The 47,709-nt window shown below is 58.6% G+C and carries 40 protein-coding genes; 19 read left to right on the top strand and 21 right to left on the bottom strand.

The window, feature by feature from the left end; all coding sequences use genetic code 11:
• Positions 1–179 precede the first annotated feature (179 nt).
• Positions 180–1,238, bottom strand: a complete 1,059-nt coding sequence (locus A7D21_RS16440; protein WP_069552162.1) for a tetratricopeptide repeat protein — start codon at positions 1,236–1,238, stop codon at positions 180–182.
• Between the two features lie 76 nt (positions 1,239–1,314).
• Positions 1,315–2,208, bottom strand: coding sequence for a bestrophin family protein (locus A7D21_RS16435; RefSeq protein ID WP_069552161.1), 894 nt, complete (start codon positions 2,206–2,208; stop codon positions 1,315–1,317).
• Positions 2,209–2,431: 223 nt separating this feature from the next.
• On the opposite strand from A7D21_RS16435, the gene A7D21_RS16430 reads away from it, so the two are divergent.
• From A7D21_RS16430 to A7D21_RS16410, 5 genes are read left to right on the top strand one after another with little or no spacing between them, the layout of a single operon-like run.
• A complete protein-coding gene (locus A7D21_RS16430; protein ID WP_069552160.1) occupies positions 2,432–4,081 on the top strand; it encodes an AMP-binding protein in 1,650 nt (549 codons plus the stop codon).
• Between the two features lie 21 nt (positions 4,082–4,102).
• Complete coding sequence (locus tag A7D21_RS16425) at positions 4,103–4,870, top strand: SDR family NAD(P)-dependent oxidoreductase (protein ID WP_069552159.1); 768 nt, start codon at positions 4,103–4,105, stop codon at positions 4,868–4,870.
• 12 nt (positions 4,871–4,882) lie between these two features.
• Positions 4,883–6,067 carry an acetyl-CoA C-acyltransferase gene (locus A7D21_RS16420; RefSeq protein WP_069552158.1) on the top strand — a complete coding sequence of 395 codons (1,185 nt, stop codon included), beginning with the start codon at positions 4,883–4,885 and terminating at the stop codon, positions 6,065–6,067.
• 9 nt (positions 6,068–6,076) lie between these two features.
• Positions 6,077–7,204 carry an acyl-CoA dehydrogenase gene (locus A7D21_RS16415; protein ID WP_053255995.1) on the top strand — a complete coding sequence of 376 codons (1,128 nt, stop codon included), beginning with the start codon at positions 6,077–6,079 and terminating at the stop codon, positions 7,202–7,204.
• A gap of 11 nt (positions 7,205–7,215) precedes the next feature.
• Positions 7,216–7,989, top strand: a complete 774-nt coding sequence (locus A7D21_RS16410; RefSeq protein ID WP_069552157.1) for an enoyl-CoA hydratase — start codon at positions 7,216–7,218, stop codon at positions 7,987–7,989.
• 206 nt (positions 7,990–8,195) lie between these two features.
• Here A7D21_RS16410 and A7D21_RS16405 read toward each other — a convergent pair whose 3' ends face one another.
• The 12 genes from A7D21_RS16405 to arnC form a co-directional block, all read right to left on the bottom strand.
• A complete protein-coding gene (locus A7D21_RS16405) occupies positions 8,196–9,347 on the bottom strand; it encodes an acyl-CoA dehydrogenase family protein (RefSeq protein WP_069552156.1) in 1,152 nt (383 codons plus the stop codon).
• Between the two features lie 3 nt (positions 9,348–9,350).
• Positions 9,351–10,469 carry an enoyl-CoA hydratase/isomerase family protein gene (locus tag A7D21_RS16400; RefSeq protein WP_069552155.1) on the bottom strand — a complete coding sequence of 373 codons (1,119 nt, stop codon included), beginning with the start codon at positions 10,467–10,469 and terminating at the stop codon, positions 9,351–9,353.
• A 131-nt stretch (positions 10,470–10,600) separates the two neighbouring features.
• Positions 10,601–11,311, bottom strand: a complete 711-nt coding sequence (locus A7D21_RS16395; protein ID WP_069552154.1) for an HPP family protein — start codon at positions 11,309–11,311, stop codon at positions 10,601–10,603.
• A 164-nt stretch (positions 11,312–11,475) separates the two neighbouring features.
• Positions 11,476–11,664 carry a type VI secretion system contractile sheath small subunit gene (locus A7D21_RS34405; protein ID WP_256556257.1) on the bottom strand — a complete coding sequence of 63 codons (189 nt, stop codon included), beginning with the start codon at positions 11,662–11,664 and terminating at the stop codon, positions 11,476–11,478.
• A gap of 281 nt (positions 11,665–11,945) precedes the next feature.
• Positions 11,946–13,568, bottom strand: a complete 1,623-nt coding sequence (locus A7D21_RS16390; RefSeq protein WP_069552153.1) for a glycosyltransferase family 39 protein — start codon at positions 13,566–13,568, stop codon at positions 11,946–11,948.
• A gap of 3 nt (positions 13,569–13,571) precedes the next feature.
• Positions 13,572–14,951 carry a UDP-glucose/GDP-mannose dehydrogenase family protein gene (locus A7D21_RS16385; protein ID WP_053256001.1) on the bottom strand — a complete coding sequence of 460 codons (1,380 nt, stop codon included), beginning with the start codon at positions 14,949–14,951 and terminating at the stop codon, positions 13,572–13,574.
• Positions 14,948–15,361 carry a 4-amino-4-deoxy-L-arabinose-phosphoundecaprenol flippase subunit ArnF gene (gene arnF / locus A7D21_RS16380; protein ID WP_069552152.1) on the bottom strand — a complete coding sequence of 138 codons (414 nt, stop codon included), beginning with the start codon at positions 15,359–15,361 and terminating at the stop codon, positions 14,948–14,950. The genes A7D21_RS16385 and arnF overlap by 4 nt, the downstream gene beginning before the upstream one ends.
• Entirely contained in the window at positions 15,358–15,705 is a 348-nt protein-coding gene (gene arnE, locus A7D21_RS16375) for a 4-amino-4-deoxy-L-arabinose-phosphoundecaprenol flippase subunit ArnE (RefSeq protein WP_053256003.1), read from the bottom strand. Before arnE ends, arnF begins: the two co-directional genes overlap by 4 nt.
• On the bottom strand, positions 15,702–17,357 hold the full coding sequence (gene arnT, locus A7D21_RS16370; protein WP_053256004.1) for a lipid IV(A) 4-amino-4-deoxy-L-arabinosyltransferase: 1,656 nt from the start codon (positions 17,355–17,357) through the stop codon (positions 15,702–15,704). The genes arnE and arnT overlap by 4 nt, the downstream gene beginning before the upstream one ends.
• Positions 17,354–18,238 carry a 4-deoxy-4-formamido-L-arabinose-phosphoundecaprenol deformylase gene (arnD, locus tag A7D21_RS16365; RefSeq protein ID WP_053256005.1) on the bottom strand — a complete coding sequence of 295 codons (885 nt, stop codon included), beginning with the start codon at positions 18,236–18,238 and terminating at the stop codon, positions 17,354–17,356. The genes arnT and arnD overlap by 4 nt, the downstream gene beginning before the upstream one ends.
• A complete protein-coding gene (gene arnA / locus A7D21_RS16360) occupies positions 18,238–20,229 on the bottom strand; it encodes a bifunctional UDP-4-amino-4-deoxy-L-arabinose formyltransferase/UDP-glucuronic acid oxidase ArnA (RefSeq protein WP_053256006.1) in 1,992 nt (663 codons plus the stop codon). The genes arnD and arnA overlap by 1 nt, the downstream gene beginning before the upstream one ends.
• Positions 20,226–21,260: an undecaprenyl-phosphate 4-deoxy-4-formamido-L-arabinose transferase gene (arnC, locus tag A7D21_RS16355; protein WP_053256007.1), complete on the bottom strand. Its 1,035-nt coding sequence runs from the start codon at positions 21,258–21,260 to the stop codon at positions 20,226–20,228. The genes arnA and arnC overlap by 4 nt, the downstream gene beginning before the upstream one ends.
• A gap of 466 nt (positions 21,261–21,726) precedes the next feature.
• Here arnC and A7D21_RS16350 point away from each other — a divergent pair, with 466 nt between their 5' ends.
• Together A7D21_RS16350 and xerC are read left to right on the top strand one after the other, a co-directional pair.
• The gene (locus tag A7D21_RS16350) at positions 21,727–22,545 is read left to right on the top strand and encodes a M949_RS01915 family surface polysaccharide biosynthesis protein (protein ID WP_069552151.1); all 819 of its coding nucleotides are present in this window, start codon (positions 21,727–21,729) and stop codon (positions 22,543–22,545) included.
• 108 nt (positions 22,546–22,653) lie between these two features.
• The gene (gene xerC, locus A7D21_RS16345; RefSeq protein ID WP_069552150.1) at positions 22,654–23,568 is read left to right on the top strand and encodes a tyrosine recombinase XerC; all 915 of its coding nucleotides are present in this window, start codon (positions 22,654–22,656) and stop codon (positions 23,566–23,568) included.
• 6 nt (positions 23,569–23,574) lie between these two features.
• Here xerC and A7D21_RS16340 read toward each other — a convergent pair whose 3' ends face one another.
• Together A7D21_RS16340 and A7D21_RS16335 are read right to left on the bottom strand one after the other, a co-directional pair.
• Complete coding sequence (locus A7D21_RS16340) at positions 23,575–23,838, bottom strand: DUF2790 domain-containing protein (protein WP_053256010.1); 264 nt, start codon at positions 23,836–23,838, stop codon at positions 23,575–23,577.
• Positions 23,839–23,949: 111 nt separating this feature from the next.
• Entirely contained in the window at positions 23,950–25,152 is a 1,203-nt protein-coding gene (locus tag A7D21_RS16335) for a multidrug effflux MFS transporter (RefSeq protein WP_053256011.1), read from the bottom strand.
• A 295-nt stretch (positions 25,153–25,447) separates the two neighbouring features.
• Between A7D21_RS16335 and rbsK the strand changes: the two genes are divergently transcribed.
• The 3 genes from rbsK to A7D21_RS16320 are packed head-to-tail and all read left to right on the top strand — an operon-like array spanning position 25,448 to position 28,769.
• Positions 25,448–26,368, top strand: coding sequence for a ribokinase (gene rbsK, locus A7D21_RS16330; protein WP_069552149.1), 921 nt, complete (start codon positions 25,448–25,450; stop codon positions 26,366–26,368).
• Between the two features lie 26 nt (positions 26,369–26,394).
• Complete coding sequence (gene fucP / locus A7D21_RS16325; protein WP_069552148.1) at positions 26,395–27,726, top strand: L-fucose:H+ symporter permease; 1,332 nt, start codon at positions 26,395–26,397, stop codon at positions 27,724–27,726.
• Positions 27,723–28,769 (top strand): aldose 1-epimerase family protein, encoded by a 1,047-nt coding sequence (locus tag A7D21_RS16320; RefSeq protein WP_069552147.1) that lies wholly within the window; start codon positions 27,723–27,725, stop codon positions 28,767–28,769. The genes fucP and A7D21_RS16320 overlap by 4 nt, the downstream gene beginning before the upstream one ends.
• On the opposite strand, the gene deoR is transcribed toward A7D21_RS16320, so the two are convergent.
• Positions 28,766–29,524 carry a DNA-binding transcriptional repressor DeoR gene (gene deoR, locus A7D21_RS16315; protein WP_069552146.1) on the bottom strand — a complete coding sequence of 253 codons (759 nt, stop codon included), beginning with the start codon at positions 29,522–29,524 and terminating at the stop codon, positions 28,766–28,768. The two genes, A7D21_RS16320 and deoR, sit on opposite strands and share 4 nt — an antisense overlap.
• A gap of 128 nt (positions 29,525–29,652) precedes the next feature.
• Between deoR and deoC the strand changes: the two genes are divergently transcribed.
• The 6 genes from deoC (at position 29,653) to A7D21_RS36255 (ending at position 36,325) form a co-directional block, all read left to right on the top strand.
• Positions 29,653–30,336, top strand: coding sequence for a deoxyribose-phosphate aldolase (gene deoC, locus A7D21_RS16310; RefSeq protein WP_053256016.1), 684 nt, complete (start codon positions 29,653–29,655; stop codon positions 30,334–30,336).
• 156 nt (positions 30,337–30,492) lie between these two features.
• Positions 30,493–31,431, top strand: coding sequence for a universal stress protein (locus A7D21_RS16305; protein ID WP_256556256.1), 939 nt, complete (start codon positions 30,493–30,495; stop codon positions 31,429–31,431).
• 360 nt (positions 31,432–31,791) lie between these two features.
• On the top strand, positions 31,792–32,334 hold the full coding sequence (locus A7D21_RS16300) for a hypothetical protein (RefSeq protein ID WP_069552145.1): 543 nt from the start codon (positions 31,792–31,794) through the stop codon (positions 32,332–32,334).
• A gap of 90 nt (positions 32,335–32,424) precedes the next feature.
• On the top strand, positions 32,425–34,365 hold the full coding sequence (locus A7D21_RS16295) for a Mu transposase C-terminal domain-containing protein (protein ID WP_141718230.1): 1,941 nt from the start codon (positions 32,425–32,427) through the stop codon (positions 34,363–34,365).
• Between the two features lie 30 nt (positions 34,366–34,395).
• Complete coding sequence (locus A7D21_RS16290; RefSeq protein ID WP_069552143.1) at positions 34,396–35,289, top strand: TniB family NTP-binding protein; 894 nt, start codon at positions 34,396–34,398, stop codon at positions 35,287–35,289.
• Between the two features lie 631 nt (positions 35,290–35,920).
• Positions 35,921–36,325 (top strand): hypothetical protein, encoded by a 405-nt coding sequence (locus A7D21_RS36255; RefSeq protein WP_256556255.1) that lies wholly within the window; start codon positions 35,921–35,923, stop codon positions 36,323–36,325.
• 356 nt (positions 36,326–36,681) lie between these two features.
• On the opposite strand, the gene A7D21_RS35355 is transcribed toward A7D21_RS36255, so the two are convergent.
• Together A7D21_RS35355 and A7D21_RS16280 are read right to left on the bottom strand one after the other, a co-directional pair.
• On the bottom strand, positions 36,682–36,882 hold the full coding sequence (locus A7D21_RS35355) for a hypothetical protein (RefSeq protein ID WP_141718228.1): 201 nt from the start codon (positions 36,880–36,882) through the stop codon (positions 36,682–36,684).
• A gap of 391 nt (positions 36,883–37,273) precedes the next feature.
• The gene (locus tag A7D21_RS16280; protein ID WP_171902617.1) at positions 37,274–38,404 is read right to left on the bottom strand and encodes a site-specific integrase; all 1,131 of its coding nucleotides are present in this window, start codon (positions 38,402–38,404) and stop codon (positions 37,274–37,276) included.
• A 78-nt stretch (positions 38,405–38,482) separates the two neighbouring features.
• Here A7D21_RS16280 and A7D21_RS16275 point away from each other — a divergent pair, with 78 nt between their 5' ends.
• The 3 genes from A7D21_RS16275 (at position 38,483) to A7D21_RS16265 (ending at position 45,119) form a co-directional block, all read left to right on the top strand.
• Positions 38,483–39,475, top strand: coding sequence for a DNA-binding protein (locus A7D21_RS16275; protein ID WP_069552140.1), 993 nt, complete (start codon positions 38,483–38,485; stop codon positions 39,473–39,475).
• Positions 39,476–39,805: 330 nt separating this feature from the next.
• The gene (locus A7D21_RS16270; protein WP_141718227.1) at positions 39,806–43,753 is read left to right on the top strand and encodes a hypothetical protein; all 3,948 of its coding nucleotides are present in this window, start codon (positions 39,806–39,808) and stop codon (positions 43,751–43,753) included.
• Positions 43,754–44,141: 388 nt separating this feature from the next.
• Positions 44,142–45,119, top strand: coding sequence for a hypothetical protein (locus A7D21_RS16265; RefSeq protein ID WP_069552138.1), 978 nt, complete (start codon positions 44,142–44,144; stop codon positions 45,117–45,119).
• A 397-nt stretch (positions 45,120–45,516) separates the two neighbouring features.
• On the opposite strand, the gene A7D21_RS16260 is transcribed toward A7D21_RS16265, so the two are convergent.
• Both A7D21_RS16260 and A7D21_RS16255 read right to left on the bottom strand, forming a co-directional pair.
• The gene (locus tag A7D21_RS16260; RefSeq protein WP_069552137.1) at positions 45,517–46,809 is read right to left on the bottom strand and encodes a hypothetical protein; all 1,293 of its coding nucleotides are present in this window, start codon (positions 46,807–46,809) and stop codon (positions 45,517–45,519) included.
• Positions 46,809–47,129, bottom strand: a complete 321-nt coding sequence (locus A7D21_RS16255) for a hypothetical protein (protein ID WP_069552136.1) — start codon at positions 47,127–47,129, stop codon at positions 46,809–46,811. The genes A7D21_RS16260 and A7D21_RS16255 overlap by 1 nt, the downstream gene beginning before the upstream one ends.
• Positions 47,130–47,709: the final 580 nt, after the last annotated feature.

The raw sequence follows: 47,709 nt of genomic DNA, 5'->3' as shown, positions 1-47,709 counted from the left end.
CCCCCTTTTCACTGAACAGCGCTTTGGATGTAGACAAGAAGTGCCCTCGGGTCACGTACAAGTAGAGGAGCGCACCGCCTTGGGCGCGCCATATTCACTTGACCGTAGTGGCCCGTAGCGGTTCAACGTTTTGCGCAATTTGTACAAGCCTGGCTAACTTTTATAACTTTTCGGTGCGGCTACAGGCCTTGCTGCAGGGCGGGATCATCCGGGTTTTGTTGCTCAAGTTGGGCGAGTAACACCTGGACGTTCTGCAACTGGCCGCTCTCTTTCCAGTAATTGACCAGCAGCACCCGCGCCTTGCGATTGGCCGGGTGGCGCTGGATGATTTCTTCCAGCTGACGCTGAGCCGCTTCCAATTCCTCCTGGGCGTGCAGGGTGGTGGCGAGGTCGTAACGGTAATCCTGATTGTCCGGCTCAAGCTCTACCGCTTTGGACAAACCGAGCAGGGCGTAGGGCCGTTCGCCGTGGTGCAAGAGCCACATGCCCAGGGCGTGTTGCAAGTATGCCGACTCGGGATGGGCCGCCAATTGGCGCGCCAGCAACTGGCGCGACTCATCGGTTTTGCCTTGTTTGTCCAAAAGCTCGATTTGTGCGACCACCGCCTGCAGATTGTCCGGCTGCATGCGCATGGCCTGCTCCAGTGCGTTTTGCGCCTCCGGCAGCAAGGCGCTGTGGATGTACAGGCGCGCCAGTTGAATCCAGCCTTCAGCTGTTTCGGGCTGGCCCTTGAGCTTTTTCACAAACTCATCCAGCACTTGCTGCAAGGGCCCGAAATACAGCCCCAGGGTATCCGGCGACAGGCCGAGCAAGGCATTCGCGGCGGCAAAGCGCACGTCTTGTTCAGGGTCATCCAGCACCGGGCCGAGTAACAGCGTGCGTTGGCCGCTGGGTACCAGGCCGACAATGCTGTGGATGGCCGCCTCGCGGACCAGTGGAGACTCATCGGCCAGGTCTTTATCGGCCAGTTTCAGCGCCTGTGGGCTGGGGTAATTGGGCAGTTCGGCATGCAATGCCGCGCGACGCTCGGGGGACAGGTCCGGCCGGCCGAGCTGTTGATACAGCACGCGCGCGGCCCCCGGCTCGCCATTACGTGCCTGCTTCAAGGCTTTGGAGTAGCCATGCGCAATCGCCGGTGGCACGGCCACTGGGCTGGAGCGGGAGAAAAACCAGGTGACCAACACAATTAATAACAGGGCGCACAGGCCGATGATGGAGTAACGGCGTGACTTTGACATGCAGGCGTCCAAAAGCAGGGGCGGCTATCGCAAAGCCATCAGCTTCGGTCAGACCACGGCGAGTGTCAAACCCGTGTCAGTTCAGCACGTATTCAACCGGCTCCAGCGCAGCTGGCAGCGCTGTTTCGCCGAGGGCGGCAAGAATCTCGCGCTCCAGAGTGCGTACGATCGCATTGCACGGCAAGTCGTTTTCATCGAAACCGAACGGGTCCTCCAGGTCGTCGCCGATTTCATCCAGGCCAAAGAAGGTGTAGCTCACGATGGCGGTGAACAGCGGCGTCAGCCAGCCCAATGGCTCGGCCATGGCAAACGGCAACAGAATGCAGAACAGGTAAATAGTGCGGTGCAGCAGCAGCGTGTAGGGGAAGGGCAGCGGCGTGCTTTTGATGCGCTCACACGACGCTTGCACCTGGCTCAGGCTGACCAGCCGGGTTTCCAGCTGAGTGTAGCGCCATTCGCTGATCGTGCCGCGTTCTGCCAGCAGCGAAAATTGCCCGCCCAGTTGCTGCAATACGCGGTCGGGGAGGTTGGGGTGCGCCTGCTCGACGCTGATCCACGGCTTGATGGCCCGGGCCTCATCTTCATGACGCAGGCGGGCGATCAAACCATGGGCAAAGCCGCACACACCGCGAAGCAGGGCGGCGCGCTCAAGCGCATCGGCCAGCACCTGGGTTTCGCGAATCAGCGAGCGCACCTCGATGACCATTTGCCCAAGTTGCTTGCGGCCTTCCCACCAGCGGTCATAACAGGCGTTATTGCGAAAACTCATGAAGATCGACAGCGACAGCCCAAGCAACGTGAAGGGCGTGGCGTTGACCTTGGAGAAATACGCCGGGTGCAGGGTTTCCACCAACACGATCACTGAGGCCAGTAACGTGACCAGCAGGCTGCGCAGGGCAATGCGCTTGGCAATCGAGCCCTTGAGGGAAAACAGGATGCCCAGCAGGTTGGGTTTGGGGCGAACGATCATGGAAGGCTTCTGTGGTGGCGCAGGCCATCAGGTTAGAAGCAAGCACCGTGGGCGTCCAATCACTTGGACTGACCGGCTGATCAGCGCAATCAATGATTGGCCAAACCAGTCAGCGAAGTTGAAGGCTTTGACCATTGCTGCGTAATCGCTCCAGAGCGACTATTTCAACGATTGTTGTCCTCAAAACCGTCATCAAAATAAAAACACAGAAGGGTTTGAAGCAATGCGTGACTACCTGGCCGCTACGACTGAATTCGATTACCAGCACACCGTTGACGCCGCGCTGGCCGGCAATCTTCAGGCGCTCAATGCCTGCGTGGAATGCTGCGACCGGCACGCGCTGCCGGGGCGCATCGCCCTGTTCTGGGAGGGCAAGGACGGGCAGAGCGCCACGTACACCTTCACCCAGTTGCAGGAGCAGGCGGCGCGCTTCGCCAATTTCCTGCAGGCCCAGGGCGTCAAACGCGGTCACAAGGTCGCGGGTCTGCTGCCGCGCACGGCTGAATTGCTGGTGGTGGTATTGGCAACGTGGCGCATCGGCGCGGTCTATCAGCCGTTGTTTACCGCGTTTGGCCCCAAAGCGATTGAGCATCGCCTGAGCAGCTCTGCAGCGGCACTGGTGGTCACCGATGCGGTCAACCGCCCCAAGCTGGCCGAGGTGCAGGGGTGCCCAACCATTGTGACGGTCGCCGGGGCCAAGGGTGAAGGCATTGTGCGGGGCGATTACAGTTTCTGGGCCGAATTGCCCCACTATTCCCCAGTGTGCGAGCCGGTGTTGCTGGGCGGCGATGATCCGTTCCTGCTGATGTTCACCTCGGGCACCACCGGGCCGTCGAAAGCGCTGTCGGTGCCGCTCAAGGCGATTGTTGCGTTTCAGAGCTACACCCGTGACGCGGTGGACCTGCGCCCCGAAGATGCGTTCTGGAACGTCGCCGACCCAGGCTGGGCCTACGGCATCTATTTCGGCGTGACCGGGCCGTTGTCCATGGGCCATCCGATCACCTTCTACGATGGCCCGTTCACCCTCGACAGTACCTGCCGGGTGATTAATAAATACGGGATTACCAACCTGACCGGCTCTCCCACCGCGTATCGCCTGCTGATTGCCGGTGGTGAGCAGTTCGCCCGTTCGATCAAGGGCAAGCTGCGCATTGTCAGCAGCGCCGGCGAACCGTTGAACCCGGAGGTGATCCGTTGGTTCGCCGATAACCTGGGGGTCACCATTCACGACCACTACGGCCAGACCGAACTCGGCATGGTGTTGTGCAACCACCATGGCCTGGCGCACCCGGTGCATGTTGGCTCGGCCGGCTTTGCCTCACCGGGGCATCGCATCGTGGTGCTGGATGACGATTATCAGGAGTTGCCCGCCGGGCAGCCGGGAATCCTCGCCATCGACCGTGAACAATCGCCGATGTGCTGGTTTGCCGGTTATGACGGGGTCAAGACCAAAGCCTTTGTGGGCAAGTACTACCTCAGTGGCGACACCGTCGAGCTGAACCCGGACGCCAGCATCAGTTTTGTCGGGCGCAGTGATGATGTGATCACCACCTCCGGTTACCGCGTGGGGCCGTTCGACGTGGAAAGCGCGCTGGTCGAGCACCCGGCTGTCATTGAGGCAGCAGTCGTCGGTAAACCCTGCCCGGAGCGCACCGAACTGGTGAAAGCGTTCGTGGTGCTCAACGCGCAATACCGCGCCACCCCACAACTTGCCGAGGAGCTGCGCCTGTACGTGCGCCAACGCCTGGCCGCCCATGCCTACCCACGGGAAATCGAATTCGTCAGTGACTTGCCCAAGACCCCGAGCGGCAAGCTGCAGCGCTTTATTTTGCGTAATCAGGAAATCGCCAAGGCCCAAGCGGCACTGGCTTGATCCACTTTTAAGGAAACAGTGATGCAGATTGAAAACAAGGTATTCCTGGTCAGCGGCGGTGCTTCGGGCCTCGGCGCGGCCACCGCGCAAATGCTCATCGCCGCCGGAGCCAAAGTGATGCTGGTGGACCTGAACGCCGAGGCCGTGGCGGCCAAAGCCCAACAGCTTGGCGAGAACGCCCGCAGCGTGGTGGCGGATATCAGCCAGGAAGCCGCGGCTGAAGCTGCCGTTCACGCCACCGTTGCAGCCTTTGGTGGTTTACATGGCCTGGTTAACTGCGCCGGTGTGGTACGCGGCGAGAAGATCCTCGGCAAGAACGGCCCCCACGGCCTGGCCAGCTTCGCCCAGGTGATCAACGTCAACCTGATCGGTAGCTTCAACCTGCTGCGCCTGGCCGCTGCGGCCATCGCTGACACCGAGGCGGATGCCGACGGTGAGCGCGGTGTAATCATCAACACCGCATCGGTGGCAGCGTTTGACGGGCAGATTGGCCAGGCGGCGTATTCCGCCTCCAAAGGCGCCATCGCCAGCCTGACCTTGCCCGCCGCGCGTGAATTGGCGCGCTATGGCATTCGGGTGATGACCATTGCCCCCGGCATTTTCGAAACGCCAATGATGGCGGGCATGACCCCCGAAGTGCGCGACTCCCTGGCCGCCGGCGTGCCGTTTCCGCCACGCCTGGGCAAACCGTCCGAATACGCTGCGCTGGTGCGACACATCATTGAAAACAGCATGCTCAATGGCGAGGTGATCCGTCTCGACGGTGCCTTGCGCATGGCTGCCAGGTAAGGAGGATTATCCATGAACGATCCGATCGTTATTGTCAGCGCCGTGCGCACGCCCATGGGCGGCTTCCAGGGCGACCTCAAAGGGCTGACCGCGCCGCAACTGGGCGCCGCCGCGATTCGCGCGGCGGTCGAGCGGGCCGGCATTGCGTCCGATGCCGTGGATGAAGTGCTGTTCGGCTGTGTACTGCCTGCAGGCCTGGGCCAGGCGCCTGCGCGTCAGGCGGCCCTGGGTGCCGGGCTGGACAAGGCCACCCGCTGCACCACGCTGAACAAGATGTGTGGCTCAGGCATGGAAGCGACCATGCTGGCCCACGACGCGCTGTTGGCCGGCAGTGTCGAGGTGGTGATCGCCGGTGGCATGGAGAGCATGTCCAACGCGCCGTACCTGCTGGACCGTGCGCGCAGCGGCTACCGCATGGGCCACGGCAAGGTGATCGACCATATGTTTCTCGACGGCCTGGAAGATGCGTATGACAAGGGTCGCCTGATGGGCACCTTTGCCGAAGACTGCGCCGAGCACAACGGGTTTACCCGTGAAGCCCAGGACGCATTTGCCATCGCCTCGCTGACCCGGGCGCAAGCGGCGATTACCGACGGCAGCTTCGCTGCGGAGATTGTCCCGGTACAGGTGACTGCCGGTAAAGAGCAAAAAACCATCGTGCATGACGAACAACCACCCAAGGCCAGGCTGGACAAGATCAGCAGCCTGAAACCGGCGTTTCGTGAAGGCGGCACGGTGACGGCGGCCAACGCCAGCTCGATCTCCGATGGTGCGGCGGCGTTGCTGCTGATGCGCCAGTCCGAGGCGCAAAAACGTGGTCTCAAGCCGCTGGCAGTGATCCACGGGCATGCGGCCTTTGCCGATGAGCCGGGGCTGTTTCCGGTGGCACCGGTGGGCGCGATTCGCAAGCTGATGAGCAAGACCGGCTGGCACCTGGGCGAGGTGGACTTGTTTGAGATCAACGAAGCCTTCGCGGTCGTCAGCCTGGTGACCATGAGCAAGCTGGAAATCCCCCACAGCAAGGTCAACGTGCACGGCGGCGCCTGTGCCTTGGGGCATCCGATCGGCGCCTCCGGCGCGCGCATTCTGGTGACCTTGCTCTCGGCCCTGCGCCAGAAAGGCCTCAAGCGCGGCGTTGCCGCCATCTGCATCGGCGGTGGTGAAGCCACGGCCATGGCCGTCGAATGTCTGTATTAAGGACTCAACATGCTGCCCAATGACGAACAAGTGCAAATCAGCGAGGCGGCCCGGCAATTTGCCCAGGAACGCCTGAAACCGTTCGCCGCCGAATGGGACCGCGAGCACCGTTTCCCCAAGGAAGCCATCGGCGAAATGGCCGAGCTGGGCTTTTTCGGCATGTTGGTGCCGGAGCAGTGGGGCGGTTGCGACACCGGCTACCTGGCCTATGCCATGGCGCTGGAAGAAATCGCCGCCGGTGACGGCGCCTGCTCGACCATCATGAGCGTGCACAACTCGGTGGGTTGCGTGCCGATTCTCAAGTTCGGCAACGATCAGCAGAAAGAACAGTTTCTCAAACCCTTGGCCAGTGGCGCCATGCTCGGTGCCTTCGCATTGACCGAGCCACAGGCAGGCTCTGATGCCAGCAGCCTGAAAACCCGTGCGCGCCTTGAAGGCGAGTATTACGTGCTCAATGGTTGCAAACAGTTCATCACCTCCGGGCAGAACGCCGGCATTGTGATTGTGTTTGCAGTCACCGACCCGGCAGCCGGCAAACGTGGGATCAGCGCGTTTATTGTGCCGACCGACTCGCCGGGCTACACGGTCGCGCGGGTGGAAGACAAGCTGGGCCAACACGCTTCCGACACGTGCCAGATTCTGTTTGAGGATGTGAAAGTGCCCGTCGCCAATCGCTTGGGCGAGGAGGGCGAAGGCTACAAGATCGCCCTGGCCAACCTCGAAGGCGGCCGCGTGGGGATTGCCTCGCAATCGGTGGGCATGGCCCGCGCCGCGTTTGAAGCGGCACGCGACTATGCACGCGAGCGTGAAAGCTTCGGTAAAGCGTTGATTGAACACCAGGCGGTGGCCTTCCGCCTGGCGGACATGGCCACTCAAATCGCGGTGGCCCGGCAGATGGTGCATTACGCCGCCGCCCTGCGCGACAGCGGCAAGCCGGCGCTGGTCGAAGCCTCCATGGCCAAACTGTTTGCTTCGGAAATGGCCGAGAAAGTCTGCTCGGCCGCCTTGCAAACCTTGGGCGGTTACGGTTACCTGAACGACTTCCCGTTGGAGCGGATCTACCGCGATGTGCGGGTCTGCCAGATTTACGAAGGCACCAGCGACATTCAACGCATGGTCATCTCACGCAATCTTTAAGGAGCCAATACATGAGTTACGAAACCATTTTGCTCGAAGTGCAGGGCCGCGTCGGGCTGATTACGCTTAATCGCCCGCAAGCGCTGAATGCCTTGAACGCGCAATTGGTCAGCGAGTTGAACCAGGCCCTCGACAGCCTGGAAGCTAACCCGGAAATCGGCTGCATCGTGTTGACCGGCTCAAAAAAAGCCTTCGCCGCCGGTGCCGACATCAAGGAAATGGCTGAGCTGACGTACCCGCAAATCTACCTCGACGACCTGTTCAGCGACAGTGACCGCGTGGCCAACCGCCGCAAGCCGATCATTGCGGCCGTTAACGGCTTCGCCTTGGGCGGCGGCTGCGAACTGGCGTTGATGTGCGACTTTATCCTGGCCGGTGATACGGCGAAGTTCGGTCAGCCGGAAATCAACCTCGGTGTATTGCCGGGCATGGGCGGCACGCAGCGCCTGACTCGCGCGGTGGGCAAGGCCAAGGCCATGGAAATGTGCCTGACCGGGCGCTTTATCGATGCGGTGGAAGCTGAGCGCTGCGGGATTGTCGCGCGCATTGTGCCGGCCGATGAACTGCTGGAAGAGGCGCTGAAAGTCGCCACGCTGATTGCGGGCAAGTCAGTACCGATCAGCATGATGGTCAAGGAAAGTGTGAACCGTGCGTTTGAAGTGAGCCTGTCCGAAGGCGTGCGCTTTGAACGTCGGGTGTTCCACGCAGCGTTTGCGACGCAAGACCAGAAGGAAGGCATGGCGGCATTTGTGGCCAAGCGCGCGCCTGAGTTCAAGGACCAGTAAGCTGACCCCAAAAACACGGTAGACCCCATGGTGGGAGCGGGCTTGCTCGCGAAAGCGGTGGGTCAATCAACATCAATGTTTGCTTCAGGCCGCCTTCGCGAGCAAGCCCGCTCCCACATTTGATCTTCGCTGCATTGAGCATTTCGTTCGCTTAACTGACTGGCATTAGGGCAAGCCCGCTCCCACAGGTGGGAGCGGCGTATCTGTCAGAGCTGGTAGTCCTTCAGTGCTCGGGCAATCACCATCCGCTGAATCTCACTGGTCCCTTCGTAAATCTGTGTAATCCTCGCATCCCGGTAGTAACGCTCCACCGGGTAATCCTCAAGATACCCATACCCGCCATGAATCTGCACCGCTGAAGAGCAGACCTTTTCGGCCATTTCCGAGGCAAACAGCTTGGCCTGGGAGGCTTCCGACAAGCACGGCTTGCCGGCACTGCGCAGGCGCGCGGCGTGCAGGATCAGCAAGCGTGCGGCGTTGAGCTGGGTTTGCATGTCTGCCAGCAGGTTGGCAATGCTCTGGTGCTCAATGATTGCCTGGTTGAATTGCACGCGATCACGGGCATACGCCAGCGCCGCCTCAAACGCCGCCCGTGCAATGCCCAGCGCTTGGGCGGCAATTCCGATGCGCCCGCCTTCGAGGTTGGACAGGGCAATGGCCAGGCCTTTACCGCGCTCACCCAGCAGGTTGGCTTCGGGCACGGTGCACTCGCTGAGTGTGACGGCGCAGGTATCCGAGGCGCGAATGCCCATCTTGTGTTCAGTGCGATCAACCACGAAGCCCGGCGTCTGGGTGGGCACCAGGAACGCGGAAATGCCCTTCTTGCCCAACGTCGAGTCAGTCACCGCAAACACAATGGCCAGCTTGGCGCGCTTGCCGTTGCTGACAAACTGCTTGGCGCCATTGATGACCCACTGGCCATCACGCAGTTCAGCGCGGGTCCGCAGGTTGTGGGCTTCGGAGCCGGCCTGGGGTTCGGTCAGGCAGAAGCAGCCGATGGCTTGGCCGCTGGCAAGGTCAGGCAGCCAGGTTTGTTTCTGCTCGTGTGTGCCGTAGTTGAGAAGTGGCCCGCAACCCACTGAGTTATGGATACTCATCAGTGCGCCGGTCGCGCCATCACCGGCGGAGATCTCTTCTACCGCCAGCGCATACGCCACGTAGTCGACATAGGTGCCGCCCCATTCTTCAGGTACCACCATGCCCAACAGGCCCAATTCACCCATTTTTGCGACCAGGGCGTCATCGATCCAGCCGGCTTTTTCCCAGGCTTGCGCATGCGGGGCGATTTCGCCACGGGCAAAGTCGCGCGCCATGTCACGGATCATTACCTGTTCTTCAGTGTATTCAATATCTTGCATGACCTATTTCCCACTCTGCACGAAGTCGCGGAAGAAGCTGTCGACATGGCTGGCGTCCAGCCCTTGGACAGTCGGCGGGTTCCAACGGGGGGCTTTGTCTTTATCGATGATCAGCGCCCGCACCCCTTCGATCAGGTCGCCGCGCTCGAACCACTGGCGATCCAGGTGCAGTTCCAGGGCAAAGCACTGCTCCAGCGGCAGACGGCGGCCACGGCGCAGCATTTTCAGGGTCACGGCCATGGCCAGCGGCGAGCGGGTTTGCATCAGCTCGACGGTGCTCAGGGCCCATTCGTGGCTGTCGGCGACGGTGACTTCCTGCAATTGCTCAATGATGCTCGGCACATCCGGCAAGGCGAAGAAATGGTCGATAGCAGGTCGCAGTGCGGCCAGGGGCGCATCGGGCAATTGCTGCACCGCCAGTTTGGCCAATACGCCTTGCAGGTCCTTGAGCGGTGAATCCTGCCATTGCAGTTGATTGAGCTTGTGGTCGAGGTCGCTGAGTTTGGCGCTGTCGATAGACCAGTCCGCCAAGCCGCAATACAGTGCGTCGGCCGCGCGAATCTGCACGCCGGTCAGGCCGAGGTAAATCCCCAGTTCGCCCGGAATACGCGGCAGGAAGTAGCTACCGCCCACATCCGGGAAATAGCCGATGGCCACTTCCGGCATGGCGAGGCGGCTGCGCTCGGTGACTACGCGCAGGTCGGCACCTTGCACCAGGCCCATGCCGCCGCCCAACACGAACCCGTCCATCAGCGCCAAGACAGGTTTGCGGTAATGATGAATGGCCAGGTCGAGTGCGTATTCTTCAACGAAAAAGGCTTGGTGCAGGGTGTCGCCGTTCTTGAAGCTGTCGTACAGCGAACGGATGTCACCACCGGCACAGAAGGCTTTTTCACCGGCGCCGCGCAGGACCACGGCGTAAACCTGCGGATCATCCGCCCAGGCCTGTAACTGCGCCGTCAGGCTGCGGACCATCTCCAGGGTGATGGCGTTCAAGCCTGTGGGGCGATTGAGGGTGAGGTGGCCGATATGGTTGCGCACCTCGGCCAGCACCTCGTGCTGGCGGCCCTCCGGTTGAAGAGCCTCGGCGTGGCTTGCTTCGGATGAAACCTGAGCAGTCATCTGTAACTCCCTGCTTTTATTGTTCTTTATCAAGATGTCCGTGAACGAACCTTCTCGCGATCGTACCAGTGCAAATTTGCCCCGTACAACCCGGAATCATGCAGGTCGTTTTTGCATTTATGCAGATCAGCTCACGCGACTCGGCCGGCCAGCACCTCGCCAATGCTGCGCCGCCGCGCATGGCCTTCGGCCGCGTGAATCAGTTGTTCCAGCTCGGCAGGTTGCACGTCGTAAAACTGCTCCATTTCGGCCATGGCCTGTTTCAGGTCGGCTGCGGTGATCGAGGCGTCCAGCGCCGGTGCAGCACGGCCGATGATGACCGCAGTCGACTCGACTGGACCCTTGGGATAGCGCGTGCGCGTGGCGTTGTTATAGGCCAGCGCACACGCGAGCAGGGCGCTCGCGCCGAGCATGACCGGGGCCAACTCGTGCCAACCCAGCGCGATTGAGGCCGGATCGGCAAGGACCAGGGTCATGGCCAGGCCACCGGCCGGTGGGTGCAAACAACGTAGCCAGCACATCAGGATGACGGTCATGCCGGCCGCCAGACACGCGCTGTCCAGGGTACGCCCGAGCACCCGTGCGACCAGCAACCCCACCACCGCAGCACATAAGTAGCTGCCGATGATCGACCAGGGCTGCGCCAACGCACCGGACGACACCGCAAACAGCAGCACGGCGGAAGCCCCGAGGGGGCCGAGCAGGTGCAGCGCGACGTCCATGCCAAAGAGCCGAGCACACACCCAGACACTGAAGAGCGTGCCCAAGGCCATGCCGATTGCGGCGCGGCTCCATTCGGCAGGGCGGGTATTGATTGCAGCGGGTAACCAGCGAGCGAGCATCGGAGCAGTCCGTAAATAACAGGCAAAAAAATAGGGCTTGGCAGGTTTCCCGCGAAAGCCCTTTGAACGTTCCAATAGTTGGGGGAGGAACCCTTAACAGTGTGCCGACCGGAGCACAGGGGTGCCAATGCATATTAATGAAGGTTGAATGCAAAAATAGTGAGTTAAAACGCCTCGCCACAAGGGGTTAAGCGTGTGTTCTGGGTGAGCGGCCGGTTGATCCCCCCGAGCACACGTGTACGGGTCTCTTCATTGAACAACTGCCTTTGCAGGTTCTCCTGTAGCGCAGTGTTGTTGGCCAATGGGCCTTTCAATGCCACCAGCGCGTCGCGCAGCTCCATCAGCCGATCCAGCCGCGGCGCAGGAATAAGCAACAAATCTTCTGGCACGGTATTGCCCTTTTAATAATGGCAGCCACTGTGCGTAGAGGGGATGGCAGCGTCCTGAAGTAAATAGTTAACGCACTTGGTGAACGAGTCTACATTTCGGTTCCAGGCATCGGAAGGCAAAGCGCACCAGCCTTTACGCATAGCGACGTAGGCGCTTTCCTGGCGCTAATAACGAAAAACGCCCACTTTTTGAGGAGTGGGCGTTGTTTCTGTCAGACCGCTGTGACCGCGTTCAGCGCCTGCGATCAAGGCGCGGAAGCTTTCTCCAGATGCAGCAACACATAAGGGTCTTTGTCGAACTCCCCGCTGAGCGTCGGTGTGATCGAGCGCAAGCGTGGATCTTGCAGTTTTTCGAAGTCCTGAGCACTCATCACCAGCCAGGCCGGCCCTTGCAGCGGGGCCAGATCGGCGGGCGATTGGGTGAACAGCGGGACCTTATCGCAGTTGAAGTTGACCATGAACTTGATGGCTTTCGCGTCTTTACCCAAGCCATGCAGTACCACCGGTGCCGGTTGCTGCATGATGTGCGCCTTGACCGCGAGGGTAAAAGTGCGGGTGTCGTAGAGCGTACGTTCCAGCGGTTCGACCACCACGATGTAGGTCGACCAGAGCGCCAGCACCGCCGCGAATGCGGGCCCCAGCGTGCGCAGGCGTGCTTTGAGGAGTGACAGCAATGCCAACCCCTGAAGCACGCCCAGTAACGTGAAGATCAGCCCAAGGCTGTCCAACTGGGCCGGGTAGCGCTTGCGCGCCACCACCAAGCCTATCACCAGGAGCGCCGGCAACAGCGTCCAGATGCCCAGGATCAGGCCGCGGAGCGCCGCGAACAGCCGCCCCTGGGTGACCTGGAACGGGTAGGCCGCAATGATCGCCGCCATGGGCAGCATCGGCAGGATGTAGCGCGCCTTTTTCGCTTGGGGTACCGACAAGCCCAGCATCACCAGCAGACCGGCCGCTGCGCAATACACCACCAGTTTCAGCGCCGGGTCCGGCTCGCGGCGCCCGCCGATGACCACCGCCACCAGCACCAACAGCGCCAGCGGGTAGGCCAGCGCATAGTTGCCCATGGAACTGGTGAAGTAATACAACACGCCGCTGGAGCCTTCGGTGCCGTCCATGCGCCCGAGGAACTGCATGCGGATCACGTCCTGCATGAAGTCTTCGCCACCGCTGAGCTTGGCCAGCAGTAACAGCAGGCCGACACACGCCACCAACAGGGCCAGCGCCAGCACACCAAAGGTGAACAGTTGGCGCCATTGCCGATTGATCAGGTAATAGCTGCAGAGCACGCCGGTTGGGATCACCAGGCCGATTGGCCCACGCACTGCAAAGCCGAGAATCACCAGCAGGAGCAACCAATGCAGGCGCTTGGCGGCACCGAAGTGATCGTGGGCATAACCGAGGTAGAACACCGTCAGGGCGATGACGGCGAGCATCTGGTCCAGGGACACCGCACGGGTTTCACTGATGAAGGTGCTGCTCAGCAGCAACATCGCGATGCTCAACAGACCCCAACGCGTGGAGTAGGGCGCCGTGAGGCGGTACACCAGGGTTACGATCAGTGCCGACGCAATCGACGTCGGCAGCCATGCCGTCAGGCTGGTGACCTGGCCGAACGGCAAGGACAACAGCCACGTCAGCAGTGTCGAGGTCGCCAGATAGTCAGCGTAGGGCTGGCCATAGGTGGTGGGAAAGAAGCTCGGCCCATGGCGCAGCATCTCTTGTGCAAACACCACGAAGCGCGAGTCGAACCCGATGATAGCCTGGTGCCAATTGCCGACGATAAACAGCACCAGCGCGAGGAGCCCAAGCCCCAGCGACTGGTTGCGGATCGTTGCAGTAAGCAAGGGCGGTTGAGCTTTGTTCACGTGTCAGTCTTCCTTGACCGGCGCTACCCAGTTTTGCTGAGGGATCGGCAACTCGCAGGAATCGCCACGACCCATTGGGAAGTATTTGAAGCCTTTGCGCGCCAGGCGCTCGCCGTCGTAAAGGTTGCGACCGTCGAAAATCACCGGGTTTTTCAGACGGTCGAGGATCAGGTCGAAATCCGGGGCCTTGAACTGCTGCCATTCAGTGCAGACGATCAGCGCATCGGCGCCGCTCAAGGCGGACTCCGGCGTGCCCAGCAACGTCAGGCGCGACTCGTCACCGTAGATGCGCTGGGTTTCCTGCATGGCTTCAGGGTCAAACGCACGGACATTGGCGCCTGCGGCCCAAAGGGCTTCCATCAGCACACGGCTCGGTGCATCACGCATGTCATCGGTGTTGGGCTTGAAGGCCAGGCCCCACAACGCGAACGTCTTGCCTTTCAGTTCACCCTTGAAGTAAGCGTTGATACGTTCGAACAGCTTGCTCTTCTGGCGCTGGTTGATGGCTTCGACCGCTTCGAGCAGGTCGCTGGAGCAGTTGGCTTCCTTGGCGCTGTGGATCAAGGCGCGCATGTCTTTGGGGAAGCACGAACCACCGTAGCCGCAACCCGGGTAGATGAAGTGGTAGCCGATCCGCGAGTCGGCGCCGATGCCCAGGCGTACGGCTTCGATGTCCGCACCCAGGTGTTCGGCCAGCTCGGCGATCTGGTTGATGAAGCTGATCTTGGTGGCCAGCATGCAGTTGGCGGCGTACTTGGTCAGTTCGGCGCTGCGCAGGTCCATGAAAATGATGCGGTCGTGGTTGCGGTTGAAGGGCGCATACAGGTCGCGCATCACTTCACGCACTTCTTCACGTTCGCAACCGATGATAATGCGGTCCGGGCGGCGGCAATCGGCGACGGCCGTGCCTTCCTTGAGGAATTCCGGGTTGGAGACGATATCGAATTCCAGGTGACGGCCCGCGATGTGCAGGTTTTTTTCGATATGGGCGCGCAAGGTGTCGCCGGTGCCGACGGGTACGGTGGATTTTTCCACCAGAATCACCGGTTCCACACGATGGCGGGACACTGCGTCACCGACCGACAGCACATACTTGAGGTCGGCCGAGCCGTCTTCATCCGAGGGTGTACCCACGGCGATAAACAGCACTTCACCGTGTTCAACGGCGAGTTTTTCATCATAGGTAAAGTGCAGGCGGCCACTTTCCAGGTTTTCCTTGACCATGGCAGCCAGGCCCGGTTCGAAGATCGTCACATGGCCTTTCTGAAGCGACTCGACCTTGCTCTTGTCAACGTCCATGCAGATCACATCGTGACCGACTTCGGCCAATACGGTGGCCTGTACCAGACCGACGTAACCGCTACCAAATACACTGATTTTCATGGGGCATTCCTGGGGCTTGCAACGCTAGCACGACGAGAGTTAATAACCAGAACACCGAGGATGACCAACGCCACCCCCAGGGTTTTTGAAAGCGAAAAATGTTCGTTGAACACCGGCAGGCTGGCCGCGAGCAGGTACACCAGCGCATAGCTGATGCTGAGCAGCGAATAGGCGCGACCCAGCGGCAAATACTTGAGCGCGCCAAGCCAGCAGACCATCGACAGCGCATAGGCGATGATTGCCAGGATGACCACGCCGAGGGCGCCCAGATCAATGGCGTTGCTGTTGAACGCGCTCAGCCAGGCGTCCGGCAGTGGCAGGCGCGTCATGCTCCAGCGCATGCCCAGTTGAGCGGCGCTCACCAGGCCGACGCTGCCCAGGGCCAGGGCAAACCCTTGCGCGCGGCTCATACGTGACGCCCCAGCAGTACGACGCCGCCGATCACCAGCGCCACACCGAGCCAATGACGGCCATCGATGTGCTCATGAAAGACAAAGTGCGCCATCAATGTCACCAGCACGAAATTCAAGCTGAGCATCGGGTAGGCGATGCCCACCTCCAGGCGCTGCAACACCAGCAGCCACACCAACAGGCCCAGGCCCAGGCACACCAGTGCTGACCACAGCCACGGGGAACGCAGTTTCGGCGCCCATCCGTGCGGCTGGCCGCGCCAGCTTTCCACGGCAAACTTTTGCGAAACCTGGCCCATACAGGTGAGCAGGCAGGCGCTTAATAGCAGAAGCAATGTGATCATTGCGCAGCCTGTGGGAAGATCAGGATGACGATATTGCCTTGCTCGTAGCGTTTACCGTCCTGGGGCAGCAGGTTCACTTCAGCAACCTCGTCGTCGCCCTTGACCCGCATCACCACACCGACAGACCCCTTTTTGCGCGCCTCGCTCATCCATTGCTGGACTTCGCTGGTATCGATCTTGCGATGCGCGGTGTCGGGGTAGGCGATGCCGTATTTCACTTCGCCGACGGTGTTGTAGAGGCTCACATCCGGGCGGCCCAAACGCCATGACAGGGCCGACGCGGCGCCCAGGTCATTGCTAAGCAGGGCGGCGGTCGGTTGCAGTTCCGGCAGGTGGTCGATGATGAACTGATCCGGCGTCTTGTTGTAAACCACCGAATGGGGCAGGGCGGCGGGCACCAAGGCGACCAGCAACCAACTGCCGATCGCCGGTGCGGCCCACAGTTTCAACGGGCGCGCGGCCTGCAGCAGGTTGACCACAATCCAGCCGAACAGGAAGGTAAACACCAGCACCAGGCTGAGGGTTTCCTGACCGCGTTCGTACACCGGATTCTTCAATTGGAACCAGCTGATCGCCAACAAGGCCGCGATACCGATACTCAGGTTCAGCCAGCCGTTGATGCGCAGTGCGCGAGCCTGGCCCTGGGCAAGCTTGTCGCTCAGGGTCGACCCCATCAGCAGGGCCAACGGCAGCAGGCAAGGCATGATGTACGACGGCAGCTTGCCTTTGGCCAGGCTGAAGAACGCCAGGGGCATCAATAGCCATAACAGCAGGAACACGGTTTTAGGCAGGCGCTTTTCCAGCCACGCACGTTTCACCGTGGACGGCAGCAGCGCGATCCACGGCAATGAGAACGCGACCATCAGCGGCAGGTAGAACCAGAAGGGCTCGGCATGCTGGGCGTCATCGCCGGCAAAGCGTTGGATATGCTCGTGCCAGAAGAAGAAGTTCCAGTAGTCCGGCTCTTGCAGGTGCACGGCCAGTGCCCACGGCAGGCTGACCACAATCGCGACGACCACGGCGACCACGCCGTAACCGAGCAATTCACGAAAGCGTTTTTGCCAGATCGCGTAGGGCAGGGCGATCAACACCGGCAGCAGCCAGGCGAGGAAGCCTTTGGTCATGAAACCCATGCCACAGGCGAAACCGAGCAAGGCCCACGACCACAAACGGCCGCGGCGGGTGGTGCTGTCGAAGCAGAACCATAGCGCCACACCGGTCAGGTTGACCCAGAAGGTGAATTGCGGGTCCAGGTTGGCATAACCGCCGAGCAGGGCCACGCTGACAAAGCTCATGTACAGCACGGTGCTGACGAGGCTTTTTTGCGGGTCGTTCCACAGCCGACGAGACACGAGGTACACCAGCAGGATGCTCAGCCCGGTGCTCAGGGCGGATGCAAAGCGCACGCCGAACAGGTTTTGCCCGAACATCGCCTGGCCCAGCGCGATCATCCAATAGCCGGCGGCGGGTTTCTCGAAATAGCGGATGCCCATGAAGTGTGGCGAAGCCCACTTGCCGGTCAGCAGCATTTCCTGGCTGATTTGTGCATAACGGGTTTCATCGGGAATCCACAGGCCATGACTGGCCAGCGGTAACAGATAAAACACACCAAACGCCAACAGGAGCAGGGGCAATGCCCAGCGGCGGATCATGCCTGCTGCACTCCAAGCCATCCCTCGCGGCCGCTTAACGCGCCGCGCACCAGGTGTTGCTGGGGCAGGGTGGTCACATCCGCGGGCAGCAGATCGCCCAAGGGTTTGAAGTCGATGCCGCGCTGCCCGGCCTGGGCGAGCAATTGGCGAAAATCTTCAGCCATCAGAATCCCTTCTACTTCTGCGTGGATCGTGTAGACGTTCAGCTTTGACTCGGTAAACCGGTCGAGAATAAAGCTGTTGAAATTGTTGGCAGCCACCACCGGACCGACGACTTCGTCGAAGGTCGGCAGGTCTACCGGAATTTGTGGGGTGCCCGCACTGCCATCGGCCAAGGTGGGTCGAAACAGGCTGGTGCCCCGGCAATCACTGTTGTAGCGAAAGTTGAAACCTTGCTTGGCTTGCACCACGCGTTCATCGGCACGCCAGCCGGCGGCGGCAGAACAGTCGATGCGTTCACCGAGAATGTCGCTCAAGGTGTCGACGCCGCGACGAATCTGCTCGACCAGTTGTGCGTCGCTCCAGCGCCCGGTGTTGGCCTGCCAGCCGTGGTGGTCCCACGCGTGCAGGCCGACTTCATGGCCGGCGGCCTTGGCCTGGCGCATCAAATGCCCCAGGTCACGACCAATCGGCTTGCCCGGCCAGGCGGTGCCGGCCAGCAAGATATCCCAGCCATACAGCCCGGCGGCATTGGAACGCAGCATCTTCCACAGGAATTGCGGACGGATGAGGCGCCACAAGTGGCGCCCCATGTTGTCCGGCCCAACGCTGAAGAAGAACGTCGCTTTCACCCCGGCTTCATCCAGGGACTCCAGCAACCGTGGCACACCTTCACGGGTGCCACGGTAGGTGTCGACGTCGATGCGAAGACCTGCCTGCATCAGCGCTTGTCCGCGATTTCGAGCATGGCTTCTTTGAGGAAGAAGTCCAGGGTGTTACCGATGGTTTCGCTCATCTCAACGGTTGGCTCCCAGTTCAGCAGGCGCTTGGCGTTTTCGATGCTTGGCTTGCGGTGTGCCACGTCCTGGTAACCGGTGCCGTAGAACGCCTTGCTCTCTACGTCGCGGAAACCGGCGAACGGAGGGAAGTTGCTGCGCAGCGGGTGAGCTTCGAACTGACGCAGCAGTTCTTCGCCCAGCTGACGAATGCTGGCTTCGTTTTCCGGGTTGCCGATGTTGATGATCTGCCCGTTGCAGACATCGTTGTCGTTATCAATGATGCGGGCCAGGGCTTCGATGCCGTCAGCGATGTCGGTGAAGCAACGCTTCTGCTCGCCACCGTCGAACAGGCGGATCGGCGTGCCTTCCACCAGGTTCAGGATCAGCTGGGTGATTGCGCGGGAGCTGCCGATACGTGCCGAGTCCAGACGGTCCAGGCGCGGGCCCATCCAGTTGAACGGACGGAACAGGGTGAAGTTCAGGCCTTTGTCGCCGTAAGCCCAGATCACACGGTCGAGCAGTTGCTTGGAGACCGAGTAGATCCAGCGCTGCTTGTTGACCGGGCCAACCACCAGGTTGGAGGTGTCTTCGTCGAAATACTGGTCCTGGCACATGCCATAGACTTCGGAGGTCGACGGGAAGATCACACGCTTGTTGTACTTGACGCAGTAGCGAACCAGTTTCAGGTTCTCTTCAAAGTCCAGTTCGAACACGCGCAGCGGGTTACGGGTGTATTCGATCGGGGTAGCGATGGCCACCAGCGGCAGGACCACGTCGCACTTCTTGATGTGGTACTCGATCCACTCGGAGTGAATGCTGATATCGCCTTCCACATAGTGGAAGTTCGGGTGGCTGCGCAGGCGCTCGATAGCGTCGGAACCGATATCCAGGCCGTAGATTTCATAACGGTCGTCACGCAGCAGGCGCTCGGACAGGTGGTTACCGATGAAACCGTTCACACCCAGGATCAGTACACGAGTGCGACGTGGCTTGCGGCCGGACTCGGCGCCGCGCAGTACGGAACCGTCTACCAGGCCCAACTCGTCGGCCAGGGACGGACCTGCCAGGTACAGGCCGTTTTCGTTGCGCTGGCCAAACTTGACCACCAGGGAATCTTCACCGCAGGCGATGCGCAGCGGGTTGACGCTGATCACACGGCCTGGCGCGATGCCTTCGTTGCCCTTGACCACGTCGGCTTGCCAAACGATCAGTTTGTGCTCGCCTACGGCGCAGAAGGCGCCCGGGTAAGGTTGGGTAACGGCGCGAACCAGGTTGAACAGCTCTTCAGCCGGCTTTTTCCAGTCCAGTTTGCCATCGGCAGCGGTGCGGCGGCCGAAGTAGGTGGCCTGGCTTTCGTTCTGGGCAGTTTCCGCCAGCTTGCCTTGGGCCAGTTGTGGCAGGGCATCGCGCAGCAGGTTGGTGGCCGCTTCACGCAGCTTGGCGTGCAGGGTCAGGCCAGTGTCAGTGCGGTCGATAACGACTTTTTCCTGGGCCAGGATCGCGCCGGCATCGGCACGCTTGACCATGCGGTGCAGGGTCACGCCGGTTTCGGTTTCGCCGTTGACCAGCACCCAGTTGGCCGGTGCGCGGCCACGGTATTTAGGCAGCAGCGAGCCGTGCAGGTTGAACGCGCCTTTTTTGGCGGTGGCCAACAGCGCTTCGCTGAGCAGGTTGCGGTAGTAGAACGAGAAGATGAAATCCGGGTTCAGCTTGGCAATGCGCTCGATCCACAGCGGGTGGTTGGCGTCTTCCGGTGCGTGTACCGGGATGCCGTTGCGGGCACAGAGTTGAGCGACGGAGCCGTAGAAATTATTTTCCTTGGGGTCGTCGGCATGGGTGAACACGGCAGCAATGTCGTAACCGGCGGTCAGCAGGGCTTCGATGCCTGCACAGCCAATATCGTGATAAGCGAAGACAACAGCTTTTGAATTCATGACGAAACCTGATCGGAAGGAGAAGTGGAAGTGTGAGAACTTGTCAGGCCGTCGACCACGACGACCGGAGCGGGTGCTGCAGGTTGGTTACGCAGCACTTTTTCAATAAAGAAGCGCGGGCGGGCGCGCACGTCACTGTACATGCGCCCCAGGTATTCACCCAAGAGGCCCATGCCGATGAATTGACCACCGGTGAACACGAACAACACGGCAAACAGGACAAACATGCCTGAGCCGGCCCATTCGGCGCCAAACACTAATCGCAGGAACACCAGTGCGAAGGCAAACAGCATGCCCAGCGCCGCCAGGCTGAAGCCGACGATGCTCAGCAGGCGCAGCGGGGTGGTGGTCATGCAGGTCAGCAGGTCGAACATCAGGCTGATCAGGCGCATCGCGCTGTATTTGGACTCGCCGTGTTCGCGCTCGGCGTGATGCACCAGAATCTCGGTGGTGTGCCGGGCAAAGCCGTTGGCCAGAATCGGAATAAAGGTGCTGCGCTCACGGCAGGCGAGCATGGCGTCGACGATGGTGCGGCGGTAGGCGCGCAGCATGCAGCCGTAGTCGGTCATGGCCACGCCGGTGGAGCGTTGCACCGCCAGGTTGATCAGGCGCGACGGCCAGCGACGGAAGGCCGAGTCCTGGCGGTTGTTACGCACGGTCGCCACGACGTCGAAGCCCAGGGCGGCTTGTTCCACCAGGCGCGGGATCTCTTCCGGCGGGTTCTGCAGGTCGGCGTCGAGGGTGATGATCACCTCGCCGCGGCACTGCTCGAAGCCGGCCATGATCGCTGCATGCTGGCCGTAGTTACGGTTGAGGATCACCGCTACCACGTTGCTGCCGTCTTCAGCGGCGGCGTCTTCAAGCAATTGGGCCGAGTTGTCGCGGCTACCGTCATCCACCAGGATGATTTCGTATTCGTAAGCCAGTTGCTTGCAGGCTGCCGTCGTGCGACGCAGCAATTCAGGCAGGCTCTCTTGTTCGTTGTAGACCGGGATAACGATCGACACGCAATGAATAGGGTAGGGTTTCAAAGATTCATGACCTCGGGGCTAGAGCAATTGAAGCGTGAAAACAGCAGTAATCAGTCCGATAAACGCTGGCTGATTAAACGTAGCGTGGGTTTGCGGCATTCATTCGACTTTCCTGCAGACGGGTAACAGATTCTTCCATAGCTATCAGATTAAAGACGAAATAGATGAAAGGTAAAGCGTAATCAACAGGTTAGTCGGGGAAAACGCGGTTTGTTCTCAAGTTCTGCGGCCAAGGTTAAGCGGAAAAATGTTGAACGAATATGAAAGGCGGATGAAAAACTCGTTTATTTGACAGGTAGACAGCTAGGGTTCAGCTAAGTGACTGAAGCGCCAGGCAATAGGTTTACCGGGTAAAACCGCTGGGATTTTAAAGCGTTGCGCCGCCGACCGATTGTCATTCAACAATCTTCTCTGCAATGCCCTTCAAGTGCCGGTAAAGTAAGCCATCTCTTGCCAGGGTACTCGGATGAATAGCGTGCAGCTTTTTCGCGGCCAATTGCGGCCTGCGTTGTTGGGATTGTTGATGGCTGTGGCCTGTGTCACCACCGTAAGGGCCGACGACGGGGTGGCGCTCACCCGTATCGAGCAGGTACCGGAGGGCGTGGAAGTGCGTGGCAAGCAGGTCGCCGCTTACACCTGGGACGACCGCCAAGGCAAAAACCTGTTGGTACTCGCCGAGCAAGTGGGTGAACGTGACGATGACGGCACCCAGTCGGCCTTCGTCTACGCGGCCCAATACCTGCTGGCGGGCGACCATCCCAAACGCGTGTGGATGCTGTATGACGATGTGCAGCATTGCCAATTCGACGCAGCGCTGCACTTTGACATGGCGGCAACCAAGGTCACCGACCTGACCGGCGATGGCCTGACCCAGGCCACGGTGGGCTATTCGCGAACCTGCACCAGCGACGTCAGCCCTCGTGAGTTCAAGCTGATCATGCATGTGGGCAAATCCCAGAAGTACCGCCTGCGCGGTGTCGATCGCGTTGGCGCGAGCTGGTGGGACGAGGAAGCCGGCGCCCTGCGTGGCATGCCGCTGCCGACGGACTGCTCTATTGCAGCGCAACAGGCGCTGGTCAGCCAGTACAAGGAGCAGGGCACCGAGTTGCCGCTCCCGGGCTGCTATGGCGACGAGAGTGACTTCGCCAAGGCGCCGGACGGCTACCTGGCGTTCATGCGCCAGCATTGGTTTGGGCTGATGCAGAAACAGGACGCCGAATGGAGCCAATCCCAGGCCCAGCCTCAGCCGGAAAACGCCACAGAGGATGACGAGTCGGCCCCGTGATTTTGTGCAGGGGCCGGTCGTGCGTTAGACTCGGTACTCGCCAATTCACTAAATACCTCGATTAAACAATGGCTTGGTCGAGGTATTTAATCCAAAGGCTGATCTACCTTGACAGAGTCCATCCGCAACCCGCTGACCCTCTACCTCACCCGTCTGGCCCCTTCCAGCCAACTGACCATGCGCTACGTGCTGCAGGACGCGGCCGACCGGGTGGGTTTTGAAGACATCAACCTCGACGAGATCGACTGGCACCTGCTGCAACCTGAACAGGTGATTGCCCTGGTCGCCGCGTTGCGTGAGGACGGCTATGCGCCGAACACGTCTTCGTTGTATGTGAACGCGGTACGCGGGGTAATGAACGAGGCGTGGCGCCTGAGCTTGATCAGCCAGGACCACCTGTTGAAGATGCGCTCGGTCAAGGCCACGCCCGGCACCCGTTTGGGGCAGGGCCGTAACCTGCGCCGCACACTGATCCGCGAAATGATGGAAGTCTGCGCCGCCGACCCGCGCCCCCAAGGCCTGCGGGATGCGGCGGTGATCGGCCTGTTGTATGGCTCTGGCATGCGCAAGTCGGAGTCGGTCAACCTCGACCTGGCGCAGATCAACTTCGACGAACGCAGCGTGCGCGTGATCGGCAAGGGCAACAAGGAACTGGTCAAGTACGCGCCGGCCTGGGCGTTTGCCAAGCTGCAAGCCTGGCTGGAGTTTCGCCGCGCGCACCTCAAGGAAGGCGAACAGGACGATAGCTTCCTGTTCAATCGTATCCGTCGCGGCAGCCATATCACGCGCGAACGCATTACCAAGCACGCGATCTACTACATCGCCCGTCAGCGCGGCGAACAGGTGGGCGTGAAGATCATGCCGCATGATTTCCGGCGTTCGTTCATCACCCGGGTGATCGAAGAGCATGACCTGTCGATTGCGCAGAAACTGGCGCATCACACCAATATCCAGACGACCGCCAGCTATGACGTGCGCGATGACAACGAGCGACGGCGGGCGGTGGATCGGTTTGATTTGTAAGCGCGCTCAACTGTGCGGGCAGCTGTCTGCGACCCGCATGTAGTCGAGTTCGTGGCGCACGCCCCGGCTGTCCACGTACACAACATGGCCCTTGACCGGGCCGCAAGTGGTGGATGCAGCGTTGGTGGTACGCACGGCCTTGGCGATCTCGAGGTCTTCGGCGTAATCGTCGGTTTGATTGGCCGGTGTGTCAGCGCCCGGATTGGGCTCGCCCTGGGCGGCGGCTAACGTGCTGACCATGCTCAGCATTAGAATAAGCAGGTAACGCATGACGACCTCCAGCACCCATCGGTGGTGGTTTGAGTGTGGTCGCCATTCTATAAAGCCTGCTCCCGCCCCAGAACGGATTCCGGCCAATAACGGCTATCAATCAAAACAATGTCAGGGCCTTGCACAGGCCAGGTGCGTCGGCAAACGCCGCAGGGTCCACAGGGTGACCAGCATTGCGGCGACGGCACATAGCGCGATGCCGACCAACATGGGCGCCGGCGTGTGGTCGGCGAACACACCGACCAGGGTCATGGACACCGCGGCGGTGATCATTTGGATCGCACCGAGCAGCGCCGACGCGGAACCCGCCACGGCACCATGGTCTTCCATGGACAACACCCCCGCGGCCGGCAGTAACAGGCCGAGAAAACCGAAACCGATAAACAGCAGGGTCATCATCAGCGCCAGGTTGTCGCTCCACAGCGTAGAGGTGGCCAGCAATGTCATGACCACGGCAACGCCGACAACCGACCAGCGAATCAGCGGGGGCAGGCCAAAGCGCGCACTCAGGCGTGCCGTCAATTGGCTCATGGCAAAGAACGAGGCCGCGTTGACCGCAAAGCACAGGCTGAACTGCGTAGGTGTCAGGCCGAAATACTCGATGTACACGAACGGCGCGCTGCCGATAAACACGAAAAACGTCGCCAGGCCAAAGCCACACACCACCGACAAGCCAGTGAATACCGGGTCACGGAGCAGGGCGCCATAGCTGCCGAACGCACTGCCCAAGGTCTTGCCCAAACGGCGCTCGGCCGGATGGGTTTCCGGCAGTTGTACGATGGTCATCACCAGGCACAGCACCGCGACGACGCCCAGCGCGACGAACACTTCACGCCAGCTCCACAGTGAAATCACCACGCTGCCGGCCAAGGGCGCCAGGATCGGTGAAACACTCATCACCAGCATCAGCAAAGCCATCAAGCGCGCCGCTTCGTGGCCGGTATACAGGTCGCGGACGATGGCCCGTGGGATAACCATGCCGGCGCACGCACCAAACGCTTGCAGGGCACGAAAGGCAATCAGCACTTCAATCGTGGGGGCCAGCGCACAACCGACGCTGGCCACGGCAAAAATCACCAAGCCTGCATAAATCGGCGGCTTGCGGCCGAACACATCGCTGATCGGCCCGTAGAACAGCTGGCACACGCCAATGATCATGAAGAACACCGTCAAGCTCATCTGCACAGCCGCTGGCGACGCCTGCAGGCTGGCCCCAAGGGTGGGCAGCGCGGGCAAATAGCTGTCGATGGCGAATGGGCCGATGGCGGTGATCAGCCCCAGCAGCAAGGCGAGGTGGGCAATACTTCGAGACATGGTGGTTCCGGGTTGCATCAAAAAAGATCGGCCAGCTTAGTGAGCGCTCCCCGGGGGCACAAGGTGACGCTTACACACGCGCTACATAATTGCGTCCCGAGCCTTCTGGCGCCGGGCTTTGCAGCCGCGCCGACGAAGTCAATCAGCGACGACCCAAGGGCGCCGCCGCGCCTTTGCGCGCTCCGTTGATCCTTCGGCGTAAAAAAAGATTGAATATTCACACCTAATGTTATTTAAATAACAAAAAAAGAGCGCCACAACCTGCCTGGTTGTGCCGCAACAAGGTGGAATAGCAATGAGCAAGATCGCAGTCATCGGCAGCAATATGGTGGATTTGATTACCTACATCGACCGCATGCCGGGCCAGGGCGAAACCCTGGAAGCACCGGGCTTTGCCCTCGGTTGCGGCGGCAAAGGGGCCAACCAGGCGGTGGCGGCGGCCAAGCTTGGGGCGGATGTGTTGATGTTGAGCAAGGTCGGTGACGACATGTTTGCCGACAACACACTGGCCAACTTCCAGCGCTTTGGTATCGACACGCGTTACGTGCAGCGGGTGCCTGGTGTTTCCAGCGGCGTGGCGCCGATTTTTGTCCGGCCCGACTCCCATAACAGCATTTTGATCGTCAAAGGCGCCAATGCGCACTTGTCGCCGGCGGATATCGATGCGGCGGCAGTCGACCTGCAAGCGTGCACGTTGATCGTGCTGCAGCTGGAGATCAACCTGGAGACGGTCTACTACGCCATCGAATTCGCTCACCGGCATGGCATTGCGGTACTGCTCAATCCGGCACCGGCCATGGCCGGATTGAGCGCCGAGCACCTGGCGAAATTGGATTTCCTGATCCCCAACGAATCGGAACTGGCACTGATCACCGGCCAGACCGTGGACTCGCCGGAGTCGGCCCGTGCGGCCGCAAAAACCCTGGTCGCCAGCGGCGTTCGCCACGTGATTGTCACCCTTGGCGAGCACGGCGCGCTGTATATCGGCGAGGAGGGTGAATGCCAGGTGCCGGGCCAACGGGTTGCCGCCCGTGACACCACCGGTGCCGGTGACGCCTTTATTGGTTGCTTCATTCAACACTGGAACCGCGACGGCAGGATTCGTCAGGCCATGGAACAGGCCGTGGCGTATTCCGCCTGCTCGGTGATGGCGCTGGGTACGCAGACTTCCTATCCCGACAGCGAAGCATTCGCCCGCTTCCAGCAACAGCGGTAACACCCCCACCAGCCCGGAGAACAATAATGAACAAACCTGCGCTGCAACAAACCCCCGACGGTTTCTACCTGAACCGCACGCCCTGGTTCGCCTTTATCCTGCTGTGCAGCATCTTTGCACTGTGGGCCGCAGCGGCGAGCATGAACGACGTGCTGATTGCACACTTCAAGAAAGCGTTTTTGCTCAGTGATTTCCAGACCGCCTTCGTGCAGTCGGCGTTTTACCTGGGCTATTTTTTTGTGGCAATTCCGGCCGCGATGGTGGTGCGGCGCTTTAGCTACAAAAGCACGATTCTGATCGGGCTGTTGCTGTACATGTTCGGCTGCCTGCTGTTTTTTCCGGCGGCGTCCACCGCCAAGTACGGCATGTTCCTGCTGGCACTGTTTGTGATTGCAGCCGGCCTGTCGTTCCTGGAAACCGCGTGCAACACCTACTCGACGCTGATGGGCCCGCGGGAAACCGGGACGCGACGCTTGAATATTTCGCAGACCTTTCACCCCTTTGGCGCAATGGCCGGGGTTTACGTGGGTAGCTTCGTGATGTTCAAGGACTCCGACGCCACCACTGAACAACTGAAGCAAATGAGCGCCTCTGAGGCGGCGGTGCAGCAGTTGCAAATGATCCAGTCCACGCTGCTGCCGTACAAGTGGATGATCGCTGTTCTGGTGCTGATGTTTATCCTGATCGCGATTACCCGATTCCCTGCGTGCAAGGGCAATAAGACGGCCGGTAGCAAGCCTGGCAGCCTGCGTCAAAGCCTGGGGCGGCTGTGGCGTAACCCGCGCTTTACGTTTGGCGTACTGGCGCAGTTTCTCTATGTGGGTGCGCAGGTGGGTGTGTGGAGTTTTACCATTCGCCTGGCCATGCAAATGGGCGGTATGAATGAACGCAGCGCTTCATGGTTTCTGCTGACCACCTTCGCCGCGTACTTTGTCGGCAAGATGATCGCCAACCTGTTGATGCGCCGGCTGCACCCGGCCAGGGTGCTGGCGATTTATGGCGTGCTGTGCATTGTGCTGCTGGCCTACACGATCCTGGTGCCAAACATTTCGGCGGTGTACGCAGCGGTTGGCGTGAGTATTTTTCTCGGCCCATGCTGGCCGACCATTTACGGCCTGACCATTGATGGCCTGGGTGAAGACACCGGCGTCGGCGGGTCGTTGCTGGTGATGAGCATTGTCGGTGGCGGGGTAATCCCGATCTTTCAGGGCCTGTTGTCCGATGCCAGCGGCGGCAACATGCAGCTGGCGTACAGCGTGCCGTTGCTGTGCTTTATCGTGATCGTGATGTATGCGATCAAATGCTTGCGCCAGTCCGACCCCTTGCCATCGGGCGCAGCAGCGGCGGTGGCCTCATGAACACGCGCATCCCGCTGTATCGTGCGGTGTTTGGTGAGCAGGAAAAGATCCTTTTACAGTCTGAGGCGTTCAAGGTCAGTGCCTGGACCTATGCGTCCGGCGTGTTGGCTGTGAGCCTGGAGAACAGCCGTGGACGCCTGGTGATCCTGCCTTATCAAGGGCAGATGATCTGGTCGGCCGTGTTCGATGGCTGCGACCTGACCATGAGCAACCTGTTCGAGCAGCCCCGGCCGAGCCCGACGGTCATTGATACTTATGGCTGTTTCATGTTTCACAGTGGCTTGCTGCGCAACGGTTGCCCGGCGCCGGATGACACGCATGCCTTGCATGGCGAAATGCCTTGTGCGCCTATGGACACAGCCTGGCTGGAGCTGGGTGAGGGCGTTGTGCGCCTGGGCGGTTCCTATGAGTTTGCCAAGGGGTTCGGTGATCGTTACCGGGCTTGCCCCAGCGTGACACTGCGCGCCGATTCGGCCTTGTTCGATATTGAGATGCACGTGACGAACCTGGCCGGCAAGCCGATGGACTTGATGTACATGGCCCACATGAACTACGCCTATGTGGACGGTGCGCGGTTCGTCGAGCCACTGGGCATGCAGCGTCTGCGCCTGCGTACCAGCGTGCCGGACCACGTCAAGCCGACGCCCGCCTGGAGTGCCTACATGGCGCAACTGGCCGAGCATCCCGGCCAGTTGGCCTGCCTCGAAACGCCTGCGCTGTATGACCCTGAAATTGTGTTTTTCCTCGATGGCGTCGGCACCGACGCCACCGGCCACGCGCACTTTCTGCTTGAGCATCCCGACGGCGCTGCGTTCTACACCCGTTATCGCCCCGAGCAATTCGAACACGCTGCACGCTGGGTCCTGCACACACCGGATCAGCAAGTGGCTGCGTTCGTGCTGCCGTCGACCTGCGAGCCGGAGGGCTACACCGCAGAGAAAGCCAAAGGTCACGTGCGGCAGCTGGCGGCCGGGGCGAGCGCTTCATTCAGCGTGACCACCGGCTATTTGACTGAGCAGGAACGGCAGAGGCTGTTGGGTTAAACCAGCAATTGCGCACCGCGTGCCTGGATGACGTCTTGATAGGCGCGGGGGATTTTCTTGTCGCTGACCACGTATTGGAAGTCTTCCAGGGTGGCGAAATGGGCGGTGCGCACGGTGTCGAACTTGCTGAAGTCGGCGAGCAACACGCGTTGCTGGGCCTGGCGTAGGACCTTTTGCTTGACCTCTACTTCATTGAAGTTGAAGCACGTCACACCGAACTCCTGACTGACGCCCGCCGCCGTCACGAAGGCCCACGTCAGGCGCACGCTGTCGAGAATGCTGCTTTCGGCGCTGCTTTCAAACACTTGGTTCTTGCGGTGAAAGGTGCCGCCGCACAAGACGATGTGGCAGTTGGGTTTGTTGTGCAACTTAAGCAACACGTTCAACGAACTGCACACGGCAGTGAACTCCAACTCGTCGGGGATGAAGTCAATGACGAAGGGCGAGGTGGTGCCGCAGTCGAAGAAGACTGTGTCACCGGCCTGTATCAAACCGGCAGCGAGCTTGCCGATGCGGCGTTTCTCCTCGACGTGACGCGTGCCCTGGTCGGCGACCCGGTATTCGCTGACCTCGCTGCCGCCCCGGGTGATGTAGCCGCCAAGAAGACGCAGGTGATCGCGGAAGTGATTGAGATCGCGGCGCAGGGTCATCTCGGAAACGTCCAGCAACGCAGCCATTTCCCTCAAGTGAATGGCGTTCTGGTCCTGCAAGGCTTGTTGGATAAGCTTGAGTCGCTCGGCTTTTCTACTGTCCACGAGTATTCCAGGGCTTGATTGTTTCTGTTAAATAAGTAACATTAATTGTGACTATTATAACGCATTCTTGTGAGCGCTGTGACAAGCGGCACACGATCATTGGCAACATACAGGCAAGGGGCCGTTAAATGAACACTCTTCAACCCACAGCATTGGCAAAGTACATCGATCACACTTTGCTGGCTCCCGACGCATCCCGTGAGCAGATTCGCACCTTGTGCGAGGAAGCCCGGGAACACGGCTTTTATTCGGTGTGTGTGAATTCGGGACAGGTACCTTACGCCGCGTCGTGCCTGAGCGACGATAGCGTGGTGATTTGTGCGGTGGTGGGCTTCCCGCTGGGCGCTGGCCTGAGTGACACCAAGGCATTTGAGGCTGAACGGGCGATTGCCGCCGGGGCAGGGGAGATCGACATGGTGCTCAATATCGGTTGGTTGAAGGAGGGGCTGCTGGACGCGGTACGCGATGATATTGCCCTGGTCCACAAGGCCTGCGGCACCGTACCGTTGAAGGTCATCCTGGAAACCTGCCTGCTCGACGACAAACAGAAAGTCCAGGCGTGCGAAATCTGCCGGGACTTGGGTGTGGCTTTCGTGAAGACGTCTACCGGGTTCAGCCGAAGCGGCGCCACGGTCGAAGACGTGGCCCTCATGCGCAGAACCGTGGGCGCCGGGGTTGGAGTCAAGGCGTCCGGTGGGGTGCGTGATTACCCGACTGCGGTGAAAATGATTGAGGCCGGGGCTTCGCGCTTGGGCAGCAGTTCGGGAATTGCGATCGTGGGCGGCGCGATGACGGCGGCGAGCGGTTACTGAAGGGGCTTGCGGTGCTTCGCATGCTTGCGAAGCTCAGAGGGTCGATGAACCTCAGTATCGTCGGTATTGGCTCGCGAACGGTTCGACTCCCACGGCACGTTAACTGACAAGGATCAAGTTATCGGGTTTGGAACCGTTCAGTCTGGAGCCTTATTCATGACCCTGCGGTGCACCATGTCCTGCCCACCATTACTGTTGATTGCCCCGGCGGCCATGATCCGAACAGCGGCGTTTGACCGGGCGAATGCGTTGGCAAAAGCCATGCAACTGCCGCTGCATATCGTCGCATTTGATTATTTACAAGCCTTGGCGGTGGCCGGTCTGTTCGCTCCCGAACAAATAGGCCAGGCGAGGGAAGGGTACCTGCAGACCCACAGCCTGTGGCTGGAGAAGCAAGCCGAACTGGCACGCCAGCAGGGCATTCATGCCACGAGTGAAGTGATCTGGGTTCAGCACCCGTACGAAGAAATCCTGAAGTTTGTCAACGAGACACAACTGGCGCTGATTATCAAAGATGCTCAGGAAGAGTCCGTGTTGAAACGTATCTTCTTTACGCCACTGGACTGGCAACTGCTGCGTGATTGCCCTGCACCGGTTCATCTGGTGACTAACAGTCTTAACCCACTGCCACGCAAAGTGCTGGCTATCGTTGATCTGTTGCGCAGTGAAGAACAGGACATTGTGTTTAACGACCAGATCATCGACGCCGGCGCGAAGTTGGCCGAACAGTGTGATGCCAGGCTGGAGGTCGTGCACGTGTTCGACTGGACGGCCGTGTATGCAAAAGACATGGGTTACGGCGCGCTACCCTTGGCCACCGGCATTTATGACACGTTGGGCGTGGTTCAGCAGGAGGCATTCGCTGCCTTGTGTGAGCGCCACGGCGTACCGGTGGAATGTCGCCACTTCATCGAGGGCGCGCCCCTGATGAGTATTTGTGCGTTTGCCATGGACCATCTTACCGATGTCATCGTGATGGGAACCGTGCAGCACAAAGGGCTTAAAAAACGGTTGGGCAGTACTGCCGAGCAACTCTTGCATCAGGCGCCGTGCAGTGTGCTGGCGATAAAACCTGGGCGGGTAGTGCCGTTATGAGGGCGAATATGAGATGCCGACTTTGTCTTGTTTAAACGCAACCTCAACGTGTTGCGCGTAGGTATAGCGTAGAGGAGGGAATATACGCGTTTGCCAATGCTGGCAGGTTATGGTTATAACTCGACTAAATACTCATTTAGTTTAGTTATAATTAAATCGAATAATAAAGGGAGAAGGGTACTGTGAAATGTTGACGGTATTTTAAGTCTTCATTCGCTCAATTTACCGCGCTGAAAACAAACAACGACGGTGCGCTGAAGCACAAATTATCCCTGTCTGGCCGATACTATTTCGTTTTCTCTAATCACAAAAGACTTGGCTCATCCCGTAAATCGGTTCATAACGCAATGGATTACTGCGATGGCTCACTTCCCAGGCTGGATGATTGAAAGCGCTCATAGCTACCTGAAAGCAGCCGAGGTGCTTGACGCTCAACACTTGCCGCACGTAGCACAAGTCAATGCAGCAATCGGCATGGAGATCCTGCTCAAAAGCTTCATCTCGTTGCCTGATCAGAACCCAGGGACATCAGGCGAAACTTATAAGCTTGATCCGGCAGCACTTGCCAAGGCTCACCAGCAGCTGCTGAGTCTCGGCAAAACGAACCGTAAGAACCCTGACAAGCATGATTTGCTGACACTGTTTTATGCCGTTCCTGACCAGATCCGTTGCAGCCTGGCCTTGGACAGCCAAGAAGATTGCTTTGAGAGATACCGCAATGTATTCACCAACAGCCGGTATCCGTATGAGTCCGACAGCGCGAAATTTTCTGACTCGATTCTTATGAGGATGTTGAGGTGGACGCTGGCCAACGTGGTTGGTTATCACAAGGAGCGTGGATCGCAGGATACATTCATCGTGAGTTACATCGCCAAGCAGCAAGCTGGACCAGGTGATGCGTAAGAAGCAGTGCCTGCCTGCAAATCTGACCACCAGTGTCGAGATTAACTAAATCTGCGAGAGCTATAAGTGGTTGAAAAGTAAGGTTTTCCATTGCGCATTACCAAGTACCGACATCACAAACTTGAAAATTACGCATATTTAACTAGATTTTTTCCCAGTATCGCGTGTTTTGTTGTGGGTGAAGCCATGCAACAAATAAGCATAACTCCGGGCGTTCTAGTGCTAGTCGGTAATAAAAAGCTGGAGATCATCGCCTCCGTTTCTTCAAATAAAATACAGGCAAGGGATGTTGTTACCGGAGAATCGGTCTTGCTATCGCCTGGAGAAATCGAATGTGAGCTGAAAAGCCCTCCAGCGTTCTCGAATCATGAGATCGCCCAGATACCAAAAACGCCTCTCATCGAAGATGTAAAGGAGACTGACCTTCATTTGGCGTCAGAGCGGTTTAACGTCCTGTCTCCGATGGTCGGCAAGAGCCCTCTCTCCAGGCAAGATATGGCGCAATGCGCCGCAGCGCTCGGGATGAGCGCATCGCAAGTTCGCAGGCTCTTGACCAGGTTGGACATGAATGTGGGCCCGCTGAGCCTGCTCCCGCAGCTACGCGGCAGGTCCAAAGGAACCAAGATGATCGAAGCGGATGCGGAGGAAATCATCCAAGAAACCATTGATGAGTGCTATGGCGGTCCCGGGGTAACCTCTAAGAGCATCATCGTAAAAGTGATGGAGCGCTGCCGAGCGCTGTCCATCCAGGCACCGAGCGCCGCCACCATAGCCAACAGAATTAGAGAGCGTAAACCACGCGCACTACTGGCCAAGAAATCGGGCTCGAAAGCCGCGCGTCAGGCCTACGAGGTTCGTGGAGGAAAGATACAGCCTGAGGCGCCTCTGGAGCTGATCCAGATAGATCATGCCCTTGTCGATTGCATTATCGTCGACAGTGACCAGCGACTGCCGCTGGTCCGCCCCTGGGTCACTATCGCCATCGACGTATATACGCGGGTGGTGCTCGGCTTTTATTTATCCTTGTCGTATCCCTCGGCGATGTCGGTAGCGCTGTGTATCTCCCATTCAATATTACCCAAGGAGCGCTGGTTAAAAACGTACGGTTTTACTGGTGGGGAATATCCGTTCTACGGCGTACCGAAAAGAATCCACGTCGACAATGCGAGGGAGTTCAGGTCAAAAAATTTATCTGACAGCTGTCGGTGGTATGGCATTGAGTTGACGTTTAGACCCAAAGGTACGCCCCACAACGGAGCCCACATTGAACGCCTGATCGGCACGTTGATGGGAAAAGTCCATATGTTGCCGGGAACCACTATGTCCTCGGCAAAAGATAAAGGCCACTACAAAAGCGATCAGCATGCCACGCTATCGTTTCCTGAGTTTCGAGAGTGGTTCATCCGAGAAGTCGAGATCTATCACAAAACAACACACTCAGCGCTCGGCTGCTCACCGCTGCTTCAGTGGGAGAAGCATTACCTCAACAAGGATGGTGGCTTTGCCTATCCGCCGATTATTGACGATCAATTGCGCCTGCTGATCGACTTCATGCCAATAAAAAAAAGGGTGATCGGTCGGTCGGGCGTCAGGCTTCATAACATCGATTACTACTCTTCAACCTTGAAGCGCTTTGACATCGGGACAAAGTGCACTGTGCGCTACGATCCGGAGTCATTAAGCAAAGTGTGGGTTCTCCCCACCGGCGAGCGGACGTATATAGAGCTGGGTTACGCGGATCTGCGGTTGCCGAATACTACACTCACGGAATTTAAGCGGTTGAGAGCACAATTAAAGGATGAGAGCGAACGCAGGGTTCCCGCTGCTGAAGTATTCAATCTAATCAAAAAAAACGAAACACTCGTAAATGCCGCTGGTGTGAAAAGCAAGCAGGCGCGAAAAATGAGAGAGCGAAAAAAAACTCGCTTCACCGATCCGGGTCATCCACTTAATGAAAAAATTGCGGTTCCGGATCGCCCCGCGTCGACGGATTACAGCCTTAAGCCGAAAGCTTACGAGATCGAAGAATAGGGTCCGGCGCCCATGATGAGGTGAGTGCCTATGAAAGATGCATTGAGCTTGGAGCACATTTCACCACAGCGTCGCAACCTCGCGCTCCTCGGGGACAAGGGCCGAATCGGCAGCATCTATAAGGATTGCTGGGTCAACTACCCTCAAGTTAGTTCGATCAGGGCCGCGGTCAGAGCGGTCTATGAAATGCCTCCCAAAACTCAGGCGCAATGCATCTTGATTTCCGGTCGTCCGGGAATGGGTAAAACCAGTCTTTTTGAAAGAATTCAGTTGGATATGGAGAACCTCAGAAAGAGGCATGTAAATTCCTACGGTTACATTTCATTCAGCCTATCCCCGGATCCTAGCTTGCGCGGTTTCGAAGACAGCATCAGTGAGGCTCTGGGAGTACCAATTGGCAAAATTCGCAATGGTCTGGTTCCCGAGGCGTTTTGTCGACTGGCCCAGTTGAGGAGCATGCGCCTGGTGATGATCGATGAGGTGCACAATCTCCTCAATGCCGGGCGGATTGATCAACGAAAGAACCTGGCCTTTCTGAGAGCGCTGAGTAGCCCGCCGATGTCGCTGTCGATCATTGCATTCGGCGTCGATGACGCCGTGCATGCCATCAGTAGTGATGCCCAGCTAGAGCGCCGCTTTCAAATATACGATCTGCCGCGCTGGAAAGAAAACGAGAGCTTCAGGTCATTTCTAGCCGGGTATGAGAGCGCGTTACCACTGAGGAGACCATCGGAACTCTGGCGGCAAGAGAAGGTTAAGTTCCTGCTGAGCGCCACGGGCGGTATCACCGATGCCATAGTCAAGCGGATTACCCGGGGTGCGGTTTGGGCAATTTTGGACCGCAAGGAAAAAATTGACCTGGATTGCTTGGAAAAGGCCGCCGACATCCCGCCATATCTCGATCGTTTCGACCATGAGGAGTAACGCGCACTTCGGCGGATTGCTTAAGCCTGTACCTCAAGAGGCTTTCTCTGCGTGGCTTGCCAGGGGGTTGCGCACCCGAAATCCTGCACCCTTTATACGTGCCACTGACTGCCTAAAGCGGCTGCGTGTCAAAGATGCTGATGGGAACCTAACTCGCGCGGTGACGGAAGAGTTATCCATGGCACTAGGCATTTCAAACGAATGCTTAAGACGATCATTTCCCTTGCCCGGTGATTGGCTCAAGGCACCGCCCGAGAGGCGCATGCAGTTTTGCCAGTTATGCCTCCTAAATGATTTTCGATGCGGTCGACAACCCTCATTGAGAATCAACTGGTTCTATTGGTGGTTCAATGTGTGTCCGGTACACGGCTGCTGCCTGTATATAGGAGACAGTACCTCGGCGCCTGCCGCGCTGCTTTCAATCGTCCAGTTCGATTTACCATGGAGATCTTTTACGCACGTGGCGTTTCAGTCAACTGAGCGAGGGTCGAGTTATCGGTGTTCGACGCGCCAAATTTTGAAGCTCATGGCCTGGCATTTTCAGTGCTGGTATCAGGTCTGTGTGCATCGCGGGACCGTTACCATCGGCGATGTCGAGCTTGCGGCGAGCGTCCCTGAGATTGAGCTGTTAATGGACGATATCCTGGCGATAATAGGAAAAAAGAGAATCTATCCATTTGATCCACGCTCGCAAATCGCCTGGCTTCTGAATATCAAGGCATGTTGTTCTCTGCGCTCTAATTTACCGCCAGAGGCAGGTTGTGAAGCTTTTTTGTGCAAAGACGTAGGGGAACACTCCACTCAGATCCGCATGGCCATGTTTGCCTTGCTTGGCTTATTTTTGAAGCTGCCGAATTGCGTGCACATGTGGCAGCTCAGCGGTGTCCCAATATACGACAACAATATTGAGCGGTTCTGGAGAACGATGCACAGCGACGCGGTGAGGATGCCCAGTTACCTGGATTGGCTGAAGGAGCGTGCCGACGGTTGGAGTGCTCCCATTCGCGCACATTTTCGCTATTTATTGGAAAGCTAGCCAAACTGTATACGTAATCTAATGCTACCGCACTCATGCCGAGCGACGATTGCGCGAAGAGCTACACCTGAGCCTGGCCTGTTATCGCCAGCACAGGATTGACCTAGCTACGGAAGTTTTACTGACCCAGGCTCACACCTTTTGAACCACTCCCAGCGCTGGATTTTTCCGATTTGTGTTGGGTCAGCGCGGCATCGGCCACTGGGTCAATTCGGCGTCAGTGGCAACAGTCTATTATTCTTGGCAGCTGATAGACCTATCACTAGGGTATGCCGTCGGTGCAACGTGTTTTTCCAGATATAAAGCAAGCCTAGACTAAATGAGCGTCGGCATTTGAGATAGGGAACCACTCTTATCTAACGAGAGAACTCTGGGGGCGGAATGCGTTGACGGTGCGATCCATCAGATTTTTTCATCACCTTTTTTAAACGCTTAGCAGGTCCTTCTAACTCAGACGGCGAAGCAAGGCTAACAGCAAGCATTAACGCATCACGGCGATTCTGTTTGCCTTCCAAAATCTCAGAAAGACTGTTTTCCGGCTGAACTGGTTGCTTCATCGCTGCCGACCTCGATCTTCGGATCAAATTGGATGCTAGCACAAGCATTACAAGCCGGAGCTTCCCGTTGATCCCCTTTGCTTAGAAACGTAACGATCAGATGTCTATTTGTTATCGTTACCACAGGATTGACCGAGCTACCGAAGTTTTACTGACCCTGGCTCACACCTTGTGAACCATTCTCAGTGCCCCATCATAGCGTTCGGCATGTATCAGGAGATATACCGCTGCGCAAGGTTGAGTCTCCATCTGCTTACGAAGTGGTCGCAAACGGCCGGCCCCAGGACTTCGGTAGAAAACCAGCGCGGCAGTTACTTGGCCAACTCAATCGGCAACTATCGACGACAAGATGGAGGCTAATCAAGCGGCTATCCGGCCAGCTCTTGGCTTGCTAGTCAGCCTCCACCTTCGGCTTGTTGATGAGTACTTCAGCCGGGGGAGGCTCGCCATATAATTGGCTGGCGCGGCTCTCCAGCAGCGCCCCAGCCTGGAAGTACCCCATCACCGTGGTCACGCTGCGATGCTCAGTCATCGCCATGACCTCACCCAGCGGCACCCCCTGGCGTCCGGCCTCGGTAACAAAACCCGAGCGCAGGCTGTGTGCGGCCCAGTCGCCCTCCAACCCGGCCAGCTGCGCACGGCGCTGGACGATGCGCGCCACCTGATCAGCCGACAAGCCCGAAGTGCCGATCTTGCCACCCTTGTACAGGCGTCGAAACAGCGGGCCACTCTCGGCAGGAGCGGCGGCCAGCCAGGCAGCGAGCGCCTGCGCCGCCTGGCCACGTAGCGGCTTCTCCCGACGCACGCCGGTGGTGTCGGTCTTGGTCGTACCGAGGGCATACAGCCAGGTGTCGGCATCTAGTTGGCGCACGTCGCTCACTTGCAGACCTACAACTTCCGAACGGCGCCGGCCGCCACCGCTCCAGGCCAGCAGGAGTAGGGCGCGGTCGCGCACCCCGCGGGCGCCGTCGGTGCAGGTGGCGAGCAGTGCCTGCAGTGGCTCGAGCACGATCGCACTCTTTTTGCGGACGTTCACGCCCTGACGCGACTGGGCCTTGCGCGCCTCGCGCAGCAGGGTCTTCAGCACAGAGGCCTCGCTTGGACTATCCCAGCCCTTGATCCGGTGCCATTTACCCAACACCGCGAGGCGGTGGCTGACCGTGTTAAACGCCAGCGGTCCCAGCCGGGCCTTGATCCCGGCGGCAACCAGCGCCGTGTCGATTGATGGTGGCAGCAAATGCGCCCAGGCGCCGTCGGCCAACGGTCGCGCCAGGTGGTCGAGGACGAACTGCACGGCCACGGCAACGGGCAGCGGCGCATCCCCCAGCGCCTGGCCGTAGCGCAATTGCAGCCAGGCCGACCAGTAGGCGAGGGCGCTGCGGTAGCTGCGCACAGTGTTGGCCGCGGTGCCGGCGGCGATAAACGCTGCCGCCGCTTCCTGGGCGTTAAGCGCCAGAAAATGCGGCTCCAACAGGGTTTCGTCCACCAAAGGCAATTGATCTGTAATATTTAATACGTTCAACATATGATATTTCAATTATTCAGAAAATTATGTCGGATAATCTTTCATTATCAGACCTAATATACGCGGAGGCGGGCCATGGCAGTAGGCGTACCGGAACACGAGGTGTTCGCCGCGGCGGACGCCGTGCTGGCGCGCGGCGAGCGGCCGACGGTCGAACGCGTGCGCCTGGAGTTGGGCCGCGGCAGCCCGGCGCGGGTTGGCAGTCTGCTCGATCAGTGGTGGGAACAGTTGGCCGGGCGCCTGCGTGGCGAGACCCGCCTGCCGGGATTGCCGGTGGAAGTGGCGCAGGCTTTTGTAGCCATCTGGCAGCAGGCAACCACGCTGGCCCAGGGCGTGGTTGAACAATCACTTGCTGGCCAGCGCCAAGTGCTGGCCGAAGAGCGCGAGCAGTTGGCGGCCATTGAAACCCGGGCCCGACTGGACGCCACGCAGGCTCGCCAGCAAACGGCCGAGGCCCTGGCCGCCCGCAAGGCAGCCGAGACCCGGCTCTCCGACTTGGAACAACTGTTAACCCAGCGCTTGACGCAGATAGACGACCTGCGCCGGCAGCGTGAGGAGCTGCTCGGCCAGCGCGACGAGGCTCGCCAGCAACTGCAGGAAAGCCAGTTGCAGGCTGAGCAGGCGCGCCTCGAGCAGCAACGCTACACCCGCGACTTCGAGGACCGGGCGTTTCGCGAGATTGACCGGGCCCGCGAGGAAAGCAAAGCAGCGAGCGCCCAGCTCAAGGAGGTCAATGGCCGCCTGCAGGTCCAGCAGCAGACGTTGCTCGCCAGCCAGCGTGAACTCGCCGAGGCTCGCGAGCAGCGCGCCACCGCCCAGACTCAAGTCCACGCCCTGCACGACCAGTTGGAGCAGAACCGCCAGGTGGGCGCTGACGCGGCTGAACAGCACCACGACCTGCAGCAACGCCTGCAGCGCGCCGAAGCGGGGTTGGCCAGCGCTCGCGAACAGGCTGCGGCGGCGCGGGCCCGGGCCGAGACGTTGAGCGAACAGTTGGCGACGAGTAACAGTTATTCCGGAGCGGAACGCCCGCGGCGGCCCGGCAAACCGGCGCCAAAGGCTCGCTGAGGCGCTGGCCAGCAGCAAGCGCTGGATACAATTCAAGCCCGTGCTATGGACCGGGACGTGAGTCGGGCAACCTTTGACAGGGTGCGGGAAGATCAAAAAAGGGAGGGGCGTTTGGTTCAGCGCTGGAAAACGCCCAGTCGAGGCGTGGGGTCGCGACATGACCATCTAGTATGATGACGCCTCCTTCGCTGCTCGGTTCGTTTCGCAATGACAATAGCCCCTCTTGATCGGCTCATCTCGATATCCTCAGGACCTGAAGAGTACGCAGACGCCCAGCGGTTAAGTGATCTGGCAAATGCGCCCTACGTCGTTTTGCTGGGAGCGCCTGGCATGGGCAAAACCGTAGCGCTCGCGCATTTTGCTCGCCAAGAGGCGGCATCCTGCGAACCAGCTTTCTGTTTTAGCAGTGAAGACCTGGTCAGTGGGCACACCATTTTTATCGACGCCATCGACGAGGTCTCCATTCAGGAGGCCGTAAACATTGCGAAGGGCTTGAGGCGCACCCCGGCAGTGCGATGGCGAGTGAGCTGTAGGGCAGAGGATTGGAACGCGGGTGGAAAACTCAGCAGGGCGTTCGGCAGCGAACTGGCTGCTCTCGATGTTGCCCCCGTGGTGGCTCAGCTCCAACCGCTCAGTGAGGAGGAAGTCGTCGCCGTGCTGGGTGCGTTCGGCTGCTCAAATCCGGGGGCACTCCTTGCTACCCTCCAGGCGCTCCGCTCAACGCCGTTTGTAATGACACCGCTGGGGCTAAAATTTCTCATGAGTGTGAAGCCTGAGCGGCTGCCTTCCATCACCCGCTTCGAGCTGTACGAATCGGGAGCGCTGCACTTTGCAAGCGAACACAATCTGATCAAGGCAGAAGACGTGCCTGGCGTCGCTCCTACACCCCATGTTGTCTTGGACTACGCCGGTCGCATCTTTCTGACCCTGCTTCTGGCGGGAAAACATGGACTGCAGCGATCGAGTCTGGCCGAGGGCACAACGCTTGCCATTCATGAAGCTGGCCTGGACGGCGCCGATCGCGACATTGTCCTGGACACTGCACTGTTCATCAAAAAGGGCGAGGACTTCTTGCCCTTTCATCGCAGCATCCAGGAGTTTCTTGCCGGTCGGTATCTTGCCCGATTAGTGACCGGCGGCCTGGGTGGTGCGAGACTTCACATCGAACGCGCAGTGGCACTCTTGGTGTCTGCAGATGGTTTAGCCTCAGAAGGCCTGAAGGCGCTGTATGCATGGTTCACGTGCCACCTGGTCAACGAGGGCGCGCTGCATGAAGCTAAACGACTGGTCGAGCGCGACCCAGAAACACTGTTGCTACATGGCGATGCGGCGAAGCTTCCCCTCGCTTCCCGACTCGTCCTGCTGAAGGATGTTGGATCACGCGATCCGTTCTTCCGATGGACTCCAGATCAGTGGGGGCCCGCACAGATCTGCACCGTGGGACTCATCACCCCCGACCTCTCGGAGATGGTCATTGACCTGCTGCAATCAGAGACCTCAGCGCACAGACTCAGCATGATGCTGGAGGCGTTATCCGCTGGCCCCCCTATGGCAGGCACTGCCGAGGCCTGTTGGAGCATCGTGTTACGGCAAAGCACTGCGCAGTGGTGCCGTCAGGAAGCCGTTACGGCCTGGCTCCACAGTGCGGCGCCTTCTGCGGTGGGCATCTGGGCTCGGATAGATGAACTCCGCGACGCTGGGGAACAGCAGAGCGGAAACCTGCGCACCATTGCGCAACTTTTCTGCGCTATCCCTTCGGGACAACTGGCTGTCGCTGATGTGGACAAGGTCTTGGCGAGCCTCCAAAGGGTCGATGAAGCACTCAGTACGCGGAGTAGACAGGACGAGGGACGTGTTGCCGGCGTTGCGTATGCGATCAGGGATATCGCTTGGCATGTGGCCGTACCTCACCTATGGCGACCGTTGATCCTCGATGCGCCTAAACGCTGGCGGCTCCAGGCTGGCGTTGGCTCGCAGGAGCACAAATTCGCCTCGGTGCTCTGCATCGCTGTCATGTCGAGCCATGCGGTAACGGTGACTGAATTCGCTCACATGATGGTCGCGACAGGTCTAATCACCGGCGCCGAATCAACCTTCAAACAGGCTGCCGAAGAATGGCTGACAGGTCGGAAAACTTTGGATGATGTACTGCAAGCGCTCCTTTTCGTCATGAATCAGGACGTAGCAGATAGCGGGTCGATGGCTATGGGGCTGCACGCGATCGGCTTGAAGGCAACTGACAAGTTGGTGAGCCAGATGCTGAACGCTGAGTTGCTCATCGCCAGCGTTGGCGCACAGTACGTCGGCCGACAGGTTTCCACCTGGACCCTCCAACGAGGGAAGCCGGCGCCGGTCTGGCTGGCCCCTTTGCTGCACGAGAGTCCTGCCTCTGCCACTGTTGAAGCAGTCCTTGAAGGCGTTCGATTACACGCTGAAGAGGAGTTGGAGTTGCAAGCGCACCACTTGGATAGCGTTGAACACTGGCTGATCCATCAGATAGCTGAATGGCAACTGAAGCCATCTTCGGTCGCAGCAGGATTGGTCCAGGATGCTTTGTACTGGGGTGCGGAAGTCTATTGTGGCAGTCGCCCCATCGCCTCCGTCCGCATCAGTGGCATTGAAGCGCTCCAACAGGCATTCGGAGACTCGCTGGCACAGTCTGTCCTCATGGGGCTCGCTGGTGTGAGGGCGACGGACGAGCAAGTGGAACACCGCGGGATTATCACTGTGGCATCTAACTCAATCCTCTTGGAGAGTGGGCAGGATCTCTCATCCGTACCGACGCCGCGTATCCTTCAGATCTTGTTCGCAGCGGGGTCGATGAGGGATGCCTACCTTCAGGCGCGCTTGGAATCGTATTGTATTGAGCGCCTCAACCAATCGCTGATAGAGGATCCACTCCCTCTCCACCAATTGGCAGACAGGAAGGACGCGAACTGGTCTTCACTCTTGTACAAGCTAGGTGATCACGCAGCTCGCTCAGCGCTACATGCGTGGGCAGCACAAACAGCATTGCAGCAGCTCGATAGGCTGACGGGGCGCCTTCTAGACAGCGTTCTTCGACTGGCTGAACTCAACCTGGACGAGGTGGCACTGACACCACTAATCAATGAGGTCCTGCACAGTTGGTCGGAGAAAGACGATGCGGGCGGTGCCTTGACCACTAGCACCGATCCGCAGTGCGCTGACCGCCTTCGATGGACCTATTTCGGCGTCTGTCTGCGACCGGACTTGTTCAGTGGTGATTTCGCGCGAGCCCTGGCCAAGGCAGATGACTTCATCATTCACCGGGTGATCGTCGAAGGATACCCCCAGCGCGGCTACTGGCGCACGCCGCCGTCGACGCTAGCGGTTAGTTGCCTCTTGCTGCAGTTTATGTTCCAGCGCACCCCTTTGATGCAGGGTTATTTCGAACGAATGTGGCTAGACACTGTGAAAGTGTTGAAGGCCATATCGTTGTCGGAGGAACCAGGGGTCGAGGCGGCCCTCCTGGAGTTGGTCGCCCACGCCGAAGGCACTCGGTGGATTGACACAATCAGGCATGAACTTGAGCTCTACAGACGGGATGTCCGCTCTCAAACTCAGAAGCTCGTTTCTCCCAGGGATCTGTCGAAAGTACTGGACGGTAAAGGCCCGATCGATGCCCAGGATCTGAAGGCACTAGTGCTGATTGTGCTCGAAGAAATTGCCGCCGACATGCAGCCCTCGCCGCACAATCCTTGGAAACTCTTCTGGGACAACAAAGCGCCGAAAGTAGAGAATGATTGTCGCGACGTGTTGGCCGGCAAGCTCCGGGACAAACTGGGCTATTTCGGTAGCTTTGAGGTCCTCTGTGAAGCGGCATCTACTGGAGGGACGCGGGCTGACATGTTAATCACACACGGCAATTTGGCCGTGCCGATTGAAGCGAAACGGACGAATCATAGCCATCTTTGGTATGGGCATAGCGGTCAGCTTCAGACCTATTCGCTGGCGAACAGCACTGCGGGGCAAGGCATTTATGTGATCTTCTGGTTCGGTAAGGTTCTAGGTGTCACGCTACCCCCGGCGGGTCCTAAACCGACTACTGCTGAAGCGTTGAAGGCTGCCTTGGAGAATCATCTGCCGCCAGAGCTGGTTACCACGACGTCGGTGCTGGTACTGGATGTCTCAGATGCGGCGAAAGCGGCAAAACTGCGCAAGAACAGCGATCGTGACGAGGCGAGAGCCTCCAAGGCGCGGGCCCCGAAAAAAACCGGGAGTCGGGGAGCCGCGGCAGATTCAACACCGGGAAAGTAAGGCGTTCAAGGTCCCTAGCATTCTCCGAGGAAGCTCCGCTTCCTGGAAAACAAGGCCAACCCCTTTATTAGAAAAATGGAGCCTTCAGAAAGTCTCGCTGGAACTGGGCGGCAATCCGCTGCGTCCTCGATTACTGCGTAGAGTTCGTCGACGTACCGTCTGAATTTGCCGACTAGGAGTCTTCCCATTGCGCTCGTTAGTCGGTAAGCATTTGACGATCGCCCGGTAGCTGCAACTGGATATCAGCTGCAAAATGCGGAACTTACGTTGTACCCTACTGTGGACTCACGAACGTTAAGTGGGTGCGAAGCGGTGTGAGAAGGTGACTGCTGATAGATCGCTTCGCTGCAGAACTCGCTGTTTTACGATTTGGAGACCTGGAGGACTGATGAGTTTCACTAGCTTTGAAGATGCGGACAAGATCGTTGACCGGTTCATCAACGTGTTACATATGCATGGCGTCACTCCAGCGATCGGCTCAAAAATCGAGAGTGAGTTCCTCTCTCCATTGGAGCTACTGGAATCGACCCGCAGTCTTGGTGCATTGGTTGATAACCCAGAATTACTTGCTGACGCCGCAGGCATGTACGACCTTGCGGCAAAGCTTCTAGCTGTTGAGACGCAACCAGAATTCGACTCCTTTATCCCGCATTTGAAGCTGTTTGAAGCGGGAGCTGAATTTTCGACGGCTGTACAGCCGAAGAAAGGTGATATTCGGGATGACGTGAACCGAAAACTCGCTGAGCTATATCTGGGCTCGCTTGCTGTGCATTTCGCCTTCAATATTCAGCTGGACCATCCGGTGAACTCAAAAGGTGATAACCCAGACGTAATGTTTGAGGTCAAGCCGGAGGAGGGAGCTCCGTCTCTTTGGGCGTTGGCCATCAAGACTGTTAGCTCTCGTAGCGGTCAAACAATCTTCGAGAACATCCAGAAGGCCGCAAAGCAGATCGACGCAGCCGCGTGCCCTGCGAATCGAGGTATGGTGGTCATAAACCTTAAGGGCTCATTGCAGCATGATGAACTCTGGAAGAGCACGTATAACTCTCTGGACGACGCGAAAGCGGAATTGCTGGCGCAGATAGATGCCATCATCGATGCAGCCGAAGCTAATCGACCCCTTTCGGATTGGGAGCCATTATTCTCAAGTCGGACCGCGCCGCTTGTGTTCTTTTTTGCCCAGGCGGTCGTCAGATTACGCTTGCCTGGATTTAATGAGGTGCCGACCGTACTGAAGATTGCAAAACTGGCGAATCCACTTGGTCGACAAGACCCTATGGCTGAGTCGATTGGTACACATCTGAACCATTTTATGCAGAGCATTCATTTGGGGATTGCAGGCACACTTGACCAAATGCCCACGTAACCCTCTATGATCACAGCGTGAGAACTGGTCGGAGAAGGGCATCGCCAGCCACATGCAGTAGAGAGTGCGGTTGAGGCGGCTAATCGCCGTAGAGATCTGTTCGGAAAGCGCAAAATGTTACTGGATCACTGGTCACGAAATGTGTGTGGCATTCAGGAAGTGCAGGGCAGTGGGACGGCTACCAATTGAGGCAAAGCTTCTTACTTAACCCTGCTGAAGTCGGCCAGTACTAGGATCGGGTGCTAAGGGCGAATGTAGAGTTACTTCGTCCCGGCTATATAATTAAAGGGGTGGCGAGATTTTATCTCGCAACCCCTTTTTTAGTTTTAGGGAATTTTACCCCCTGCAAAACGACTGACTCTGGGTGAAACCCTCACGCTTTGACGCCTGTATGCGATTATTCCACCGGGCAGCCAAGCGCCGCCATAAAACGCTCTTTCACGGCGCCCTCAGGCATTTTCTGGACAAATGACAGTAGCAGTTTGAATTGCTGAAGACGGATCCACTGTTCCGAACTATCCCCAGCGTCCTCTTGATCCTCTGCATACACGTCGACAAAAAAATCTGCAGCCACTTGCGCTACGCGTTCAATGACAAACTCAGGATAGCCTCTAGCAAAAATCTTCCCGGCTAACGGATGAAAGGACACGTAATCGGGCACCATTCCTCCCGAACACTCACGCAGCGCGCTATTAAGGTCATCAAGCAACTCCGCAGCCTTGCGCTCATAATACTGCGCATGTTCTTGCGGAGAATCGAGGATTGCCAAAATATTGTCGAAGATGCCTTCGATGCCACCGGCAATTGTCGACAACCCAAGCCAAGACTCTTCATCGGCACAACGGCGATGAATAGCGTTGCGGATGAAAGCCAAACGTTCGGCCGCTGGGGGATGGCTGTCGCTGAAATCTATCCCGATTTTTTCAAGGCATTGGTAGATCTGCAGCACGAACTCTATGCCGGCGTATCTGAATTGCAGGGCAATGGCGTCGGCTGAAGATTGGTCATCTTCTCTCGTCCCCAACACAAACATAGTTCCAAAAAAATCCGCGATAAACTCGTCGAGGTGTTCTACACGGTCCACCCCCGGCAGGTCATCCGATAGTTCTTCCAGGATTCCAGGCGTGTCCGAAGCAATATGTCCGATCTCGTGACAGAGCAGAAACGACTCGGCCTCCATCGCCAGATTGTTTGCTACCTGCCTCTGGGCTTCGTTGATCGCATAGTCGGCACCATGGGCAACATTTGTTTCCTGGAACCACCAGAACACTTCAGCTACCAGCCTGGCAGTTTCGTGCAACTCAACTTCAACGCTTTGGTCGGCGATCGAGAAGCGAGTCGCGATGATCCGTGCCAATCGGTACACGAATTCTCTCATGCCCGTACTGAAAAGGATGGCATAGCCGTTTTCCATACTGGTGATGCTGGCATCAGGGAAAGGGCTGTCGATTGTGCCTATCGCGACAGTGTCGGATTCCAATAGCGAAATCAGTACAGGATGAAGCCGGGGTTTCAAGTAGCTGACTAGAAACTCCGCCCAATCCTTCTCGTTAAGTTCTGTGAGCAAATCGGACAGTTTTAGTCCGACAGTCTGGCAAGCAGTGGTGACAGCAGAAGGGATATCAATCTCCGTGTAGACGCGACGGCTCGCGTTCGCCTTCATGGATGCGACGTAGTCTTTCGGCGTCATTACTGGGCTCGCTTGAACTTCACCTTAATACCGGCTTGCATACCGGCCTCGAGCTTGCCAATAAGCGCAATGCTGCCTTTAGCATTGACCCCGAGCGACACTTCAATCTCATCGACGCAATAACCCGATTTCGCTACCGGTTGTTCGTCCAGCATTGCCTGGAACCGTGATAGCACCGTCTTGAGGTTTTCACTCAGGATTTCCAAGTCAACTTCGGTGGTATTTATTTTAGGTCGCCCCAGTGATGGGAGGGCGTTGCGCGTTACTGTTTCGGTCGTTTCGATATCCCAGACTTCAATGGAGCCCAGTCCACTAGTCATAGCACTTTCCTGATATTGATTACTGTGGCCCACCCTACGATGAGGGGCAGAGGGGAGGTGCGAATGATAGCATTCTGGCGCTATTTCGCAGCGGGTGTGCTTTGGTCCTTCAAACTCATTTTTTCGCAAGATTTTATCACGCGATTACGTCTGCTATCGCCACAAACGTGCGTTAACCTGCTCATTAGTATGTTAACTGGGGCTGTCAGATAGCGTTATTATCGACCGGTGACCGCCAGTCCTGACAAGCGGCCAGGGTCAAAGGGAGACGTACTGCATGACTGAATTTTGCAGGTCCTCATCAACTGAGCTTGGCTATCGGGGGAGGGGTTTAGGAACATCTACGCTGATAGATTTATTCATAGTTGGCGATACAGAATCAGCAATCCCCTTGGGCCACTTTTGCATCAGTGCAAACAGACTGGAGACCTTCCCGCAACCAAAAAATTAAGGTCTCCATGACTTCAGCCCTTCATTTTTGCGACCGCAAACAAGAACTCCAACAATTGATAGAGTCTTGGCACAGCGCTAGCGATTGCAACTCGCCAACCCCCCAACTGGTTGTGATCAAGGGTGAACC

It is taken from the genome of Pseudomonas sp. AP19 (assembly GCF_001728855.1).
In the GTDB taxonomy this organism is placed as follows: domain Bacteria; phylum Pseudomonadota; class Gammaproteobacteria; order Pseudomonadales; family Pseudomonadaceae; genus Aquipseudomonas; species Aquipseudomonas fluorescens.
The sequence above is the reverse complement of the archived record's forward strand: the minus strand, read 5'-3'. Positions and strand labels throughout refer to the sequence as shown.

Coding starts and splice junctions, on each gene's coding strand:
- A7D21_RS16440 (WP_069552162.1), bottom strand. CDS start 1,238: ATGTCAAAGTCACGCCGTTACTCCATCATCGGCCTGTGCGCCCTGTTA.
- A7D21_RS16435 (WP_069552161.1), bottom strand. CDS start 2,208: ATGATCGTTCGCCCCAAACCCAACCTGCTGGGCATCCTGTTTTCCCTC.
- A7D21_RS16430 (WP_069552160.1), top strand. CDS start 2,432: ATGCGTGACTACCTGGCCGCTACGACTGAATTCGATTACCAGCACACC.
- A7D21_RS16425 (WP_069552159.1), top strand. CDS start 4,103: ATGCAGATTGAAAACAAGGTATTCCTGGTCAGCGGCGGTGCTTCGGGC.
- A7D21_RS16420 (WP_069552158.1), top strand. CDS start 4,883: ATGAACGATCCGATCGTTATTGTCAGCGCCGTGCGCACGCCCATGGGC.
- A7D21_RS16415 (WP_053255995.1), top strand. CDS start 6,077: ATGCTGCCCAATGACGAACAAGTGCAAATCAGCGAGGCGGCCCGGCAA.
- A7D21_RS16410 (WP_069552157.1), top strand. CDS start 7,216: ATGAGTTACGAAACCATTTTGCTCGAAGTGCAGGGCCGCGTCGGGCTG.
- A7D21_RS16405 (WP_069552156.1), bottom strand. CDS start 9,347: ATGCAAGATATTGAATACACTGAAGAACAGGTAATGATCCGTGACATG.
- A7D21_RS16400 (WP_069552155.1), bottom strand. CDS start 10,469: ATGACTGCTCAGGTTTCATCCGAAGCAAGCCACGCCGAGGCTCTTCAA.
- A7D21_RS16395 (WP_069552154.1), bottom strand. CDS start 11,311: ATGCTCGCTCGCTGGTTACCCGCTGCAATCAATACCCGCCCTGCCGAA.
- A7D21_RS16385 (WP_053256001.1), bottom strand. CDS start 14,951: ATGAAAATCAGTGTATTTGGTAGCGGTTACGTCGGTCTGGTACAGGCC.
- arnF (WP_069552152.1), bottom strand. CDS start 15,361: ATGAGCCGCGCGCAAGGGTTTGCCCTGGCCCTGGGCAGCGTCGGCCTG.
- arnE (WP_053256003.1), bottom strand. CDS start 15,705: ATGATCACATTGCTTCTGCTATTAAGCGCCTGCCTGCTCACCTGTATG.
- arnT (WP_053256004.1), bottom strand. CDS start 17,357: ATGATCCGCCGCTGGGCATTGCCCCTGCTCCTGTTGGCGTTTGGTGTG.
- arnD (WP_053256005.1), bottom strand. CDS start 18,238: ATGCAGGCAGGTCTTCGCATCGACGTCGACACCTACCGTGGCACCCGT.
- arnA (WP_053256006.1), bottom strand. CDS start 20,229: ATGAATTCAAAAGCTGTTGTCTTCGCTTATCACGATATTGGCTGTGCA.
- A7D21_RS16350 (WP_069552151.1), top strand. CDS start 21,727: ATGAATAGCGTGCAGCTTTTTCGCGGCCAATTGCGGCCTGCGTTGTTG.
- A7D21_RS16340 (WP_053256010.1), bottom strand. CDS start 23,838: ATGCGTTACCTGCTTATTCTAATGCTGAGCATGGTCAGCACGTTAGCC.
- A7D21_RS16335 (WP_053256011.1), bottom strand. CDS start 25,152: ATGTCTCGAAGTATTGCCCACCTCGCCTTGCTGCTGGGGCTGATCACC.
- rbsK (WP_069552149.1), top strand. CDS start 25,448: ATGAGCAAGATCGCAGTCATCGGCAGCAATATGGTGGATTTGATTACC.
- fucP (WP_069552148.1), top strand. CDS start 26,395: ATGAACAAACCTGCGCTGCAACAAACCCCCGACGGTTTCTACCTGAAC.
- A7D21_RS16320 (WP_069552147.1), top strand. CDS start 27,723: ATGAACACGCGCATCCCGCTGTATCGTGCGGTGTTTGGTGAGCAGGAA.
- deoC (WP_053256016.1), top strand. CDS start 29,653: ATGAACACTCTTCAACCCACAGCATTGGCAAAGTACATCGATCACACT.
- A7D21_RS16305 (WP_256556256.1), top strand. CDS start 30,493: ATGACCCTGCGGTGCACCATGTCCTGCCCACCATTACTGTTGATTGCC.
- A7D21_RS16300 (WP_069552145.1), top strand. CDS start 31,792: ATGGCTCACTTCCCAGGCTGGATGATTGAAAGCGCTCATAGCTACCTG.
- A7D21_RS16290 (WP_069552143.1), top strand. CDS start 34,396: ATGAAAGATGCATTGAGCTTGGAGCACATTTCACCACAGCGTCGCAAC.
- A7D21_RS36255 (WP_256556255.1), top strand. CDS start 35,921: ATGGACGATATCCTGGCGATAATAGGAAAAAAGAGAATCTATCCATTT.
- A7D21_RS35355 (WP_141718228.1), bottom strand. CDS start 36,882: ATGAAGCAACCAGTTCAGCCGGAAAACAGTCTTTCTGAGATTTTGGAA.
- A7D21_RS16275 (WP_069552140.1), top strand. CDS start 38,483: ATGGCAGTAGGCGTACCGGAACACGAGGTGTTCGCCGCGGCGGACGCC.
- A7D21_RS16270 (WP_141718227.1), top strand. CDS start 39,806: ATGGGCAAAACCGTAGCGCTCGCGCATTTTGCTCGCCAAGAGGCGGCA.
- A7D21_RS16265 (WP_069552138.1), top strand. CDS start 44,142: ATGAGTTTCACTAGCTTTGAAGATGCGGACAAGATCGTTGACCGGTTC.
- A7D21_RS16260 (WP_069552137.1), bottom strand. CDS start 46,809: ATGACGCCGAAAGACTACGTCGCATCCATGAAGGCGAACGCGAGCCGT.
- A7D21_RS16255 (WP_069552136.1), bottom strand. CDS start 47,129: ATGACTAGTGGACTGGGCTCCATTGAAGTCTGGGATATCGAAACGACC.